The 56459-nt window shown below is 71.5% G+C and carries 51 protein-coding genes (1 of these 51 only partly in view); 31 read left to right on the forward strand and 20 right to left on the reverse strand.

Annotation, left to right across the window (positions count from 1 at the left end; genetic code table 11):
- Positions 1 to 514: the 3' portion of a helix-turn-helix domain-containing protein gene (locus EJ357_RS12720; RefSeq protein WP_126391657.1), read on the forward strand. The gene continues 332 nt to the left of window position 1, outside the view; 514 of the gene's 846 nt are visible here — the last part of the coding sequence; its start codon lies off the left edge, out of view; it ends in the stop codon at positions 512 to 514.
- Positions 493 to 690: a DUF397 domain-containing protein gene (locus EJ357_RS12725; RefSeq protein ID WP_126391659.1), complete on the forward strand. Its 198-nt coding sequence runs from the start codon at positions 493 to 495 to the stop codon at positions 688 to 690. Before EJ357_RS12720 ends, EJ357_RS12725 begins: the two co-directional genes overlap by 22 nt.
- A gap of 67 nt (positions 691 to 757) precedes the next feature.
- Here the strand turns inward: EJ357_RS12725 and EJ357_RS12730 are convergent, their stop codons facing one another.
- The 5 genes from EJ357_RS12730 to EJ357_RS12750 form a co-directional block, all read right to left on the reverse strand.
- Positions 758 to 3925 carry an efflux RND transporter permease subunit gene (locus tag EJ357_RS12730; protein ID WP_126391660.1) on the reverse strand — a complete coding sequence of 1056 codons (3168 nt, stop codon included), beginning with the start codon at positions 3923 to 3925 and terminating at the stop codon, positions 758 to 760.
- Positions 3926 to 4092: 167 nt separating this feature from the next.
- Positions 4093 to 4776, reverse strand: coding sequence for a response regulator (locus tag EJ357_RS12735; protein ID WP_126391662.1), 684 nt, complete (start codon positions 4774 to 4776; stop codon positions 4093 to 4095).
- 107 nt (positions 4777 to 4883) lie between these two features.
- Entirely contained in the window at positions 4884 to 6101 is a 1218-nt protein-coding gene (locus EJ357_RS12740) for a sensor histidine kinase (RefSeq protein ID WP_126391664.1), read from the reverse strand.
- A gap of 169 nt (positions 6102 to 6270) precedes the next feature.
- Complete coding sequence (pspAA, locus tag EJ357_RS12745) at positions 6271 to 6549, reverse strand: PspA-associated protein PspAA (RefSeq protein WP_126399402.1); 279 nt, start codon at positions 6547 to 6549, stop codon at positions 6271 to 6273.
- A gap of 42 nt (positions 6550 to 6591) precedes the next feature.
- Entirely contained in the window at positions 6592 to 7368 is a 777-nt protein-coding gene (locus tag EJ357_RS12750) for a PspA/IM30 family protein (RefSeq protein ID WP_126399404.1), read from the reverse strand.
- 326 nt (positions 7369 to 7694) lie between these two features.
- Here EJ357_RS12750 and EJ357_RS12755 point away from each other — a divergent pair, with 326 nt between their 5' ends.
- Entirely contained in the window at positions 7695 to 8324 is a 630-nt protein-coding gene (locus EJ357_RS12755; protein ID WP_126391666.1) for a DUF3043 domain-containing protein, read from the forward strand.
- Between the two features lie 80 nt (positions 8325 to 8404).
- Positions 8405 to 9109, forward strand: a complete 705-nt coding sequence (locus EJ357_RS12760) for a class I SAM-dependent methyltransferase (protein ID WP_126399406.1) — start codon at positions 8405 to 8407, stop codon at positions 9107 to 9109.
- 58 nt (positions 9110 to 9167) lie between these two features.
- Here the strand turns inward: EJ357_RS12760 and EJ357_RS12765 are convergent, their stop codons facing one another.
- Positions 9168 to 9377: a hypothetical protein gene (locus tag EJ357_RS12765; RefSeq protein WP_126391668.1), complete on the reverse strand. Its 210-nt coding sequence runs from the start codon at positions 9375 to 9377 to the stop codon at positions 9168 to 9170.
- 215 nt (positions 9378 to 9592) lie between these two features.
- On the opposite strand from EJ357_RS12765, the gene EJ357_RS12770 reads away from it, so the two are divergent.
- A complete protein-coding gene (locus EJ357_RS12770) occupies positions 9593 to 10795 on the forward strand; it encodes a bifunctional adenosylcobinamide kinase/adenosylcobinamide-phosphate guanylyltransferase (RefSeq protein ID WP_175647377.1) in 1203 nt (400 codons plus the stop codon).
- A gap of 255 nt (positions 10796 to 11050) precedes the next feature.
- Here the strand turns inward: EJ357_RS12770 and EJ357_RS12775 are convergent, their stop codons facing one another.
- Positions 11051 to 11923: a class I SAM-dependent methyltransferase gene (locus EJ357_RS12775; protein ID WP_126391670.1), complete on the reverse strand. Its 873-nt coding sequence runs from the start codon at positions 11921 to 11923 to the stop codon at positions 11051 to 11053.
- 228 nt (positions 11924 to 12151) lie between these two features.
- Between EJ357_RS12775 and cobT the strand changes: the two genes are divergently transcribed.
- Entirely contained in the window at positions 12152 to 13261 is a 1110-nt protein-coding gene (cobT, locus tag EJ357_RS12780) for a nicotinate-nucleotide--dimethylbenzimidazole phosphoribosyltransferase (RefSeq protein ID WP_126391673.1), read from the forward strand.
- A 46-nt stretch (positions 13262 to 13307) separates the two neighbouring features.
- A complete protein-coding gene (locus EJ357_RS48240; RefSeq protein ID WP_175647378.1) occupies positions 13308 to 14006 on the forward strand; it encodes a hypothetical protein in 699 nt (232 codons plus the stop codon).
- Here EJ357_RS48240 and EJ357_RS12790 read toward each other — a convergent pair.
- Positions 13946 to 14710 carry a hypothetical protein gene (locus EJ357_RS12790; protein ID WP_126391675.1) on the reverse strand — a complete coding sequence of 255 codons (765 nt, stop codon included), beginning with the start codon at positions 14708 to 14710 and terminating at the stop codon, positions 13946 to 13948. The two genes, EJ357_RS48240 and EJ357_RS12790, sit on opposite strands and share 61 nt — an antisense overlap.
- 73 nt (positions 14711 to 14783) lie before the next feature.
- Between EJ357_RS12790 and EJ357_RS12795 the strand changes: the two genes are divergently transcribed.
- Positions 14784 to 15563 carry an adenosylcobinamide-GDP ribazoletransferase gene (locus tag EJ357_RS12795; RefSeq protein ID WP_175647814.1) on the forward strand — a complete coding sequence of 260 codons (780 nt, stop codon included), beginning with the start codon at positions 14784 to 14786 and terminating at the stop codon, positions 15561 to 15563.
- Here the strand turns inward: EJ357_RS12795 and EJ357_RS12800 are convergent.
- The 4 genes from EJ357_RS12800 to EJ357_RS12815 form a co-directional block, all read right to left on the reverse strand.
- Positions 15552 to 16208 carry a spherulation-specific family 4 protein gene (locus EJ357_RS12800; RefSeq protein ID WP_126391679.1) on the reverse strand — a complete coding sequence of 219 codons (657 nt, stop codon included), beginning with the start codon at positions 16206 to 16208 and terminating at the stop codon, positions 15552 to 15554. The genes EJ357_RS12795 and EJ357_RS12800 overlap by 12 nt on opposite strands.
- On the reverse strand, positions 16205 to 17725 hold the full coding sequence (locus tag EJ357_RS12805; RefSeq protein ID WP_126391681.1) for a hypothetical protein: 1521 nt from the start codon (positions 17723 to 17725) through the stop codon (positions 16205 to 16207). Before EJ357_RS12805 ends, EJ357_RS12800 begins: the two co-directional genes overlap by 4 nt.
- Entirely contained in the window at positions 17722 to 19242 is a 1521-nt protein-coding gene (pelF, locus tag EJ357_RS12810; protein ID WP_175647379.1) for a GT4 family glycosyltransferase PelF, read from the reverse strand. The genes EJ357_RS12805 and pelF overlap by 4 nt, the downstream gene beginning before the upstream one ends.
- Before the next feature lie 144 nt (positions 19243 to 19386).
- Entirely contained in the window at positions 19387 to 21432 is a 2046-nt protein-coding gene (locus EJ357_RS12815) for a hypothetical protein (RefSeq protein WP_228473037.1), read from the reverse strand.
- A 351-nt stretch (positions 21433 to 21783) separates the two neighbouring features.
- On the opposite strand from EJ357_RS12815, the gene EJ357_RS12820 reads away from it, so the two are divergent.
- The 7 genes from EJ357_RS12820 to EJ357_RS12850 all read left to right on the forward strand — a co-directional run bounded on the left by EJ357_RS12820 (position 21784) and on the right by EJ357_RS12850 (position 32380).
- Positions 21784 to 23331, forward strand: a complete 1548-nt coding sequence (locus EJ357_RS12820) for a leucyl aminopeptidase (RefSeq protein ID WP_126391686.1) — start codon at positions 21784 to 21786, stop codon at positions 23329 to 23331.
- A 278-nt stretch (positions 23332 to 23609) separates the two neighbouring features.
- Positions 23610 to 24998, forward strand: coding sequence for a dihydrolipoyl dehydrogenase (lpdA, locus tag EJ357_RS12825; protein ID WP_175647380.1), 1389 nt, complete (start codon positions 23610 to 23612; stop codon positions 24996 to 24998).
- Between the two features lie 59 nt (positions 24999 to 25057).
- A complete protein-coding gene (gene sucB, locus EJ357_RS12830; protein WP_126391690.1) occupies positions 25058 to 26851 on the forward strand; it encodes a 2-oxoglutarate dehydrogenase, E2 component, dihydrolipoamide succinyltransferase in 1794 nt (597 codons plus the stop codon).
- Between the two features lie 287 nt (positions 26852 to 27138).
- Positions 27139 to 27768: a GntR family transcriptional regulator gene (locus tag EJ357_RS12835; RefSeq protein ID WP_126391692.1), complete on the forward strand. Its 630-nt coding sequence runs from the start codon at positions 27139 to 27141 to the stop codon at positions 27766 to 27768.
- Positions 27769 to 28029: 261 nt separating this feature from the next.
- A complete protein-coding gene (gene aceE / locus EJ357_RS12840; protein WP_126391694.1) occupies positions 28030 to 30732 on the forward strand; it encodes a pyruvate dehydrogenase (acetyl-transferring), homodimeric type in 2703 nt (900 codons plus the stop codon).
- Positions 30733 to 30821: 89 nt separating this feature from the next.
- Positions 30822 to 31796: a helix-turn-helix transcriptional regulator gene (locus EJ357_RS12845; RefSeq protein ID WP_126391696.1), complete on the forward strand. Its 975-nt coding sequence runs from the start codon at positions 30822 to 30824 to the stop codon at positions 31794 to 31796.
- Positions 31797 to 31852: 56 nt separating this feature from the next.
- The gene (locus EJ357_RS12850) at positions 31853 to 32380 is read left to right on the forward strand and encodes a DUF4240 domain-containing protein (RefSeq protein ID WP_126399412.1); all 528 of its coding nucleotides are present in this window, start codon (positions 31853 to 31855) and stop codon (positions 32378 to 32380) included.
- Between the two features lie 3 nt (positions 32381 to 32383).
- Here the strand turns inward: EJ357_RS12850 and EJ357_RS12855 are convergent, their stop codons facing one another.
- Positions 32384 to 32611 carry a hypothetical protein gene (locus EJ357_RS12855; RefSeq protein WP_228473038.1) on the reverse strand — a complete coding sequence of 76 codons (228 nt, stop codon included), beginning with the start codon at positions 32609 to 32611 and terminating at the stop codon, positions 32384 to 32386.
- A 204-nt stretch (positions 32612 to 32815) separates the two neighbouring features.
- On the opposite strand from EJ357_RS12855, the gene EJ357_RS12860 reads away from it, so the two are divergent.
- Positions 32816 to 33943 carry a lipid II:glycine glycyltransferase FemX gene (locus tag EJ357_RS12860; RefSeq protein WP_126391698.1) on the forward strand — a complete coding sequence of 376 codons (1128 nt, stop codon included), beginning with the start codon at positions 32816 to 32818 and terminating at the stop codon, positions 33941 to 33943.
- Between the two features lie 46 nt (positions 33944 to 33989).
- Here EJ357_RS12860 and EJ357_RS12865 read toward each other — a convergent pair whose 3' ends face one another.
- The gene (locus EJ357_RS12865) at positions 33990 to 34730 is read right to left on the reverse strand and encodes a peptidoglycan recognition protein family protein (RefSeq protein WP_126391699.1); all 741 of its coding nucleotides are present in this window, start codon (positions 34728 to 34730) and stop codon (positions 33990 to 33992) included.
- Between the two features lie 541 nt (positions 34731 to 35271).
- Between EJ357_RS12865 and EJ357_RS12870 the strand changes: the two genes are divergently transcribed.
- Positions 35272 to 36456 (forward strand): MarP family serine protease, encoded by a 1185-nt coding sequence (locus EJ357_RS12870; protein WP_126391701.1) that lies wholly within the window; start codon positions 35272 to 35274, stop codon positions 36454 to 36456.
- 17 nt (positions 36457 to 36473) lie between these two features.
- On the opposite strand, the gene EJ357_RS12875 is transcribed toward EJ357_RS12870, so the two are convergent.
- Positions 36474 to 36974, reverse strand: a complete 501-nt coding sequence (locus tag EJ357_RS12875) for a GNAT family N-acetyltransferase (RefSeq protein ID WP_126391703.1) — start codon at positions 36972 to 36974, stop codon at positions 36474 to 36476.
- A gap of 83 nt (positions 36975 to 37057) precedes the next feature.
- On the opposite strand from EJ357_RS12875, the gene EJ357_RS12880 reads away from it, so the two are divergent.
- Both EJ357_RS12880 and EJ357_RS12885 read left to right on the forward strand, forming a co-directional pair.
- On the forward strand, positions 37058 to 37963 hold the full coding sequence (locus EJ357_RS12880) for a TIGR01777 family oxidoreductase (RefSeq protein WP_126391705.1): 906 nt from the start codon (positions 37058 to 37060) through the stop codon (positions 37961 to 37963).
- 191 nt (positions 37964 to 38154) lie between these two features.
- On the forward strand, positions 38155 to 39537 hold the full coding sequence (locus EJ357_RS12885) for an NAD(P)/FAD-dependent oxidoreductase (RefSeq protein WP_126391707.1): 1383 nt from the start codon (positions 38155 to 38157) through the stop codon (positions 39535 to 39537).
- Positions 39538 to 39671: 134 nt separating this feature from the next.
- On the opposite strand, the gene EJ357_RS12890 is transcribed toward EJ357_RS12885, so the two are convergent.
- Positions 39672 to 41111 (reverse strand): regulator, encoded by a 1440-nt coding sequence (locus EJ357_RS12890; protein ID WP_126391709.1) that lies wholly within the window; start codon positions 41109 to 41111, stop codon positions 39672 to 39674.
- A gap of 278 nt (positions 41112 to 41389) precedes the next feature.
- Between EJ357_RS12890 and lipB the strand changes: the two genes are divergently transcribed.
- The 4 genes from lipB to EJ357_RS12910 all read left to right on the forward strand — a co-directional run bounded on the left by lipB (position 41390) and on the right by EJ357_RS12910 (position 44473).
- Entirely contained in the window at positions 41390 to 42187 is a 798-nt protein-coding gene (gene lipB, locus EJ357_RS12895) for a lipoyl(octanoyl) transferase LipB (RefSeq protein WP_126391711.1), read from the forward strand.
- A 105-nt stretch (positions 42188 to 42292) separates the two neighbouring features.
- Positions 42293 to 43258 carry a lipoyl synthase gene (gene lipA / locus EJ357_RS12900; protein ID WP_126391713.1) on the forward strand — a complete coding sequence of 322 codons (966 nt, stop codon included), beginning with the start codon at positions 42293 to 42295 and terminating at the stop codon, positions 43256 to 43258.
- A gap of 256 nt (positions 43259 to 43514) precedes the next feature.
- Positions 43515 to 43715, forward strand: a complete 201-nt coding sequence (locus EJ357_RS12905) for an SCO2195 family GlnR-regulated protein (RefSeq protein ID WP_093908068.1) — start codon at positions 43515 to 43517, stop codon at positions 43713 to 43715.
- 56 nt (positions 43716 to 43771) lie between these two features.
- The gene (locus tag EJ357_RS12910; protein WP_126391714.1) at positions 43772 to 44473 is read left to right on the forward strand and encodes a DUF4191 domain-containing protein; all 702 of its coding nucleotides are present in this window, start codon (positions 43772 to 43774) and stop codon (positions 44471 to 44473) included.
- Between the two features lie 665 nt (positions 44474 to 45138).
- Here the strand turns inward: EJ357_RS12910 and EJ357_RS12915 are convergent.
- Positions 45139 to 45606, reverse strand: a complete 468-nt coding sequence (locus EJ357_RS12915) for an RDD family protein (RefSeq protein WP_126391716.1) — start codon at positions 45604 to 45606, stop codon at positions 45139 to 45141.
- Positions 45607 to 45804: 198 nt separating this feature from the next.
- Here EJ357_RS12915 and glnA point away from each other — a divergent pair, with 198 nt between their 5' ends.
- From glnA to pspAB, 5 genes are all read left to right on the forward strand, one after another.
- Positions 45805 to 47214 (forward strand): type I glutamate--ammonia ligase, encoded by a 1410-nt coding sequence (gene glnA, locus EJ357_RS12920; protein ID WP_126391718.1) that lies wholly within the window; start codon positions 45805 to 45807, stop codon positions 47212 to 47214.
- A gap of 145 nt (positions 47215 to 47359) precedes the next feature.
- Positions 47360 to 47629, forward strand: a complete 270-nt coding sequence (locus EJ357_RS12925) for an SCO2583/SCO2584 N-terminal domain-containing protein (protein ID WP_126391720.1) — start codon at positions 47360 to 47362, stop codon at positions 47627 to 47629.
- A 329-nt stretch (positions 47630 to 47958) separates the two neighbouring features.
- The gene (locus EJ357_RS12930; RefSeq protein ID WP_323377964.1) at positions 47959 to 49134 is read left to right on the forward strand and encodes a HEAT repeat domain-containing protein; all 1176 of its coding nucleotides are present in this window, start codon (positions 47959 to 47961) and stop codon (positions 49132 to 49134) included.
- Between the two features lie 109 nt (positions 49135 to 49243).
- Positions 49244 to 50161, forward strand: a complete 918-nt coding sequence (gene htpX, locus EJ357_RS12935; protein ID WP_126391722.1) for a zinc metalloprotease HtpX — start codon at positions 49244 to 49246, stop codon at positions 50159 to 50161.
- 2 nt (positions 50162 to 50163) lie between these two features.
- Positions 50164 to 50751, forward strand: coding sequence for a PspA-associated protein PspAB (gene pspAB / locus EJ357_RS12940; protein WP_126391724.1), 588 nt, complete (start codon positions 50164 to 50166; stop codon positions 50749 to 50751).
- Between the two features lie 53 nt (positions 50752 to 50804).
- On the opposite strand, the gene EJ357_RS12945 is transcribed toward pspAB, so the two are convergent.
- Both EJ357_RS12945 and EJ357_RS12950 read right to left on the reverse strand, forming a co-directional pair.
- On the reverse strand, positions 50805 to 51101 hold the full coding sequence (locus EJ357_RS12945) for a hypothetical protein (protein WP_126391726.1): 297 nt from the start codon (positions 51099 to 51101) through the stop codon (positions 50805 to 50807).
- Between the two features lie 277 nt (positions 51102 to 51378).
- A complete protein-coding gene (locus EJ357_RS12950) occupies positions 51379 to 52737 on the reverse strand; it encodes a DUF2252 domain-containing protein (RefSeq protein ID WP_126391728.1) in 1359 nt (452 codons plus the stop codon).
- Positions 52738 to 53015: 278 nt separating this feature from the next.
- Here EJ357_RS12950 and EJ357_RS12955 point away from each other — a divergent pair, with 278 nt between their 5' ends.
- Positions 53016 to 54206: a winged helix DNA-binding domain-containing protein gene (locus EJ357_RS12955; RefSeq protein ID WP_126399416.1), complete on the forward strand. Its 1191-nt coding sequence runs from the start codon at positions 53016 to 53018 to the stop codon at positions 54204 to 54206.
- Between the two features lie 101 nt (positions 54207 to 54307).
- Here the strand turns inward: EJ357_RS12955 and EJ357_RS12960 are convergent, their stop codons facing one another.
- Complete coding sequence (locus EJ357_RS12960; RefSeq protein WP_126391730.1) at positions 54308 to 54634, reverse strand: hypothetical protein; 327 nt, start codon at positions 54632 to 54634, stop codon at positions 54308 to 54310.
- 270 nt (positions 54635 to 54904) lie between these two features.
- Between EJ357_RS12960 and EJ357_RS12965 the strand changes: the two genes are divergently transcribed.
- Positions 54905 to 55270, forward strand: coding sequence for an arsenate reductase family protein (locus tag EJ357_RS12965; protein WP_126391732.1), 366 nt, complete (start codon positions 54905 to 54907; stop codon positions 55268 to 55270).
- A 118-nt stretch (positions 55271 to 55388) separates the two neighbouring features.
- Positions 55389 to 56090: an RlpA-like double-psi beta-barrel domain-containing protein gene (locus tag EJ357_RS12970; protein ID WP_126391734.1), complete on the forward strand. Its 702-nt coding sequence runs from the start codon at positions 55389 to 55391 to the stop codon at positions 56088 to 56090.
- The last annotated feature ends 369 nt before the right edge of the window (positions 56091 to 56459 follow it).

The following is a 56459-nucleotide window of genomic DNA, read 5'->3' on the forward strand; positions in this document are numbered from 1 at the left end:
CGTACCAGGGCTGTTGCAAACCAAGGAGTACGCAGCCGCCCTGCTCAGTTGCCAGGAAGATCTGACTCGGGAACAGGTCGAGGAGCGCGTCAGCGCCCGCCTGTCCCGGCAGGACCGGCTGAACTCGGCCCAGCCACCCCTGCGTTGGGCGATCATCGACGAGTCCGTGCTCCGGCGAAAGGTCGGCAGCGCAGAGTGCATGCACAAACAACTGGCCCGGCTACTCGAACAGGTGGATACTCCGGACAGTATGGTCCAGGTGATGCCCTTCAGTGCCGGTCCGCACTCACTGATGGGCGGCGCCTTGACCCTGCTGACCCTTCCCAAGGGCTCCGTCATGGCCTACGAAGAGGGCATCCGGGTCGGTCATCTCTACGAGGACCGGGACTCGGTGAAGAAGTGGCGACGGCAGTACGAAGTGCTGCGCGCCAACGCCCTCCCACCGGCGGCCTCGGCAGAGCTGATCCGAGACGCGATGGAGGACTACAAGCCATGCAGCACACCCCCGAGCTGAACTCTGCCCAGTGGCGCCGGAGCAGCTATAGCAACACCAACGGGGGCGAATGCGTCGAGATCACCGAGGACTTCCCCGGAGTCGTCCCCGTACGCGACAGCAAGACCCCCAACGGCCCCGCCCTCGTCGTCACGGCCGCGTCCTGGACCGCCTTCGTGTCGACCCTCAAGGACTGATCCAGGCAACGGAAAAGCCCGTCCCAGGTCTCCTCCCGGGACGGGCTCTTCTCATCAGGTCCGAAGGTCAGACCCCCGCCGGCTCCGGCTCATCCGAAGCCGAATCCGAAGCCGACGTCGGCTGGGCCGGGCCGCCCGTCTTCTTCGCCCGCTTAGCCGCCCGCTTCTTCGCCCGCCGCTCCTTACGAAGCTCCACCATCGCGTACAGCGTCGGCACGAGCAGCAGGGTCAGCATCGTCGAGGTGATCAGACCGCCGATCACCACCACCGCCAGCGGCTGGGCGATGAAGCCGCCCTCGCCGGTGACGCCCAGCGCCATCGGAAGCAGCGCGAAGATCGTCGCCAGGGCCGTCATGAGGATCGGGCGCAACCGGTGCCGACCGCCCTCGATCACGGCCTCCACCACGCCGTAACCCTGCTTCCGGTACTGGTTGATCAAATCGATCAGCACGATCGCGTTCGTCACCACGATGCCGATCAGCATCAGCATGCCGATCATCGCGGGGACGCCCATCGGGGTGCCCGTGGCGATCAGGAGGCCGATCGCGCCCGTCGCCGCGAACGGGATCGAGACCAGCAGGATCAGGGGCTGGACCAGGGAGCGGAAGGTCGCGACCAGCAGCATGAAGACGATCGCGATCGCCGCCAGCATCGCCAGGCCCAGGTTGGCGAACGCCTCGTCCTGGTCCTGGGAGACGCCGCCGATCGAAGCGGTCGCCCCCGCCGGGAGCGTCAGGCCGTCGATCTTGGACTGGAGGTCCGCGCTGACCGCGCCCGTGTTGTCGCCGGTCGGCTTCGCCGTGATCGTGGCGGCACGCTGGCCGTCGATCCGGGTCATCGACACCGGGCCGTCCACCAGCTTCACGTCCGCGATGTCACCCAGCTTCACCGGGCCGAGGCGCAGGTCCTGAAGCTGCTTCAGGGTCTTCGCCGGCTTGGCCGACCTGATGACGACGTCCCGCTCGGTGTCGTCGAGGGTCGCCTGGGCCGCCTTGTTGCCGCGGACCGCCTGGGCCACCGCCATGCCGAGCGTCTGGTCGTTGAAGCCCGCCGCGGCCGCCTTGTCGTTGGCCTTGACGGAGATGCGCGGCACGCTCTGGGACAGGTCGCTGGTCACGTCGGTGACGTCGTCCAGGCCCGCCACGGCTTCCCGCACCTGCTCCGCCGCCTTGCGCAGCACCTCCGCGTCGGCCGACTTCACGACCACGCTCAGGTCCTGGGCGCCGAAGCCGTCACCGGCCGCGATGGTCGTCGTACCGACACCCTCCAGACCGGCCAGGCCCTTCTCGATGCGGTCCTGTACGTCCTCGTACGACGCCGAGTCCTCCAGCATCACCTGGTACGAGGCCTGGTTGGTGTCGGTGCCGCCGCCGAAGGCCGCCATGAAGCCGGACGAGCCGACCGTGACCTGGTAGTCCTTGACGCCCTTGGTGTCGGCGAGCAGCCGCTCGACCTTCCTGGCCTGCTCGTCGGTCGCCGCCAGGCTGGTGCCGGGCTTCAACTCCTGCTTGACGGTGAGGACTTCCTGCTCGCCCTGGTCGAAGAAGTTCGTCTTGAGCAGCGGAGCCATGCCGAACGTGCCGATGAGGATGACGATCGCCAGCAGTACGCTCGTCAGCCGGCGGCGCGTCGCGAACCGCAGGACGGGGACGTAGAAGCGCTGGAGCCTGCTCTTCGCCTCCTTCTCCTCGGCCTTGCGGCGGGCCTCGTCGGCGTCCTGCGGGGTGCCCTTCGGCGCGCGCAGGAACCAGTACGACAGGACCGGTACGACCGTCAGCGACACGAGCAGCGACGCCAGCAGGGCCGCCGTCACCGTCAGGCTGAACGAGCCGAACAGCTCGCCCACCATGCCGCCGACCAGACCGATCGGCAGGAAGACGGCCACCGTGGTGAGGGTGGAGGAGGTGACCGCTCCGGCGACCTCGCGGACCGCCTTGAGGATGGCCTCCTCGCGCTCCTCGCCGTAGCCGAGGTGGCGCTTGATGTTCTCCAGGACCACGATCGAGTCGTCGACGACCCGGCCGATGGCGATGGTGAGCGCGCCGAGCGTCAGCATGTTCAGGGAGAGGTCCCTGGTCCACAGCACGATCAGGGCCAGCACGACGGACAGTGGAATGCTCACCGCCGTCACCAGCGTCGAGCGGATCGACGCCAGGAAGACCAGGATGATCAGGACCGCGAAGAGCAGGCCCAGCGCGCCCTCCGTCGTCAGGCCGTCGATGGACTTCTTCACCGCCGGGCCCTGGTCGCTGACGACGGTGACGGTGGCGTCCGAGCCGAGGTCCTTGCGCAGCTGCGCGAGCTTGTCCTCGACGGCGTCCGAGATGGCCACCGCGCTGCCGTCACGGTCCATGGTGACCGCGACCGCGAGGGACGGCTTGCCGTCGGTGCGCGTGATGGAGTCGGCCGGGGCCTGCTCCTGCTTGACGGCGGCCACGTCACCGAGGCGGACCGGCTTCGGCCCGGAACCGGATGCGGAGGCGGAAGCGCCCTCGCCGCCGGTGACCATCAGGTCCTTGATCTGCTCGATCGAGGTGAAGCCGCCGCCCACCTGGACCGTGCGGTTGTCGCCGTCCTCGTCGAAGGAGCCCGCCGGGACGGTGGCACCGCCCGCCTGCAGGGCCTGCGTGAGGGCTGCCGAGGTCAGGCCCGCCTTCGCCAGCTTCGCGTCGTCGGGCGTGACGGTGACCTGGAGGTCCCGTACGCCGTCGACGGTGACCTGGCCGACGCCGTCGATGTCCTTCAGGTCCGGCACGACGGTCCGGTCGATCTGGTCGGCGAGGGCCTGCTGGTCCTTGCCGGAGGTGACGGCGAGGACGACGGTCGGGATGTCGTCCGTGGAACCGGCGATGACCTGCGGGTCCACATCGTCGGGCAGCTGGACGCGGGCCCGGTTGACGGCCTGCTGGACGTCGGCGACGAGCTGCTGGGTGTCGGGGCCGTAGTCGAAGGACGCCATGATCACGGCGTTGCCCTCGCTCGCGGTGGAGGTGACGCCGGTGATGCCGTCGACGGCTTCGAGGCTGTCCTCGATCGGCTCGACGACCTGCTTCTCGACCACGTCCGGCGACGCGCCCTGGTACGGCGCGAGCACGGACACCATCGGCAGTTCGATGGAGGGCAGCAGTTGCTGCTTGAGCTGGGGTATCGCGATGGCACCGAAGGCGATCGCGATGATCGACATCAGGCCGATCAGGGCACGTTGGGCAAGGCTGAACCTGGACAGCCAGGACATGGGTCAGGGTCTCTCTTCTGTGAGCGGCAGAAGTGGCAGCAGACGCCTGTGCATCACAGATGAGCGCCCGCCCTTACACCCTGAGCCATCGGGGACCCCCCTTTCGTAGGCCCCAGGTCCATTTCCTTATCCGGCGCATACTCCGGGCGCAGTACGCCGCTTCAAGGTCACTCCACCCTTGGACGTACCAGCCCCGACTCGTACGCGATCACCACGAGCTGCGCCCGGTCACGCGCGCCGAGCTTGGACATGGCCCGGTTGACGTGCGTCTTCACCGTCAGTGGGCTGACTTCCAGCCGCTCGGCGATCTCGTCGTTGGAGTGCCCGCCGGCGACCTGCACCAGGACCTCGCGCTCCCGGACGGTCAGCGCGTCGAGCCGCTCGGCGCGGGCCGGGTCGCGGCCGTCGTCCGCGCCGTCGCCCTGGGCGAGGAAGCGGGCGATCAGGCCCTTGGTGGCCGCCGGGGACAGCAGGGCCTCGCCACCGGCCGCGACGCGGATGGCGGCGAGGAGTTCCTCGGGTTCGGAGCCCTTCCCGAGGAACCCGGAGGCGCCGGCGCGCAGCGACTGCACGACATAGTCGTCGACCTCGAAGGTGGTGAGGATGACGACGCGGACGTGGGCGAGGGTGGGGTCGGCACTGATCATGCGGGTGGCGGCGAGGCCGTCGGTGCCGGGCATCCGGATGTCCATCAGCACGACGTCGGCCCGCTGCTCCTTGGCCAGCCGCACCGCCTGCGCCCCGTCGGACGCCTCGGCGACGACCTCCATGTCGGGCTCGGAGTCGACGAGCACCCGGAAGGCGCTGCGCAGGAGGGCCTGGTCGTCGGCGAGCAGGACACGGATGGTCATGGCAGGTCCTCTGTGCGGGGCAGGATGCGGATGGCTTCGCCCTACGACAACTTCCGCGGGGTGCGCGTGAGTTCCGCGGCTGCGTCAGGCTGAGTGCCGGGGCTTGGTCATACGGCGTCCTCCGCGGCGCGGGTACGGCTCTTGACCGGCAGGATCGCATGGACGCGGAAGCCGCCTCCGTAGCGGGGGCCGGTGGTGAGCGTGCCGCGCAGGGCGGTGACGCGCTCGCGCATGCCGAGCAGGCCGTGGCCGCCGCCCTCGGGGGTGTCGTCCTCGCCGGCACCGTCGTCCAGGACGGTGATCTCGACGTTCGGGCCCACGCGCACGACGCTGACCTCGGCCTTGGCGTCCGGGCCCGCGTGCTTCTGCACGTTGGTGAGGGCCTCCTGGATGACGCGGTAGGCGGCGAGGTCGACGGCGGCGGGGAGGGTGGTGCCCTGGTCGGCGCGGGCGACCTCCACCGGGAGGCCCGCGCTGCGGAAGGTGCCCGCGAGTTCGTCGAGGCGATCGAGGCCGGGGGCGGGTTCGGTGGGGGCCTCGGGGTCGCCGGACTGGCGGAGCAGGCCGACGGTGGCGCGGAGTTCGTTGAGCGCGGAGCGGCTGGCCTCGCGTACGTGGGCCAGGGCCTCCTTGGCCTGGTCGGGGCGCTTGTCCATGACGTGGGCGGCGACGCCGGCCTGGACGTTGACGAGGGCGATGTGGTGGGCGACGACGTCGTGCAGGTCCCGGGCGATCCGCAGGCGCTCCTCGGCGACGCGGCGGCGGGCCTCCTCCTCGCGGGTGCGCTCGGCTCGTTCGGCGCGCTCACGGATGGCGGCGACGACTGCGCGGCGGCTGCGGACCGCGTCGCCGGCGGTGGCGCCGATGCCGGTCCAGGCGAAGATGGCGAGGTTCTCCTGGGCGTACCAGGGCAGCGGGCCGGCGAGCATGGCGGAGCCGGTGAGGACGGTCATGGTGAGCAGGCCGACGCGCCAGGTGGTGGGGCGGTCGGTGGTCGAGGCGACGGTGTAGAGCGCGATGACCGCGGACATGGCGACGGGGGCGCGGGGGTCGCCGGTGACGGACTCGACCAGGGCCACGGCGCCGGTGACGGCGAGGACCGTCATGGGGGCGCGGCGGCGGAAGACCAGCGCCGCGGCGCCGACGGCGATGAGGACGAGGCTGAGTGCGTCCGGGGTGCGGAAGGTCCAGGTGACCCCGGCCTTCCCGTGCGGGTCCACGAACGATCCGGCCACCATGCAGGCGAGTACGCCCACGGCCAGCGCCGCGTCCAGCGCCATGGGGTGCGCTTTCAGATGCCGACGGGCTCGTTCGAGGGTGCTCACGTCTGATTACGGTACGGCGTCCCCGCGGGGCTTGGAACGGGGGCCAACTGGAGGTTCCTGGTCTGATGCGCCCGGCGTCGCGGTCCGAGTCCCTGGGGGCTGCGGCCCCCGGACCCCGCTTCGACCCTGAACGGGCCTCGTCCTCAAACGCCGGACGGGCTGATGCGACTCACCCCGGGATCAAGCCGTCATCGCTCAGCAGCTCCCGGACCTCCTCCAAGGTCGCATCCGGCGACGGCAGGATCAGTTCCGACGGTTCCAGGGAGTCGTCGGGCAGGGGCTCGCCCATGTCCCGGACCTTCTCGAGCAGGGCGTGCAGGGTGGCGCGGAAACCGGGGCCGTCGCCGTTCTCCATCTCCGCCAGGAGCTCGTCGTCGAGCTTGTTCAGCTCGGGCAGGTGGCTGTCGGACAGCTTCACCTGCCCCTCGCCCATGATCCGGATGATCATGTCGCCCATCGCGCCCTCCTAGGCGTGGGCCCCGGCCGTCGGCTACTGCTTGTCGAAGCGCGGGGTGTCCTGCGGCTGCTGCTGGGACTGCGACTGGCCGTTGCCGCCCTCGATGGCCTGCTGTCCGCCGGCCGAGCCGCCCGCCAGTTCCGCCTTCATGCGCTGCAGCTCCAGCTCTACATCCGTACCACCGGAGAGCCGGTCCAGCTCGGCCTGGATGTCGTCCTTGTGCATGCCGGACTGGTCGTCCAGGGCGCCGGAGGCGAGCAGTTCGTCGATGGCACCCGCGCGTGCCTGGAGCTGGGCCGTCTTGTCCTCGGCCCGCTGGATCGCCAGGCCGACGTCGCCCATCTCCTCCGAGATGCCGGAGAACGCCTCGCCGATCCGGGTCTGTGCCTGGGCCGCGGTGTACGTGGCCTTGATCGTCTCCTTCTTGGTGCGGAAGGCGTCGACCTTCGCCTGCAGACGCTGGGCCGCGAGGGTGAGCTTCTCCTCCTCGCCCTGCAGCGTCGCGTGCTGGGTCTCCAGGTCCGTCACCTGCTGCTGGAGGGCGGCGCGGCGCGACAGCGCCTCGCGGGCCAGGTCCTCGCGGCCCAGCGCGAGCGCCTTGCGGCCCTGGTCCTCCAGCTTCGACGACTGCTGCTGGAGTTGGTTGAGCTGGAGTTCCAGCCGCTTGCGCGAGGTGGCCACGTCCGCGACGCCGCGACGGACCTTCTGGAGCAGTTCCAGCTGCTTCTGGTACGAGTAATCGAGGGTCTCGCGCGGGTCCTCGGCCCGGTCAAGGGCCTTGTTCGCCTTCGCGCGGAAGATCATCCCCATACGCTTCATGACACCGCTCATGGGCTTCGCGCGCCCCCTTCTGACGTCCAGCTCCAGCTCTGCGACAGAACCCACAGTACGGGCCCTGCATCCATTGACGCACTGTTCGGGGACGGATGCGCTCATCCCCAAGGACGACTGCGTACGCTCCCGCTCCGGCGTAAGGAGTAGGTGACTCCCGGGTGTCGGCCGGGTGCCGACACAGGTGCCCCCCACGGGCCTGCCCGTGGTCTCCTCGGGGCCGCCGAACGGACCGTCTGCAACGTCCCCTCTGTCCCCCTACGACGACTGGTGTTGCCGGATCGTTCCCCACCGGGCTGGGGTCCATGCCCCGGGACCCCGTACCCTTGGGTTTTGTGTTCCGTAGCCGTGCGAAGGATGAGAAGGCCCAGGCAGCCGACAAGGCGCCGGTGACCGACTCCAACGAGACCCGCCACCCCGAGGCCCCCAAGGGCCGCCCCACGCCCAAGCGCAGTGAGGCCCAGTCGCAGCGTCGGAGCGTGGCCAACACGTCGATGACGCGCAAGGACGCCGCCAAGCGCCAGCGCGAGGAGCGCCGGGCCGCCCTGGAGAAGCAGCGCCAGGCGCTGGCCGGGGGCGACGAGCGGTATCTGCCGGCCCGTGACAAGGGTCCGGTCCGCAAGTTCGCGCGGGACTTCATCGACTCCCGCTTCAACATCGCGGAGTTCTTCCTGCCGATGGCCGTGGTCATCCTGGTGCTGAGCATGGTCCAGGTGCCGGCGCTGCAGAACATCGCGCTGCTGCTGTGGCTGGTCGTGATCGTGCTGATCGTGCTCGACTCGATCGTCACCGGCGTCCGCCTGAAGAAGCGGCTGAACGAGCGCTTCCCCGACGACAACCGGCGCGGCGCCGTCGCCTACGCGCTGATGCGCTCTCTCCAGATGCGTCGGCTCCGGCTGCCGAAGCCGCAGGTCAAGCGCGGAGAGCGGCCCTGAGCGCAGCCGCTTTTTCCGGGGGTGCGGCCGATGCCTGGCTGAGCAAGCTCGGCGGGCTGCGTGATGTCGTACGACAGGAGCTGGTCGCCCGGCAGCTCGACGAGCAGATAGCCGGGCGGTTCCCGGTCGGGCAGCGGCTGCGGGTGCTCGACGTGGGAATGGGCCAGGGCACGCAGGCGCTGCGCCTGGCCCGGGCCGGGCACCAGGTGACCGGTGTGGAGCAGGACCCGCAGATGATCGCGGCGGCCCGCGAGGAGCTCGCCGGCGAGCCCGAGGGGATCCGGGAGCGGGTCCGTATCGTCCAGGGGGACGGGCGGGACACCGGTGTCCACTTCCTGCCGGGCAGCTTCGACGTCGTGCTCTGTCACGGCGTGCTGATGTACATCGAGGAGCCCGATCCGCTGCTGGCCGGGCTGGCCCGGATGCTCGCCCCGGGCGGACTGCTGTCCCTGCTCGTGCGCAACGGCGACGCGCTGGCCGTGCGGCCGGGGCTGGGCGGGGACTGGGCCGGGGCGCTGACCGCCTTCGACACGACCACGTATCGCAATCGGCTGGGGCTCGACGTACGGGCGGACCGGCTCGCGGAGCTGACGTCGACGCTCGCGGGCATCGGGGCGCCGCTGCACGTCTGGTACGGGGTGCGGGTCTTCACCGACACGGCGGCCGACGGGGCCGAGATCCCGGCGGACGTCGAGGCGCTGCTGGCGGTCGAGGAGCGGGCCGGGAAGACGGATCCGTATCGGGGCATCGCGGCGTTGCTGCATCTGTGCGGAGTACGCGGCTGAGCGCGTTCGGGCGAGCGGTGACGGGGGCGAGGGTGTACGGCCCTCGCCCCCGGTCCGGTCATGCCTCGGCGTGCAGGCTCATCGGCCCGTAGATCTCGGCGGCGTCCTCGAACAGCCGCACCTGGTCGGCGCCGCCTTCCTGCAGGGCCTTCCAGTGCTCCCCGATCCAGGACTCGGCGTCCCCCTGCGTGGTGAACTCTTCGGGCTGCACGGCGGGTTGGACCTCCGCCCCGTCCGCCTTCTCGAACCGCCACGTCCATGCCGCCATGTACGCCTCCAAGGTGTCAGCACATGCAGAGCACGAGCCTATGTGCTCCGCGGGTGAGCCGGAACACGATCAAGGTAGTGGGTCACTTGCGGGCCGTGGGGGCCGGTCGCGCCCGCGCGGCGCAGCGGCATGTCGTCAGGGTCCCGCGCCCCTGACTGGCGCTCCTTCGGGGCCGCCGGTGCGCGCGACCACTCGCGACCGGCGAAAATCGGTCCGTGGAACTGACTCTCCTCGGCACCGGTGCCCCCGCGGGACTCCCCCGCCCCGACTGTCCGTGCGCGGCGTGTGCCAGTGCGCTCGGTGATGACGCGCGGGCGGCGACCGCGTTGCTCGTGGACGGGGCGCTGTTGCTCGATCTGACGCCCGGGGCGGCGTTCGCGGCTGCTCGGGCGGGGCGTTCGCTGGGCGGCGTACGGCAGGTGTTGCTGTCGCATCCGCACAACGGGCCGGCCGTCGAGGTGCCCGCGGGGCTGCCGCAGCCCGGTCGGGTGCCGGACGGGCGGGAGTTGGCGTTGCTGACGGGGCATCGGGTGCGGGCCGTGGCGATGGACTCGCCGGGCACGGGGTACGCGGTGACCGGGCCGGACGGGCAGCGGCTGCTGTATCTGCCGCCGGGGGGTGCGCCGGCCGGGCTGGAGGAGGGCGCCGTCGGGATGTACGACATGGTGGTCGCCGATGTCGTGGGGCGGCCGGACGCGCTGGCCAAGCTGCGGGCGGTGGGCGCGGTCGGGCCGACGACGGATGTCGTCGCCGTCCATCTGGACCATGACGTACCGCCGGGTGCCGAGTTGCGGCGGCAGTTGGCCGCGGCGGGGGCGCGGGCGGTGCCGGACGGGGCGACGCTGGTGGTGGGGGCGTACGAGGATGTGCCGGACGTGCCCCGGCGGACCCTGGTGGTGGGCGGGGCCCGGTCCGGGAAGTCGGTGGAGGCGGAGCGGCGGCTGGAGGCCTTTCCGGACGTGCTGTACGTGGCGACCGGCGGCACCCGGGGCGGGGACACCGAGTGGGCGGAGCGGGTCGCCGCGCACCGGGAGCGGCGGCCGGGGTCGTGGCGTACGACCGAGACGTGCGACCTGGTGCCGCTGCTGGCCGTGGACGGGCCGCCGTTGCTGATCGACTGTCTGTCCCTGTGGCTGACCGATGTCATGGACTCCGTCGGGGCGTGGGACGACGCCGTGTGGGCCGATGGCGGGGAGCGGGCCCTGCGGGAACGGGTGCGGGAGTTGACGGACGCGGTGCGGGCCACGCGGCGGACCGTGGTGGCGGTGTCCAACGAGGTGGGGTCGGGGATCGTGCCGGCGACGGCGTCGGGGCGGCGGTACCGGGACGAGCTGGGGCGGCTGAACGCGGCGTTCGCCGGGGAGTGCGAGCAGGTGGTGCTGGTGGTGGCGGGGCAGGCGCTGGTGCTGCGCGGCTAGGCCCTGTCGTTTGGATCAGGCCGGCTGTGAGGGCAGTGCCTTCCGGCCGACCCGAGCGGGGTCTGGTGCGTGCAGCTGCAAGGCGGAGGAGGGAGTCGACGCGATGGGGGTCCCCCCGCGCGAGGTTGTTCGAGCGTGGGGGAGTCGGCGAGTGACGACAACGCGGCTGGGGTCCCCCCTCTGGGGGAGCGCGTGCCAGACCCCGCGACGCCGGCATGATCCAAACGACAGGGCCAAGGGCCCTACTGATGGATCTCAGGCCGGTGCGGGCGGTGCCGCCGGGGCGGTGCGTGGTGCTGGTGCCGACGGTGCCGCGGGCCGGGTCGGCTCCTTGCGGGCGATGATCCGGTACGCGTTGGACAGGGGTGTGAGGCGGAGTACGGGGGCCAGGACGAGGTCGATCGCCCAGGCGACGGCCACCAGGGGCGCGCCCAGCAAGGCCAGTACCGGGCCGAGGAGGAGGTTCAGCACCAGGGCGGTCGTGGCCGCGAGGTCGTACGGGATGTGCGGGGTGCGGCGGTCCGTCGCCACGATCGTGCAGCCCTGCGACCGCAGTTCCTCCTGGAGTGCGGGCAGGGGCAGCAGATGCAGGTGGCCGTGCGGGCTCTGCGGGATCCATGCCACGCCGAACAGCAGGGCGAACGCGCTGCGCGGGTTGGGCAGTTCGAGGACGAGGTGGCCGCCGGGGCGCAGGACCGCGAGGGCGGCACGGAGTTCCGCGCGGGGGTCCGGGCTGAGTTCCAGGTGGCGGAGCATGCTGACGACGTCGTAGCGGGTCCGCAGCCGAGCCGTGATCCGAGGGTCCGTCAGTTGCCCTACGTGGGCCTCCTCGATCCGCTCGGCCACGCGCGCGTGCAGGACTCTGTGGGTCGGGTCCAGGCCGTCGAACGCGGTGTAGGGAAAGACTTCCTTCGCCGCCTCCGGGAAGCGCGCGTCCCCCGTACCCACGTCCAGCCAGCTCTCCGGCTCGGCGAAGGGGAGCGTTGCGCGCGCCGCGGCTCTCAGCCGACGCGGCGAGGCCTGCCGCACGATCCTCAGGAACCGGGGGGCGTAGGTGTGGTCCCGGCACACGCCGAGGGTGAACGGGCAGGCGGCGCGGCGTCGTTCGAAGGGTGCGGTCGCGGTCATGGCGGCTCCCGGGCGCGAGGGCGTACGGCGGGGGCGTACGGCGGGCGTACTGCGGGGGGACGGCGGAATGGTGCTGCGAGCATGCCCCGACAATCCACTGCAAAACGGAACGTATGGGATGGCGATCCAGGGTGCAACGACGTCATGCCGATGGGGCGGTGACGTGGCGGGGCCCCTGGTGGCCATGTGGCGCCGTTCTGTTCGACCGGTGCCGGTACTGTTCGGCGAATGAGCTCGCTTAATCTCGACGACTTCTCCGACCTGATCGAGCGCCCCGACGGTGGGGTGCGCCGTGACGCCGAGGCGCGCCGTGAGCGTCAGATCGTGCCGCCCGGGGCGCTGGGTCGCCTCGACGAACTGGGTGAGTGGCTGGCGGCGGCGCAGTCGGCCGTGCCGGTGCGGCCGATCGAACAGCCGCGGGTCGTGCTGTTCGCCGGTGACCACGGCGTCGCCGAGCTGGGCGTGTCGGCCCGGCCGGCGGGCGGCGCCGGGGAGTTGGTGCGGGAGATCCTCGAGGGCGGCCGGCCCGTGTCCGTGCTCGCGCGGCGGCTCGGGGTTCCGGTGCGGGTCGTCGACATGGCGCTGGACTGCGATCCGCAGTCGCTGCCGGAGTCGGTCGTACGGCACCGGGTGCGGCGCGGCAGCGGTCGTATCGACGTCGAGGACGCGGTGACCCTGGAGGAGGCGGAGGCCGCCTTCCGGGCCGGGGTGGCGGTGGCCGACGAGGAGGCCGACTCGGGTACGGATCTGGTGGTGCTCGGCGATGTGAGCGTCGGCGGGACGACCGCGGCCGGAGTCCTGGTCGCGGCGCTGTGCGGGACCGACGCCTCCGTGGTCACCGGGCGGGGCGGGCTGGCCATCGACGACCTCGCGTGGATGCGCAAGTGCGCGGCGATCCGGGACGCGCTGCGCCGGGCGCGGCCCGTGCTCGGGGACCAGCTGCAGCTGCTCGCGACGGTGGGCGGCGCCGACCTCGCCGCGATCACGGGGTTCCTGCTGCAGAGCGCGGTGCGGAAGTTGCCGGTCGTGCTGGACGGCGTGGTGGTCGCCGCCTGTGCGCTGGTGGGGCAGCGGATCGCGTTCCGGGCTCCGGACTGGTGGCTGGCCGCGCACAACAGCGGGGAGCCGGGGCAGGCCAAGGCGCTGGACCGCATGGCCCTGGAGCCCCTGCTCGACCAGGGCGTGAAGGTCGGCGAGGGGGCCGGTGGCCTGCTGGCCCTGCCGATGGTCCAGGCCGCGGCGGCGCTGGCCGCGGAGCTGCCGGAGAAGCCGAAGGAGTCGGAGACTGCGGAGACTGCGGGGGACGACGAGCCGGAGACGCAGTCGGCCACCGAGTAGTTGGAGGTGACGAGCGATTCGTCACCTCTGTGCACATAATCCCCGTATGAGTACCCTCGCCCGCCTGGCTCGCGCCGAGTGGGGGTCGCTGTATCTCGCCGTGCGGGGGGCGTGGACGGCGCGGCGGTGGAGGGCTGTTCCCCTGACCCTCGGGGCCGTGTGTCTGACCGGGGTCATGCACGGTGTGCAGCATCAGGCCTGGGGGTATCAGGTCGTCCAGAACCTCGGGGCCGTCCGGGCCGAGGATCCCCTCTGGCTCGCGCTCCTGCGGACGCCGCTGTCGCTGTTCGTGCCCGCCCTGGACCTGCCGGTGTGGGGTGCGCTCGCGCAGATACTGATCGTGTTCGGGATCGCCGAGATGTGCCTGGGGTGGTGGCGGACCCTCGTCATCGCCTACGTCGCCACCCTCGCCGGCACCCTGTACGCGCGCGTGGGCCTCGCGCTCGGCCCGGGCAACCCGATCGGGCTGCCCGCCTCGGACGCCCGGGTCGTGGACACGGGACCGTCGGCGGCCGTGGTGGGGCTGGCGGTGTTCCTCGGGTGGCGGTACGGCGCGTATCTCACGGCCGGTGCGGTGATCGCGGTGATGGTGGTCGAGGTGGCGCTGAAGGAGAACCTCGCCGGGAAGGAGCACCTGGCGGCCATCGCGGCTGTGTTGGTGCTGTGCGCGGTGGCCGCGGTGGGTCAGCGGCGTTCCAGGGCGCGGGCCGAGTCGACGTCGGGCGCGCCGCCGATCCAGTCCTGAAGCTTGCGGCTGGGGCCCACCCAGCGCTTGTCGTGGTGGTAGGCGCGCAGCTGGGCCTTGGCCCGGGCACGCGGGCGGCGGCGGTAGAAGCGCTTCGCCCAGGGGGAGGCGGGACGGGCCAGGCGGACGGCGCCGAACAGGGCGACGAAGGGGATGACCAGCCCGAAGATCGCGATACGGGCCTTGCCCTTGGCGAGGGCGATCAGGGCGACGAGGAAGTTTCCGAAGATCGTGCTGAGCACCGTCCCGCGGTTCTGCAGCTCGTCGTCGTTGAGGTCGTTGACGCCGAAGGGCGCGTAGCCGAGGAGGAACAGGCCGACCACGGCGGCGGTGAGCACGACCACCTCGACGCTCTTGCGGCCCGCCTCGGTCCAGTAGACGTCGTCCAGATGCAGGATCAGGGCGAACTCGTCCATCACCAGTCCCGCGCCGATCCCGAACACCACCGCGGCCGCGGCCGAGCCGAAGCCGCGCTGACCGCCGGCGACCGCGCAGAACCCGCCGATGACCGTGAGGAGGACGCCGGGGACGACATGGTGGATGTGGACGGCGCCGGTCTCGATGTTGCGGAAGGGCCCTTTTCCCGCGCGGATGAGGCGGGTGATCATCCGGGTGACGAGGAAGGTGACCACGAAGGCGGTCAGGGCCAGGAGCAGCGGGAGCTTCCCCGGTTCGATGATGTTGCGCTGCCACCAGTCACCCATGGTTTCAGTGTGTCCGGGACAGGGGTGGGCCGCCTGGCGTAGACGGCGTCCGGGCTACCCTGCCGACGTGTCCATGACCCCGCCGCCCCTGCACGGTCTCCGTTTCGCCTTCGGCACCCTCAGTGTGCTGCCGGTCAAGGTGAGCCGGTGGGACCGGGAAGCGGCGCGCGGCGGGATGCTGTGCGCCCCGCTGGTCGGGGTGGTCCTCGGCTGTGGAGCCGCTTTCGTCGCGCTGGTGCTGCTGTTCCTCGGCGCCGGTCCCCTCCTCGCCGCCGTGGCGGGCGCCGCCGTCCCCGCCGTGCTCACCCGGGGCCTGCATCTCGACGGCCTCGCCGACACCGCCGACGGGCTCGGCAGCGGCAAGCCCGCCGAGGACGCGCTGCGGATCATGAAGCAGTCGGACATCGGGCCGTTCGGCGTCATCACGCTCGTGTTCGTGCTACTCGCGCAGGCCGCCGCCCTCGCCCGCATCTACGACGGCTCGTGGGCCCGGGGCGCTCTCGCCACCGTCGTCTCGGCCGTCGCCGCCCGGCTCGCCCTCACCCTCGCCGCACGCACCGGCGTGCCCGCCGCGCGGCCGGAGGGGCTGGGGGCCGCGGTGGCCGGCGTCGTCCCGGTACGGCGTGCGGTGACCGTGGCCCTGGCCGCGACCGGTGTCGCCGCCGCGGCGGGCGCGCTGCTCGGGACGTACGACATCGCGCGCACCGCCCTCGCGGTCCTCGCCGCGCTCGCCGCCGCCGAGCTCCTCCTGCGGCACTGCACACGCCGCTTCGGCGGCGTCACCGGCGACGTCTTCGGCGGGCTCGCGGAGACGGCGGCGACGACCGCGCTGGTCGTGCTGTCACTGGGCTGACCCGAGGTCCAGCCCGTGCGGCAACGTGCCCCACGGATGAGCGCCCTCGCCCGGCACCGCGCAGTGCACCGTGGCCCCGCGCTCGCGCGCCCGCGCCGCGAGGTCGGCGCCGGCCGGGACGCCGTACACCAGATGGCACAGCCGCACCCCGGACCCGCCCCGCCACCGCTGCGGGCCGAGCCGGGTGTACGTCGCCCAGGTGCCCTCGAAGGTGACCAGGACGTCCGCGATCCTGGCGTACGACGGGTGCGGTGCCGTGCCGTGGTTCAGGACGAGGGTGCCGTGGCCGGCGCCCCAGGCGGCCGTCGCGAGCCGCTGGTAGTACCCGAACTCCTCGCGTCCGGCGGCGACCTGGTCGAGGAAGACGCCGTCCGCGCCGTACCAGTCGCGGTGCCGCCCGAGGTCGCGTACGACGTCGGCGCCGGGCCTGCGGCCGTAGTCGGTGTCGGCATAGCCGAGCACCCGCACGTCCGCGTTCCGCAGCCGGTCCGCGACCTCGGCGAACGCCGGGTCGGGCGCGTCGCCGGGGCCGCTGGCCGGGTTCAGGACGACGCCGTAGAGGCGGGGCGCGGCCGCGATGATCGCGTCCCATTCGGCGGGGCGGACGGACGGATGCTCGTAGTAGGGGATCAGCAGGTCTCTCATCGGTGGGCGGTCGCTCTCCCCAGCAGGGCGCAGACGAGGGTGGCCTGGGCCACCGCGGCCGTCCCGTGGACGGTCAGGCCGATCCAGTGCGGGCTGCCCGAGTGCGTCACCAGGGCCAGTGTCTGGGCGAGGGCGGCCGCGCAGCAGATCGCCGCCGCGCTGAGCACCGCGCCGAAGGACTGCAGCAGCAGGCCCGTCCACAGGACCACGCCCAGCAGGAGCAGTCCGGCGAGGCGGACGCCGGCGATTCCGGGGGCGTGCGGCCACAGGGCCGAGGTGGTGAGGCTGAGCGCGAGCAGGGCGACCAGGTAGCCGCAGAGGCACTTCAGGAGGGTGATCACCGTGGTCCGCCGGAACGCCCTCGGTGTGCTGCTGGAGCGCAGGCCCGCGAGGCTGCCGCTGCGGAAGCGGTACAGCAGCCATTCGGCGGAGCCCATGCTGAGCGTCAGGGCCACTGCGGCCGGGGCGGATGTCGCGCTGCGCTGCTCGCCGGTGAGGAAGTCGCCCAGGGCGGTGTAGAGGACGAGGACGCCGGTGGCCAGGCCGAAGAGGGCGTACGGGAGGGAGGCGGAGAGACGGGGGCCCATTGCTGTTGATCGACTGCGGGTGCGTCGTGGCTTGTCGCGCCCACGCGGCGGTAGCCGCACATTCAATACAGCCCCGCGCCCCTTCAGGGGCGCGACCTCACGCAGGCCAAGGAACGCCACCACCGCCAGCGAACCCAGCAGCAGGATCAGTCTCGCCACGTCCGGAACCGGATGGAGCAGCGCCAGTACCGCCCCCGCCGCCATCGGCAACAACGCAGCCAGCAGGGCCCGTTCGCGGCCCATGACCAGCAGAGCCGTGGCCGCACCGAGGTAGCAGGCCTGCCCGGCGGCGAAGGCGACCGGCGCCAAGTCGGCCTTGGCCGGCGTCCCCGCCACGATCAGCGCGACCAGGGCACCCAGCAGCGCGCCCGCAGGCGCTCCGAGCAGCAGGGAGCGGCGCGCGGCATCGCGGTCGCCCAGCCCGAGCCAGGAGTACGCCCGATGGGCGAGGCCCTGGTTCCAGGTCCAGCCGACCAGCGCGCCGGCCAGCAGCGGGACCGTGCCCGCGGGGAGGCCGAAGTCGTCCTGCGGGCCGGCGAGGAGGGGGGCGCCGAGGACGTAGCCGAGGCCGGGGAGGGCGAAGACGACGCCTCTGAGGAGGCAGCCGAGCAGGCCCACCTGCCAGGGGTCGTGGACCGGGCCGTCCGGCTCCGGGTAGCGGCGCTCGACCCGCTCGTACAGCTCCTCGGCGAGGGCGAAGGAGTTCTTGACGCCGTAGCGCTCGCGTATCTGGTCGTCGGACAGGCCGTCGGACTCCAGCAGCGCGGCGATCTCGTCGGGGTGGACGGCGGCGGCTATGAAGTCGCCGAGGCGTACGGTGAGTTCGTCGAGGGGGTCGGGCCGCGCCCAGCCGGGCTTGGTGCGCTGGCGGGGGATCGAGGGCAGGGTGTCGGGGCGGGAGCCGGGCGGCATCCAGATGCTTCCGCTCACCAGCCGGTTCCGTCCGTCGCGACCTTCTCGTACCAGGGGTCGCGCAGTTCGAGGGTCCAGTCGGCGACCGTTTCGAGCGTGGGCTCGTACACCTCGGCGCTGCCCGCGAGCTCCTGGTAGATCGTCCGGAAGTTGTCCACGGAGCGGCGCAGCGTGAACCGGTCGATCACCCGCTGACGGGACAACTCGCCCAACTCCTGCCGCCGTTCGTCGTCGCGCAGGAGGGTGAGGGCGGCGGCCGCCATCTTCTCGGGCTCGCGCGGCGGGACGACGAGTCCCGTGTCGCCGACGGCCTCGCGCACTCCCCCGACGTCCGTCGAGACCGTCGTACGGCCGCAGGACATGGCCTCGATGATGGAGAACGGGAAGCCCTCGGAGATGGACGACAGCATGACCAGGTGTCCGGCCGCGTAGGCGCGCCAGACCTCGCTGATCCGGCCCTCGAAGGTCAGGCCGTCCGTCACGCCGAGCTCGGCGGCGAGCTTCTCCAGCTTGGTGCGGTAGGCCTCGCCGCCGGGCGGGACGGGGCCGAACAACCGCAGGCGGGTTTCCGGGAGTTCGGCGCGGACCATGGAGTAGGCCCGCAGCAGGGTCTCCAGGTCCTTGATGGGGTCGACGCGGCCGCACCAGGTGAGGGTGGGGATCTCGGGTTCGGGGCCGGCGTGCGGGAAGGCGTGCGGGTCGACGCCGTTGTAGACGGTGCGGATCTTGTCGGCGTCGGCGCCGCCGCGCTCCTCCCAGCGGCGGTTGTACTGGTTGCAGGGGGTGATCAGGTCGGCGGTGCGGTATCCGTGGGAGTTCAGTTCGCGGTAGAAGCCGAGCATGAACGCCTTCACCGGCCAGCGCTGGGCGTCGCTGCGGTAGCCGAGGTAGCGCTCGCGCAGGTAGATGCCGTGCTCGGTGAGGAGGAAGGGCACGCCGTCCAGCCGGCGGGCGGCGAGGGCCGGGAGGGTCGCGAGGCCGCTGCTGACGGCGTGGGCGACGGAGTCCTCGGGGATGCGGATCCCGAGGGGGCGCAGGGCGTGTTCCAGCAGGTCGGTCGCGGTGAGGGCATCGTGGACGGTCGGGCGGGCGGCCGCCGTCGGCAGATGCGGCATCGTCCATATCCACATCAGCGACCGCAGCGCCGACTCGGTGCGCAGCGCCGCCGACAGGCGTCCGTCGCGGGCCAGTTCGGCCAGCTCGTCCAGGGCGTCACCGAAGTCGCAGTGCGCCTCGGGGTCGAGGAAGGAGAGCAGGAAACGCTCGTAGGAGTCGGTGAACCGGCGCCGGGCCCTGCCGTACGGCGCTCGCTTGCGCCCCGGACGCGGGCCCCAGGTCGGCACGGAGGTGTGCCGGTAGACGTTCGGCGGCAGCTCCCAGGTCACGGGCTCGCGGCCGGTCCCGGTGAGCGACACGACGTGGAAGTCGACCTCCGGCATGCCCTTGACGAGTTGGTCGCACCAGGTGCTGACCCCGCCGTGGACGTGCGGGTACGTGCCTTCGGTGAGCATGGTGACATGACGGCCGGTACGCATCACTGCGCTGCTTCCCCCCTGTTGTGCGGATGGTGTGCGGGGAACTGCTGCCCGGACCCGGCTGCGGGTCCTTCGTGGCTGGTCGCGCCACGCGGCGGTAGCCGCAAATTCAACACAGCCCCGCGCCCCTTGAGGGCGTTGTTGCTACGGCAGTTTGAGCGTGAGCGCGGACTGCAGCAGCTCGGGCTTGGTCCAGGCCGAGCGCTCTCCCGCGTACGGCGTCCCGAACGCTGTGGTGCCGATGAGGAGTTGTTTCCTGGTCCCTTCCGGGGCGGTCACCGGGATCTGCGTCCCGGACGGGGCCTTGACGGTGACGGTACCGCCGATGCGGTACGCCGTGACGGAACCGTTGGCGAGAGCGGTCTGCCAGGCGGCACGGCGCTGGAGCTCGGTGCCGATGGCGCTCTGCGCGAGGTTCTGCACCGGGGTGTTGTCGGCGAAGAGCGCCTGGTAGTCGGCGAGCACCTTGTCCAGGACCGGGTACAGCGTCCGGTCCTCGGCCAGGTTGGACTGGTGCGCGTAGTGCGGGCGCGGGTCGCCCGCGATCGCGTGCCCGAGGGCGGTGCGGGCCTCCTGCGGGACGATGTGGGAGTCGTAGCCGGTGGTCACGTCCAGCGGGTTGTCCAGGCAGGTGGAGGCGGGGTTGGTCTCGCAGACGCCGCTGCCGCCGTCGGCCCGGGAGGTGTAGATCCAGTTGTACTCGTCGGTCATCTCCTCCTCGGTCCCCACGTTGTAGTACACGTTCATCGGGTGCCGGGGCACGGTCCGCGCGGCGCCGACCGAACGCTGGTCGGGCTCACGGGAGTTGTCCGAGGCGATCCACTTGACGCCGTTGTCGGCGAGGGCACCGGCCAGGTTCGGGTTGTCGTCGGGCTGCTGGGGCAGGGTCCGCAGACCCGAGTGCTCGCCGGTCACGAGCTCCGTGCGGTCGAGCGGGAGGCCCTTGGCGACACCCCAGTTGTGGTTGTCGCGGATCTGCGCCGAGATGTCCGAGCGGCTCATGTACTGCGTCGTGCCGACGGCGTTCTCGGCGCAGCTCCACGGCACGGTCGAGGTGTCCTGCACACAGCCGAGGAACGGGTGCGTGTAGGTGTGGTTGATCCAGCGGTACTGCGCCTTGTCGGCGAGCAGCCGGTCGGTGAGGGCGTCGGTGCCGCCGTTCTGGCTCTTCCACTCCTCGCCGGAGCCGGCGTTGTAGACCATGTCCAGCTTGAACCCGTGCTCGCGCTGCCACTGGGCGGCGTACGCCGCGTCCTCGGCGGTCATCCGGATCGGTGTGGTCCCCTCGCCGTCACCGCCCACGCAGTCGAAGTCACCGGGTGTGCAGTTGCGCTCGGTGTCCCAGCGGCTGTCGGGCGCGAAGACGTCGTCGACGTGCACCGCGAGATAGTTGCGTGCCTGGCCCAGGTGCACGCCCTGGGTCAGCCATTCGACGATGCCACGGGCGAGTACCCGGAACTGCTGCTGGTGCTGGTTGTACGCGAAGGTCACGACCAGTTCGCGGCGCCCGTCGTGGTGGTACTCGCCGATCAGGCTGCCGCGCCCGGAGCCGGCGGGCACGGGGATGTCGACATAGCTGGTGAAGCCGGTCCGGGGCCGGGCGACGTAGCCGTAACTCTCCTGTACGGACGTGTCGTTGTCCTCGAACGTGAGGGCGCCGTCGAGATAGCCGAAGTACCCCGCCCTGCCCGCGTCGGTGACGGCGGCCTGCCGCCCGTCGAGCGTTCCGGCCCAGCCGCCCTCGCTGGTGTAGTCGAGGCCGACGCCCGGGTGGGCCCAGGTGTAGGCGTCGACCTGCGGGATGCCGTAGGTCCGCTCGTAGGTCTCCAGCGCGCTCTGCTCGGCCGAACCCGCCCCGAAGGGGGCCTCGCCCGGCAGCACGACGCCCTGGTACTTGGCCCGGGGCGTGCCGTTCACCGTGTCGCTGAGGAACGTCGCCGTGATGGTCGGGCGGCTCGCGTCGTTCAGGTCGACGGTGGTGTACGGGATGCCCGTGCTCCTCAGCTGGGCGGTGATGGCTTGAACAGGACTGTCGCCGTTGTCCACGACCAGCACCTTCAGGTCGATGCGCGGCACCTCCGCGGCCGCGGCACCCGGGGCCGCGGCCAGGCCCAGGGTCAGCAGACTCGCGGCCGCCAAGGTGGCGACGCCGTTTCTGTGGTCTCTCCGTCTGCGCGCACTCTGCGCCATTGATTGCCCCTTCCCCCCAGAAGATCCCCTGCGCTCACGCATCACAAATCGGCGGAGGATCCGTGGAAATCATGCAAAGCGGCAAGCCGATCGCTCGCCGGAACCAGACGAGTGTGACTCAGCTCACCGGGGTCGAGGATCAAGAAATGACCACGACGCCTCCGACAGGTGAACGCCCGTAGGAATGAGCGAACGCTCACACGAGCGTAGGCTCATCCCGAGTGTTCGCCGCACCGGGGAAGGCCCCGCTGATACCGCACCCGTAGGTCGGAACTAGGGTCGGCCGTCGGGCCCGGTCGACCCACACCATTCGGCCATGCAACTTCACATCGGAAGCGAGATTTCACCACCGTGACTGCTCTCACTCTCAGCACCGCCGCGGCGCCCGGCCTGCGGGCCGACGCGATCGTGATCGGGGTCGCCAAGAGCACGGCGTCCAGGTCCGGGAACCTGGTCGTCGCACCCGGCGCCGAGGCCGTGGACAAGGCGTACGACGGAAAGCTCGCCGGCGTCCTGGAGACCCTCGGTGCCTCCGGTTCCGAGGGCGAGGTGACGAAGCTCCCCGCCCCCGCCGGCTTCAAGGCCCCGCTCGTGGTGGCGGTGGGCCTGGGAGCGGAGCCCGAGGACGCCAAGGACGGGACGTACGAGGGGGAGGCGCTGCGCAAGGCCGCCGGCGTCGCCGCCCGCGCCCTCGCCGGATCCAAGAAGGCCGCGTTCGCGCTGCCGCTGGGCGACGCCGGTGACGTCGGCGCGGTCGCCGAGGGCGTGCTGCTCGGGGCGTACGCCTTCGACGCCTACAAGGCGAACGGCAAGAACGAGAAGGACAAGAAGAACGGCAAGGCCCCCCTCGCCGAGGCCGCGCTGCTCGGCGGCAAGCCGCGCGACAAGGAGCACAAGGCGGCGATCGAGCGCGCCACCGCCGTCTCCGAGGAGCTCAACCGCGCCCGTGACCTGATCAACATGCCGCCGAACGACCTCAACCCGGAGTCCTTCGCCGCGATCGCCTCGGCGGCGGGCAAGGAGCACGGCATCAAGGTGCAGGTGCTCGACGAGAAGGCGCTGGTCAAGGGCGGCTACGGCGGCATCCTCGGGGTCGGCTCCGGGTCGGCGGCCGGTCCGCGGCTGGTGAAGCTGTCGTACACGCACTCCAAGGCGGCCAAGCACCTCGCCCTCGTCGGCAAGGGCATCACCTACGACTCGGGCGGCATCTCGCTGAAGCCGGCCGGGCACAACGAGACGATGAAGTGCGACATGAGCGGGGCGGCCGCCGTGTTCGCCGCCGTGGTCGCCGCCGCCCGGCTCGGGCTGCAGGTGAACATCACCGGCTGGCTGGCGCTCGCCGAGAACATGCCGTCGGGGACCGCCACCCGCCCCGGTGACGTGCTGCGCATGTACAGCGGCAAGACCGTGGAGGTGCTCAACACCGACGCCGAGGGCCGGCTGGTGCTCGCCGACGCCCTGTGGGCGGCCTCCCAGGAGACCCCGGACGCGATCGTCGACGTCGCGACGCTGACGGGTGCCATGGTGCTGGCGCTGGGAAACCGGACGTTCGGTGTCATGGGCAACGACGACGCGTTCCGCTCCGCGATCGTGGAGGCGGCCGAGGAGGTCGGTGAGGCGTCCTGGCCGATGCCGCTGCCGGAGCACCTGCGCAAGGGGATGGACTCGCCGACCGCCGACATCGCCAACATGGGTGAGCGGATGGGCGGCGGGCTGGTCGCGGGGCTCTTCCTGCGCGAGTTCGTGGGTGAGGGGATCACCTGGGCGCACCTGGACATCGCGGGGCCGGCGTTCAACGAGGGCGGGCCCTTCGGGTACACGCCGAAGGGCGGCACCGGGAGCGCGGTGCGGACGCTTGTCCGGCTCGCCGAACTCACCGCGGCCGGCGACCTGGGGTGAGGTTGCTCTGAACAAACCCTGAACAACAGGGGGCTCCGCGCGCGGGTAGGGCGGAGCCCCCATATTTATGCGCTCGATCACGCGCCTCGTCCGTCCGCTCAACTGAACGTGGGACGTCTCACACACCGGCCCGGCGTCTCGTTCGGTGTGGACAAGTGCGAAGATGGGGCTCGGCAGGACAGGGCCCCACCCCAGGGCCGAAGAAAGAGCGGCCGGACACCAGCCGCCTGTCGGTCATCGACGACCGGCGCACGGCGCACATGCATGGAGGACGTGACGTGGCGAACGACGCCAGCACCGTTTTCGACCTAGTGATCCTCGGCGGTGGTAGTGGCGGTTACGCCGCGGCCCTGCGCGGGGCGCAGCTGGGCCTGGACGTCGCCCTGATCGAGAAGGACAAGGTCGGCGGCACCTGCCTGCACCGGGGTTGCATCCCCACCAAGGCCCTGCTGCACGCGGGCGAGATCGCCGACCAGGCTCGTGAGAGCGAGCAGTTCGGTGTGAAGGCCACCTTCGAGGGCATCGACATCGCCGGGGTCCACAAGTACAAGGACGGCGTGATCGCCGGTCTGTACAAGGGCCTGCAGGGTCTCGTCGCCTCCCGCAAGGTGACGTACATCGAGGGTGAGGGCCGCCTGTCCTCCCCGACCTCCGTCGACGTCAACGGACAGCGCGTCCAGGGCCGTCACGTTCTGCTGGCGACCGGCTCCGTGCCGAAGTCGCTGCCGGGCCTGGAGATCGACGGCAACCGCATCATCTCCTCGGACCACGCCCTCGTCCTGGACCGCGTGCCGAAGTCCGCGATCATCCTCGGCGGCGGTGTCATCGGCGTCGAGTTCGCCTCGGCGTGGAAGTCCTTCGGCTCCGAGGTCACCGTCATCGAGGGCCTGAAGCACCTCGTCCCGGTCGAGGACGAGAACTCCTCCAAGCTTCTTGAGCGCGCCTTCCGCAAGCGCGGCATCAAGTTCAACCTGGGCACCTTCTTCTCGAAGGCCGAGTACACCGCCGACGGCGTCAAGGTCACCCTGGCCGACGGCAAGGAGTTCGAGGCCGAGGTCCTGCTGGTCGCCGTCGGCCGCGGCCCGGTCTCCGCCGGTCTCGGTTACGAGGAGCAGGGCGTCGCCATGGACCGCGGCTACGTCCTCGTCGACGAGTACATGCGCACCAACGTGCCGACCATCTCCGCCGTCGGTGACCTCGTCCCGACGCTCCAGCTCGCGCACGTCGGCTTCGCCGAGGGCATCCTGGTTGCGGAGCGCCTGGCCGGTCTGAAGACCGTTCCGATCGACTACGACGGTGTCCCGCGGGTGACCTACTGCCACCCCGAGGTCGCCTCCGTCGGCATCACCGAGGCCAAGGCCAAGGAGATCTACGGCGCGGACAAGGTCGTCGCTCTGAAGTACAACCTCGCGGGCAACGGCAAGAGCAAGATCCTGAACACCGCGGGCGAGATCAAGCTCGTCCAGGTCAAGGACGGTGCGGTGGTCGGCGTCCACATGGTCGGCGACCGCATGGGCGAGCAGGTCGGCGAGGCCCAGCTCATCTACAACTGGGAGGCCCTGCCGGCCGAGGTCGCCCAGCTCATCCACGCCCACCCGACGCAGAACGAGGCGCTCGGCGAGGCCCACCTGGCCCTGGCCGGCAAGCCGCTGCACGCGCACGACTGACCCTCGGTCGACGAAGCGACGACTCAGACTTCCGCAATTCGTAAGGAGCAACCGAAACCATGGCGGTTTCCGTAACCCTTCCGGCGCTCGGCGAGAGCGTCACCGAGGGCACTGTCACCCGCTGGCTGAAGGCCGAGGGTGAGCGCGTCGAGGCCGACGAGCCGCTGCTCGAGGTCTCCACCGACAAGGTCGACACCGAGATCCCCTCCCCCGCCGCCGGTGTCCTGGCGTCCATCAAGGTCGCCGAGGACGAGACGGTCGAGGTCGGCGCCGAGCTCGCCGTGATCGACGACGGGACCGGCGCCCCCGCGGCCGCCCCGGCCCCCGCCGCCGCCGAGGCTCCGGCCCCGGCCGCCGAGCCCGCCCCGGCCCCCGTGGCCGAGGCCCCGGCCGCCCCGGCGCCCGCCGCCGAGGCTCCCGCCGCCGCTCCGGCCGGTGCCGCCGAGGGCACGGACGTGGTCCTGCCCGCGCTCGGCGAGTCCGTCACCGAGGGCACCGTCACCCGCTGGCTGAAGTCGGTCGGTGACAGCGTCGAGGCCGACGAGCCGCTGCTGGAGGTGTCGACGGACAAGGTCGACACCGAGATCCCGGCCCCCGCCTCCGGCACGCTGCTGGAGATCGTGGTCGGCGAGGACGAGACGGCCGAGGTCGGCGCCAAGCTGGCCGTCATCGGCGTCGCGGGTGCCGCCCCGGCGGCCGCCCCGGCCCCGGCTGCCCCGGCTCCGGCCCCCGCCGCTCCGGCCCCGGCCGCCCCCGCGGCTCCGGCCGCTCCGGCTCCGGCCCCCGCCGCTCCGGCCGCGCCCGCCGCTGCCGCCCCGGCTCCGGCCGCCCCGGCGGCTCCGGCTCCCGCGCCGGCCCCGGTCACCCCGGCTCCGGCGGCTCCGGCCGCTCCGGCCGCCGCCCAGCCGACCGACGAGGGCGCCTACGTCACCCCGCTGGTGCGCAAGCTCGCCGCCGAGAACGGCGTCGACCTGGCCACCGTCAAGGGCACCGGCGTCGGCGGTCGTATCCGCAAGCAGGACGTCATCGCCGCCGCCGAGGCCGCGAAGGCCGCCGCCGCCGCTCCGGCTCCGGCCGCCGCTGCCCCGGCTGCCACCGCTGCCAAGAAGGCGCCGACCCTGGAGGCCTCCCCCCTCCGTGGCCAGACCGTCAAGATGCCGCGCATCCGCAAGGTCATCGGCGACAACATGGTCAAGGCGCTGCACGAGCAGGCGCAGCTGTCGTCGGTCGTCGAGGTCGACGTCACGCGTCTGATGAAGCTGCGCGCCCGGGCGAAGGACTCCTTCGCGGCCCGCGAGGGCGTCAAGCTCTCCCCGATGCCGTTCTTCGTCAAGGCCGCGGCCCAGGCGCTGAAGGCGCACGCGCCCATCAACGCCAAGATCAACGAGGCCGAGGGCACGATCACCTACTTCGACACCGAGAACATCGGTATCGCGGTGGACTCCGAGAAGGGCCTGATGACCCCGGTCATCAAGCACGCGGGCGACCTCAACATCGCCGGCATCGCCAAGGCCACGGCCGACCTGGCGGGCAAGGTCCGCGCCAACAAGATCACGCCCGACGAGCTGTCCGGCGCGACCTTCACCATCTCCAACACCGGTTCGCGCGGTGCGCTCTTCGACACGATCATCGTGCCGCCGGGCCAGGTCGCGATCCTCGGCATCGGCGCCACGGTCAAGCGCCCGGCCGTCCTGGAGACGGAGGAGGGCACGGTCATCGCCGTCCGCGACATGACCTACCTGACCCTCTCCTACGACCACCGCCTGGTGGACGGCGCCGACGCGGCCCGTTACCTGACGGCGGTCAAGGCGATCCTGGAGGCGGGCGAGTTCGAGGTCGAGCTCGGCCTGTAGGAACGCCGCCCAGTGCATACGGCGATGCCCTCGCTCCGGATTTCCGGGGCGAGGGCATCGCCGTTGTTTTTCAGGGGCGCGGGGCTGAATCGATATGCGGCTCCGCCGCGTGGGCGCGACAAGCCACACCCAACCCGCAGCCGCCAGACGACGGACCATCCCGCCCCATTAGGCACACAGGCACCGTGTAAGTCTCGTCTCACCTGCACTAAAGCGCCCTCAAGCGCCACCCCCACAGAGCGCACCGGCCTTATTGTCTAAACGTCAACGCGCCCTAAGGAGCCCTCATGACCGCCCCCGTCATCCACTCGCTGCGCGAACAGATCCGCGAGCACATCCTGGAGGGGATCATCAGCGGGCGCTGGCAGCCGGGCGAGCGAATCGTGGAGCGGCGTATCGCGACGGAGCTTGAGGTCAGCCAGACCCCCGTCCGCGAGGCCCTGCGCGAACTGGAGTCGCTGCGGCTCATCGAGTCCGCGCCCAACAAGGGCGTCCGGGTACGGAGTCTGACGGCCGCCGACCTGGAGGAGAGCTACCCGGTCCGGGCCGGCCTGGAGGCCATCGCCGCGGAGCTCGCGGCCGACCGCCTCGCGGAGGACTGCTCGGCCCTGGAGCCCCACGTCACCGCCCTCTACGACGCCGACCGCAACGCGGACGGCACCGCCCAGGTACGGCACACGGTCGCCTTCCACCGCGAGATGGTCCGCGCGGCGGGCAACTCCGTGCTGCTGCACACCTGGGAGGGCCTCGGCATCGAGGTCTTCACGGCCCTGTCGATCCGCTGGCTGGGGACCGTGCAGCAGTCGTACGCGGAGGAGCACGAGGAGCTGGTGGCCGCGTTCCAGCGCCGGGACCCGAGGATCGCCGAGATCGTCAAGGCCCACGTACTGGGCTGCGCCCCACGGCACGAGGCCTGAGCGCGACCCCGCTCATACGTATCCCCACCTGCGAAAACCGTCCCAGAACGCGGCACCCGGTGCCTGCCCGAAAGGCACCGCGTGCCGACTTTCTCGTGATCAAGAGGTTTTCGCCCTCTACCCTTTGATCGATCATCGATCAGCGAGTTATTGTCGCCGACGGACCTCCACCGAGGTCCTCGCCCTGTCCTGCCAAAGACAAAGGGCACCCCCGAACCCTTACCGATGAGGGAACCCCCTTCGACTGAGGAAGGCGGCGACATGACCGACCCCAACGCCATCCAGCCGAGCGCGCTCGACCAGCTCCCCGACCGGGATCCGGAGGAGACCGCCGAATGGCAGGCCTCGCTGGACGCGGTCGCCAAGGCGGCCGGTCCGCACCGCGCGGCGTACCTGATGCGCCGCACGCTGGAGCGGGCCGAGGGCACCGGCATCGCGCTGCCCAAGCTCCTCGAGACGGACTACGTCAACACCATCCCGACCGCCGCCGAGCCGGGCGTGCCCGGTGACGAGGCGCTGGAAGCCCGTATCGCCGCGTGGAACCGCTGGAACGCGGCCGCGATGGTGACCCGCGGCTCCAAGTACGGCGTCGGCGGCCACATCGCCACCTTCGCCTCCGCGGCCTGGCTCTACGAGACCGGCTTCAACCACTTCTTCAAGGGCAAGGAGGGCGACGGTTCCGGCGACCAGCTGTACATCCAGGGCCACGCCTCTCCCGGCATCTACGCCCGCGCCTTCCTCGACGGACGGCTGAACGAGCACCACCTCGACAACTTCCGCCGCGAGTCGGGCGGCGACGGCCTCCCGTCGTACCCACACCCGCGCCGCCTGCCCTGGCTGTGGGAGTTCCCGACGGTGTCGATGGGCCTCGGCCCGCTCTCCGCCATCTACCAGGCACGCTTCAACCGCTACCTCACCAACCGCGGCATCAAGGACGTCTCCGCGTCGCACGTGTGGGCGTTCCTCGGTGACGGCGAGATGGACGAGCCGGAGTCCACGGCGGCACTCGCCCTGGCCTCCCGCGAGGGCCTGGACAACCTGACCTTCGTCATCAACTGCAACCTGCAGCGCCTCGACGGCCCGGTCCGCGCCAACTTCAAGATCGTGCAGGAGCTGGAGGCCCAGTTCCGCGGCGCCGGCTGGAACGTCGTCAAGACGCTGTGGGGCACGGCCTGGGACGAGCTGTTCCAGCTCGACACCACCGGCGCGCTCGTACGCCGCCTGCGCGAGGTACCCGACGCGCAGGTGCAGACGTACCAGACCCGCGACGCCGCCTACATCCGCCAGGACTTCTTCGGCAAGGACCCGGCGCTCGCCGAGATGGCGAAGCTGCTGAGCGACGACAAGATCCTGGAGTGCTTCCACCTCTCCCGCGGTGGTCACGAGGCCCGCAAGGTGTACGCGGCCTACAAGGCGGCCGTCGAGTTCAAGGGCGCGCCGACCGTGATCCTGGCCCAGACGGTCAAGGGCCACACCCTCGGCGAGGGCTTCGCGTCGAAGAACGCCAACCACCAGATGAAGAAGCTGACGGTGGACGAGTTCAAGACGATGCGTGACCTGCTTGAACTGCCGATCTCCGACGCGCAGTTCGTCGACGGCCAGGTCCCCTACGGCCACCCCGGCACCGACTCCCCCGAGGTCCGCTACCTCCAGGAGCGCCGCGCGGCCCTCGGCGGCCCGGCCCCGGCCCGCCGCGTCCACCCGGTGGCGCCGCTGCCGGCCCCGGCGGAGAAGGCGTTCGCCTCCTTCGACAAGGGTTCGGGCAGCCAGAACGTAGCCACCACCATGGCCTTCGTCCGTCTCATCAAGGACCTGGTCCGCGACAAGGAGACGGGCAAGCGCTGGGTGCCGATCGTCCCCGACGAGGCGCGCACCTTCGGTATGGAGAGCCTCTTCCCGTCCCTCGGGATCTACTCCCCCAAGGGCCAGACGTACGAGCCGGTCGACCGCGACCAGCTGATGTACTACAAGGAGGCCAAGAACGGCCAGATCCTCAACGAGGGGATCACCGAGGCCGGTTCGATGGCCGACTTCATCGCCGCGTCCACCGCGTACTCCACGCACGGCGAAGCGATGATCCCGTTCTACATCTTCTACTCGATGTTCGGCTGGCAGCGCACGGCCGACCAGATGTGGCAGCTCGGCGACCAGCTCGGCCGCGGCTTCCTCATCGGCGCGACGGCGGGCCGTACGACGCTGACGGGCGAGGGCCTGCAGCACGCCGACGGTCACTCGCCGGTGATCGCGGCGACGAACCCCGCGGCGCTGACGTACGACCCGGCGTTCGCGTACGAGGTCGCGACGATCGTGCGCGACGGCCTGCGCCGCATGTACGGCGAGGCGGCGCCGGGCGAGGACCCGAACGTCTTCTACTACCTCACCGTCTACAACGAGCCGCTGCCGCAGCCCGCGAAGCCGGCCGGCCTCGGCATCGACGAGGGCATCGTCAAGGGCCTGTACCGCTTCAACACGGCGGAGTCGGCGGACCTGTCCCCGGCGGCGAACGCCCCGCGCATCCAGCTGCTGGGCTCCGGCACGGCGATCCACTGGACGCTCCAGGCCCAGAAGCTGCTCGCCGAGGAGTGGGGTGTGGCGGCCGACGTCTGGTCGGCGACGTCCTGGTCGGAGCTGCGCCGGGACGCCCTGGAGGCGGACGCGGCGCTGCTGCGCGGCGAGGAGCGGGTGCCGTACGTCCGTCAGGCGCTCCAGGGTGCCGAGGGCCCGGTGCTGGCGGTCTCCGACTACATGCGCCAGGTTCCCGACCAGATCGCGCAGTGGGTCGAGCAGGACTACTCCTCCCTCGGCGCCGACGGCTTCGGCCTCTCCGACACCCGCGAGGCGGCCCGCCGCCACTTCGGGGTCGACGCCGAGTCGATCGTCGTCGCGGCCCTGGCCCAGCTCGCCAAGCGCGGCGAGGTCAAGGCGACGGCGGTCAAGGAAGCCCGGGAGAAGTACGGGCTGTAACAGCTGACGGCTCACAGCTGACGCTCGGTGAAGGGGTACGGCGACCGCCGTACCCCTTCGTTGTCAGTGGGCCCCGGCATGATGGCCGTATGCGTGCTGCCCGGCTCATCAAGATGGTGCTGCTCCTGCAGTCCCGGCCCGTCATGACCGCCGCCGAACTCGCCCGCGAGCTGGAGGTCTCCGAGCGGACCGTCACGCGGGACGCCCAGGCGCTGTCCGAGGCCGGGGTTCCGGTGTACGCGGACCGGGGGCGGGCCGGCGGGTACCGGCTCATCGGCGGGTACCGCACCCGGCTGACCGGGCTGGCACGCGGCGAGGCCGAGGCCCTGTTCCTGTCCGGTGTGCCGGGGGCGCTGCGGGAGATGGGCCTGGAGGACGCGGCCTCCGCGGCCCGGCTGAAGGTGTCGGCGGCCCTGCTGCCGTCGTTGCGGGACGCCTCCCGTACGGCCGCGCAGCGCTTCCACCTGGACGCCCCGAACTGGTTCACCCAGCCCAAGGCCCCCGAGCTGCTGCCCGCCGTCGCCGAAGCGGTCTGGGACGACCGCCTGATCACCGCGCGCTACCTCAGCCGGGAGGCCGAGGTGGAGCGGGAGCTGGAGCCGTACGGCCTCGTGCTCAAGGCGGGCGTCTGGTACGTGTGCGCGCGAGTCGCCCGGCACGATTCCTTCCGGGTGTACCGGATCGACCGGTTCACGGCGGTGGAGGCTTGCGACGACCGCTTCGTGCGGGACGAGGAATTCGACCTGCCCGGCTTCTGGGAGGAGCGGGCCGAGCAGTTCGCGAGGTCGATCCTGCGGACCGAGGTGGTCGTCCGGCTGTCCGCGGCCGGGGCACGAAGACTTCCGTACGCCGTCGATCCCGCCTCGGCGCGGGAGGCCCTCGCGGCCGCGGGCGACCCGGACGAGGACGGCCGGCTGACGGTGACGCTCCCCGTGGAGTCCGAGGAGGTCGCCCACACGCAGCTCGCGGGGCTCGGTCCGGAAGTGGAAGTGCTGGCTCCGCCGGGTCTGCGGGCGCGTTTCACCGACGACGCGATACGACTGGGCCGCCTGTACGGGACATAACAATCCGCTGCACTCCACGTGCGCCCCACCCCTTCAGGACCGATGCTTGACCCGTGATGGACGAGACGGAGTTCTGGGAGCTGATCGACGGGACCCGGGAGACCGCCGAGGGCGACCCCGAGGAGCAGGCCGACCTGCTGGTGGACCGGCTCCTGGCGCTGGACCCGGAGATGGTCCTGGACTTCGCCCGTCACTTCGAGGCCCGCTACAACCGCGGGTACACCTGGGACCTCTGGGCCGCCGCCTGGGTCCTGCTGGACGGGGCCAGCGACGACGCGTTCGACTTCTTCCGGTGCTGGCTGATCGGCCAGGGCCGCGAGGTGTACGAGGGCGGGGTGCACGACCCCGACTCGCTCGCCGACCTGCTGGACGACTTCGACGAGGAGTTCGACGGCGACGCGGAGGAACTCGGCTACGCGGCCGACGAGGCCTACGAACAGCTCACCGGCACGGTCGCCCCCGACCTCGGCATCCCGCCCGCGCCCCCGGAACCGGTGGGCACGCCGGTGGACTTCGAGAACGAACGGGCGCTGGCGGAACGGTTGCCCAGGCTCTGGGAACGGTTCAAGAACGGACGCGCCTGACCCTCAGGCCACGGCGGCCCGCCTGCGGTTCGGCTCCGACGGGATGTACGCCTGGGCCTGGTCGGCCTTCACGGCGTGGTACATCGGCGCCTTGTTGGCCTGGTCGAGCGCGGACGCCGTGACGGCGGCCGGGCCCAGGACGACGGTCGCGACCGCGCAGACCACCGTCCAGACGCGCGCGCTGCTCATGCCCCTGCCCTTGCCCCTGCGGTTGTCACCACTGCTGCTCATGATCCCCACCTCCGGTCAGTGCGTGTGCATGACGATAGGAAGGCTGCCTCGGGGGGATCCTTGAGTCGGCTACGAGAAACCTGTGAGGACAGCCGGGCACACGCGGAGTTCCGGTGTCCGTCGGCCGCCGTTCACCCGTGAACTCTTGACCAGTGCGGTGATCCCCGGTTTACGGTGGCCGCCCCGACCAGGAGCACCCTGCCCATGACCAGCCTGTTCGTGCGGGAGATACCGCGCGCGGAACACCTCGCCCAGCTGCGGCGGTATCCCGACGCGAGCCATCTCCAGATCCCCGAGTGGGGTGACGTGAAGCCGGACTGGCTGCCGGAGAGCGTCGGCTGGTTCGACGGCGAGGAGATGATCGCGACGGCGCTGGTGCTGTACCGGCCGCTGCCCGGGACCCGGCGCTATCTCGCCTACCTCCCCGACGGACCCGCGATCGACTGGCGTGCTCCCCGCCTGGAGGACTGGCTGGACCCGCTCGTCGCCCACCTGAGACGGATCGGGGCGTTCTCGGTCCGGATCGGGCCGCCCCTCGTCGTACGGCACTGGGACGCGGCCACCGTAGCGGCGGGCATCACCGACCCCGGCGTACGTCATCTGCGCGATCTGCCGGCGGCCGGCATCGACGGATACGCGCTGGATGTCGCCGAGCGGCTGCGGCGGCTCGGGTGGCGGCGGTGCGCGGAGGACGACGGGAGCGGTTTCGGGCTCGGTCAGCCGCGCTACGGCTGCGAGATCCCGTTGGCGGGCCGCTCGGTGGACGAGCTGCGCGGCGCTCTCGCCCCGCACTGGGAGCAGTCGCTCCGTACGGCCGAGGCGGCGGGCGTCCGGGTCTCCTGGGGCTCGGCGGCGGACCTGCCGGAGTTCTACCGCCTGTACACCGCGACGGCCGCCCACGACGGCTTCAAGGCCCGCCCGCCGGAGTACTTCGGGCGCATGTGGAAGGCGCTGAACGCCGAGGACGACGACCGGCTGCGGCTCTATCTCGCCGAGTACGACGGTGAGGTGCTCTCCGCCGCCCTCATGATCAACGTCGGCTCCCGCGTCTGGCACTCCTACGCCGCGTCCGGCCGCCGGGGACGGCAACTGCGGCCCAGCAGCGCCCTGTTGTGGCGCATGCTGCTCGACGCCCGGGCGGCGGGCGCCGAGACGTACGACCTGCGCTCCATCACCCCTTCCCTCACCGAGGACCGCCTGCTGGGACGCCTGCGCTTCAAGACGGGAACGGGCGGCCGGGCGGTGGAGTACCTCGGGGAGTGGGAGCTGCCGGTGGGGAGCCAGGGGAAGGTGTTGCAGCGGGCGTTGGGGGTCTATCTCGGGCGTCGGTGACGTGACGGGGCGACGGGGGTCGGGGCGTACGGGCTTCTGCTCTCCGTCACGTGGTTCTGCCCTGCAGGTGTGCCGCCAGTTGCCGGATCTCGGGGAGGCGGGCGGTGAGGGCGGCGCCGGGGCAGCTGGTCATGTAGCCGTCGTCGTGGCCGGCCAGGGCGGGGAGCGTGGCGGTGGTGCCGGAGGCGTAGCGGCTGAAGCTGTTGCTGGAGGTCAGGCGTACTTCCGCGCGCGGGTCGGTGTGGGAGAGCCCCAGCTTCCAGGCGGCGAGCGCCGCGATCGCCTCGGTCATCGCCTTCGGGACGGCGACGCCTGCCGTGAAGGTGCCGAGGGCGGCGATGCCGGTGGTGCGGTGGTTGAAGCCCTGGGTGTGGGCGCCGGTGACGGCCCGGTCGACGCCGCCCGCACGGCCCTCGTAGATGGTGCCGCAGCGGTCGACGAGGAAGTTGTAGCCGATGTCGTCCCAATTGCGGAAGCCGGTCTGGCCGGCGTACAGGTAGCGGATGATGCGGGGCGAGTCGGCGCAGTCGTAGCCGTTGGGCGAGTCGGTGTGGTGGACGAAGACGGCGACGACCTTGTCGTCGTAGCGCGGGGGCGGCTGGGCGTGCCTGGTGTCCTCGTCCAGCCAGGCCGACCTCGGCACGATGTCCGGCCGGGGCGCCTGGTACGAGGCGGTCTGCCGGGCCACGACGCCCCGCCCGGCCGCCACATCCGTCCGCTCGACCCCACTCGCACACAGCACCAGCGCGAGAACGGCGGCGAGACCCGGGAGACAGCCGAGGAGCACGAGGAAGGGGGCGGGGACGGGGCGGCCGGTGAGGGATGGGAGGCGGCGCGTTCGGAGGCCCTGGGTTCGGGGGCATCGGCCGACCCGCACGGCGGGCTCTTCCCCCGGCGCTTGCGAGCCTCTGCCTCTCCCAGCCCCGGCAGCCCCCGCCTCGCGCTCCACCCTCTCTGCCTCCACACGCCCGGCTCCCGGCCCGCGCGCACCCTCCCCCGCCCCCTCGGCCCCCACCGCGCCACCCCGTGCCCCCGTCACCCCCCGTGTCGGCGCAGCCCAAGGTATTCGTACGGCACGTGGTCTTCGTCTCCCCCGTGTTCTCCGGAAGACCCGTCGGGTGACCCGTCGGAAGACACGCATGGTCCTACTGTCCGACGGATCCGGTCCGCCCGCGATGTGTGGTGTACCACCCGGTGGAACCATCGTCCCGGTCCGGGGCGTTTCTCCAGGTGCACGCAGCGTGGCCGGTTCCGGGCGGCGCGCACGCGTGTGCTGATCAACAGGCGCCTCGCGCGCGTACTAAGGGGTCCGAGAGAAAGGCGGCTCCGTGGACCTGCTCGACATCCTGTTGTTGCTGGTGATCCTGGCCTACGCGGCGTCCGGCTACCGGCGTGGACTGGTGGCCGGCTGCGTCTCGCTGGCCGGCTTCGTCGGCGGCGCGGTGATCGGCGTATGGATCCTGCCGTGGATGATGGACCTGGTCACACCGGGTACGACGCAGGCGACCGTGACCGCGGTGCTCACGGTGCTGGTCCCGGCGGTGGTCGTGCACGAGCTGGCGGGGCGGCTGGCGCTGCGGCTGCGCCGGGAGCTGGACCGGGGGCCGCTCAGGGTGGCCGACGGCGTGGGCGGGGCCGTGGCCAACTCGGTGGCCGTGCTGATCGTGGCGTGGGTGGCCGCGAGCGTTCTCGCCGCGTCCTCCTCCCCGCTGCTCACCTCGGCGATCCGGGACTCGCGCCTCCTGGGGACCGTGCAGGACGCCATGCCGGACACGACACCCGCCTGGTTCTCACGAGCCACCTCCGCGCTCACCGAGGCGGGCTTCCCACAGGTCTTCAACCCCTTCGAGAACGAGTCGACGGCCGAGGTCGCCAAGCCCACCGGCGACAGCGTCACGGCGGCCGCGACGGACGCCGCCAAGCGCAGCACCGTCAAGATCGAGGGCGCCTCGGGCACCCAGGGCCGCGAGGGCAGCGGCTTCGTCTACGCCCCGCGGCACGTGATGACCAACGCCCACGTCGTGGCCGGCATCGACGAGCCCGGCGTCCGGGTCGGCGGCGTCGGGCGGTCGTACGAGTCCCGGGTGGTGCTGTTCGATCCGGAGCGGGACGTGGCGGTGCTGTACGTGCCCGACCTGCGGGCCCCCGTCCTGCGCTTCGACGACGACGCCGACCGCGGCGACTCGGCCGTCGTCGCGGGCTACCCGGAGGACGGCGACCTGAACCTGCAGGCGGCGACGGTCGCGAACCGCGTCCGGGCGACCGGCCAGAACATCTACAACGACGACACCGTCACCCGCGAGATCTACTCGATCCGCTCCACCGTCCGCCCCGGCAACTCCGGCGGCCCACTGCTGACCACCGACGGCGAGGTGTTCGGCGTCGTCTTCGCCCGCTCCACCTCCGACGCCGAGACCGGCTACGTCCTGACGGCGGCGGAGGTCGCCGCCGACGCGAAACGCGCGGCCGCCGCGACGGCAGCCGTGGACACGGGGGATCTCGTCACGTCCTGACAAGCAGGCCCCTCAGGTCAGAGCCCCTGCCCCATGATCACGTCGTCCACGTACTGACCCCCGAGGAAGAACTCCTCCGGCAGCACCCCCTCCACCACGAACCCCTCGGACTCGTACAGCTTGCGGGCCGGCGTGTTGTGGCCGAGGACGCGCAGGGTGATGCGGCGGGCGCCCCTGCGCCGGGCCTCCTCGACGGCCGCGCGGATCAGGGCCCGCCCGACACCGAGGCCACGCGCCTCGTCGGCGACGGCGAGCCCCTGGATCTGACGCACATGCGCGTTGACCGCGAGCGAGGTGGGAAAGCCCAGGCGGACATAGCCGACGATGCGGCGGTCGAGCTCGGCGACGAGATGGTCGGCGGGGGCGTGGCGTTCGTCGAAGAACGGCGGGTAGGGCGGCCGCGGCTGCGGCATGACCGAATGCAGGTACGACCAGGTGCGGCGGTCGAGAAGGGACAGCTCCTCCTCGTCGTCCGGCAGGGCGGTGCGTATGTACGGCGACTGGCGGGACTCGGGCATGAGCGCCACCCTATGACCCGGGCGCGGGAACCTGACGCGCGGTCTTGTCCGGGGTTTTATGCGGTCAGCGGCAGGATGACATCATGGAACATTCAAGAATCGCCGTGGCGGGATCCTCCGGCCTCATCGGCAGCGCCCTGGTCCGGTCCCTGCGCGCCGACGGGCACGAAGTGGTGCGGCTCGTGCGCCGCGTCCCCGGGTCCAAGGGCGAGGTGCGGTGGGATCCGGAGGGCGGGACCGTGGACGCGGCGGGGCTCGCCGGGTGCGACGCGGTGGTCAATCTGGCCGGGGCGAACGTGGGTTCGCGCCGCTGGACGGAGGCGTACAAGACGAAGCTGCGGTCCGGCCGGGTGCTGGGCACGACGGCGCTCGCGAAGGCCATGGCGTCGCTGCCGCCCGAGGAGCGGCCGCGGGTCTTCGTCAACGGCAGCGCGATCGGCTACTACGGCGAGACCGGCGAGCGGCCCGTCGACGAGAGCGCGCCGCCCGGGGAGGGCTTCCTGCCCTCGCTGGTGGTGGACTGGGAGGGCGCCGCGGCTCCCGCGCAGGAGGCGGGCGTACGGACGGTGTTCACGCGCACGGGGCTGGTGGTGGCGCGCGAGGGCGGGGCCTGGGGGCGGCTGTTCCCGCTGTTCAAGGCCGGGCTCGGCGGACGGATGGGGAACGGCCGGCAGTACTGGTCCTTCGTCTCGCTGCACGACGAGGTGGCCGCCATCCGGCACCTCATCGACCGGGACGACCTGTCGGGTCCGTTCAATGTGACCGCTCCGCATCCGCTGACGAACCGTGAGATCACCGAGGCGATGGGCCGGGTGCTGCGCCGGCCGACGCTCTTCACGGTTCCGGCGCCGGTGCTGCAGACGGTGCTCGGCGAGATGGCCGGGGACGTGCTCGGCAGCCAACGGGTGCTGCCCACACGGTTGTCGGAGTCGGGGTTCACCTTCGCTTTCCCGGAGATCGAGGGGGCGATCCGGGCAGCGGCCGGGTAAAGGGCGGTCCGGAGCCGAGTAAAGGAAGGTCCCGCTCCGTGTCCGCATGCGACCGCTGTGCGACCGTGCTCTGCCGATGCGCGACTGTTCCTGACCGATCACGGCCCTAACCTCGTCCCGAACTCGGGTATCCCCGGAGCCTGTTGGGGGCATGACGTCTCCACCGGCCGCGCAACCTCGAGGAGGGGCACGTGCTTGAGCCCGCGTACCAGGCGGACGTCGTCATCGTGGGAGCCGGGGTCGCCGGACTCTCCGCGGCGCATCGACTGACCAGCGCAGGAGTAACGACCGCGGTCCTGGAGGCAGCCCCGTGCGCGGGCGGCCGCATGTCGACCGAGAAGATCGACGGGTTCCGGCTCGACCGGATCGGCCAGCTCCTATCGACGTCGTATCCCGAACTACGTCTCACACCTGGTCTCGACGCACTCGAGCTGCGCCCCTTCGCGCCGGGTGTACTGCTGCACAGCGACGGGCGCCGGCAACGCGCGGGTGCGCTGGCCAACCCGATAAGCGCCAGGCGCGCGAGGGGCGCACTCCACGCGGTGCGCGCCCTGGCGAGCGCCCCTCGGTCGGCGTCCGTGCGGGGCGTACCGGGGCAGACCTCCGTGCCGAGGGTGCGCGCGGGCGCTCCGCTGGGCACCGCCGTCGACCAGGCCCGGCTCGGCGCCGCGCTCGCCCGCCTCGCCTCCTCCCCCGTCGAACGACTGCTGGCACGCCCCGAGGCCCCGGCCGCGCAGGCCCTCGCGGCGCGGGGCGTACCCGCGCGCACGATCGACGGATTCCTGCGGCCGCTGCTGGCCGCGTTGCTGTGCGACCCGGAACTGACGACGTCCAGCCGGTGCGCGGACCTCGCCCTGCGCTCCTTCGCGAGCGGCCGGCTGTGTGTGCCCGAGGGCGGCGCCGAAGCACTGCCGGAGCTGCTCGCGCAGGCGTTGCCGCCGGGCACCGTGCACACCGGCGTGCGGGTCACGTCGGTCGCCACGACGTCGGTGACCACCGCGGAGCACGGCGAGATACGGTGCCGGGCGGTCCTGCTGGCGACGGACGCGCGGACCGCCGCCGAACTGCTGCCGGGCCTGCGCGTACCGGACTTCCACCCGGTGACGGTCGTCCACCACACGACCGACGAACCGCCGGCGACCGGCGCCTCGCTCCTGCTCGACGCCGACCGGGGCGGTCCGGTCGCGCACACGGCGGTCATCAGCCAGGTCGACCCGAGCCGCGCGCCGGCGGGCCGGGCCCTGGTCTCCTCGACGGTCCTGGGCACACCGCCGCCCGACGTCGACACGGCCGTACGGATGCACCTGTCCCGCCTCTACGGCACGTCCACGACGCGCTGGGAGACGCTCGCCGTGCACCACACCCCCGAGGCCGTCCCGGCGATGCACCCGCCACACGACCTGCGCCGCCCGGTACGCCTGCTGGCGGGCCTGTACGTGTGCGGGGACCACCGCGACACCAGCACGGTCCAGGGCGCCCTGCACTCGGCCCACCGCGCGGCTTCAGCGATCCTCACCGACCTGGGGACGGCAGGCTCCTTGCACCGGGCAGAGCTGTTACGAGCAGCTGCTTGAAAGACGCGGACACCCGCGCCCCAAAGGGGCGCGGGGCTGTGCCGATGTGCGGCTCCGCCGCGGGGGCGCGACCAGCCACAACGAACCCGCGCAGGGCAGACAACCGGTCGAAGTTACGGCGATGCCCCTACGGTCTACCCGAATGCCGCGACCTTGTCGCGATACCCCCGCACCGGCGCCGCGTCCCGATACGGCTCCAACCTCCGCTCGAAGTCCTTGACGTACTCGATCGCCCGCACCGACCGCATCTCCGCGGCCTGGCCGGCCGCCTCCGCCCCGAGCGCGCAGGCCTGGTCGAGTTCGCCGAGGCCCAGCCGGGCGGAGGCGAGGACCACGCGGCAGAAGAGGCGGCTGCGGGCGTAGGCGGGGGCACGCAGCTGCAGGGAGCGCTCGGCGTGCTGGGCCGCCGCGCGGAACTGCTGCAGATCCCGGTGGGAGTGACCGAACTCGTCGGCGAGCTGCGCCTCGTCGAAGAAGCGCGCCCAGTACGGGACGTCGTCGCCGGGGCGCGCGGCCTCGAGTGCGCGCTCGGCGCGGACCAGGGAGGCCGTGCAGGCGCGCACCTCGCCCAGTACGCCGTGCCCGCGCGCCTCACACGCGTGCAGCAGGGCTTGCACAACCGGGGGCGCGCTGGTCCCCACGCCCTGCTGGGCCACCCGCGCGAGCTGGACGGCCTCACGGCCGTGCCCGAGGTAGACGGCCTGGCGGCTCATGGTGACGAGGACGTAGGAGCCGTACGCCCGGTCCCCCGCCGCCTGCGCGAGGCGCAGCGACTGCACGAAGTAGCGCTGGGCGAGCCCGTGCGCCGCGATGTCGAAGGAGGTCCAGCCCGCGAGCCTCGTCAGGTCCGCGGCGGCCGCGAACAGCTTGCGGCCGGTCTGCTCGCCGTAGGTGCCGCGCAGCATCGGCTCGCACTCGTGCTCCAGGTAGCGCACGAGGGCCTGCCGGGCGTGGCCGCCGCCGTACATGTCGTCGAGGGAGCGGAACAGCTCGCCGACCGAGCGCAGCGCGGCGATGTCGCCGCCGGTGACCTTCTGCCCGGGACCGCGCTCGGCCTGGCCGCGCTGGCGCGGTACTGCGGCCGGGCGGCCCTGGGCCGGGATGCGGGCGATCGGCTCGCCGCGGGCGACCTTCTCGTCGGCGCGGCCGATGAGCCAGTCCCGGCTGGGCACCACGAGCCCGGCCGGGGTGAAGGCGATCTTGCGCAGCTCGGCGTGGCTGCCGGAGTCCTTGCGCCACAGGCCGCTGACGATGTCGACGGCCTCCTCGGGCGTCGCGGCGAACTCCAGCCCCGCGTACACGGGGGCGCAGGCGTCGAGGCCGAGGTCCTGGGCGGTGAGCCGGCGGCCCAGGCGGCGGGTGAAGACCTCGGCGATGAGGGCCGGGGTCGTACCGCGTGGCTGCTGCCCGCGCAGCCAGCGGGTGACCGATGTCTTGTCGTATCTGAGATCAAGCCCGTGTTCGAGGCCGAGCTGGTCCACCCGGCGGGCGAGACCCGCGTTGGAGAATCCCGCTTCTGCGATGAGCGCGGCGAGCTGTCGGTTGGGAGTGCGCTGCGCGGGTCGTTCCGTCATCTGCGGTGCGGTCTCCTGCCTTTCGGGCCTCGCAAAGCCATACGGCCATCGAGTGCCCGGATTGCCGGTGAGCAGCCCTTTTGGACTCTCGAACGGCGCGAATGTAGCGGAGAGTAAGCAGTCGATCGCACATTTCGCCGCCTATTCATCCGATCGTGTGAGGATTGCCCTACTGGGCTGACGCGGACCGAAGGGCCTCACCCGAACGAGCCGGTCGTACAGTGGCGTAGGCACGCTTTGTGCCTTACGACCTGCCAGGGCTTCGAGGGAGGCTTGCCGTGAGTGAACTGCGGTTCGTCCGCATGGGCTTCGGCCCGGACGCCGTCGAGTACCAGGAGGCGTGGGACGAGCAGCGCCGGGTGCACGCGGCGCGGTTCGAGGACGAGATCCCCGACACGGTCCTGCTGCTCGAACACCCCCCGGTCTACACGGCGGGCCGGCGCACGGCGGACAACGAGCGGCCCCTGGACGGCACGCCGGTCGTCGACGTGGACCGCGGCGGCAAGATCACCTGGCACGGCCCGGGTCAGCTGGTGGGCTACCCGATCCAGAAGCTCCCGCGCCCGGTGGACGTCGTGGCGCACGTACGGCGCCTGGAGGAGGCCCTGATCCGCACCTGCGCGGAGTTCGGCCTGGAGACGAGCCGCGTCGAGGGCCGCAGCGGTGTGTGGGTCCTGGGCGACCCGGTGGAGCGGCGCCCCGCCGTCGGCGGACTGGCCCTGGACTTCGACCCCCGGCTCACCGACGAGGAGTTCGACCCGCGCCTGAACGGCCCGGAGTACGCCCCCTCCAACGCCGGCCAGCGGCGTGAGGACCGCAAGATCGCGGCGATCGGCATCCGGGTCGCGAAGGGCGTGACCATGCACGGTTTCGCGCTGAACGTGAACCCGGACAACAAGTGGTTCGACCGGATCATCCCGTGCGGGATCCGCGACGCGGGGGTCGCCTCGCTGGCGGCCGAGCTCGGCCGGGACGTCACGATCGACGAGGTGCTGCCGGTCGTCGAGCGGCACCTGAAGGACGTACTGGAGAACGCGGACCTGAAGCCGCGGGAGATCGAGAAGGCGACCGCCTGAGACGGGGAATGAGCCCTGAGGTGACGGGGTTGGCCTGACGGCAGGGCTCAGTAAGCACGGGCGTACCCTGGTGTACGCCGACGAATCGAAGCACAGGGAGCCGACGTGTCCGCAGTCTCACCGGACGGACGCAAGATGCTGCGCCTGGAGGTCAGGAACGCCCAGACCCCCATCGAGCGCAAGCCCGAGTGGATCAAGACCCGGGCGAAAATGGGTCCCGAGTACACCAAGATGCAGAGCCTGGTGAAGAGCGAGGGCCTGCACACGGTCTGCCAGGAAGCCGGCTGCCCCAACATCTACGAGTGCTGGGAGGACCGCGAGGCGACCTTCCTCATCGGCGGCGACCAGTGCACCCGGCGCTGCGACTTCTGCCAGATCGACACCGGCAAGCCCGAGGCGCTCGACCGCGACGAGCCGCGCCGCGTCGGCGAGTCCGTGGTCACCATGGACCTGAACTACGCCACCATCACCGGCGTCGCCCGCGACGACCTGGAGGACGGCGGCGCCTGGCTGTACGCCGAGACGGTCCGCCAGATCCACGAGCAGACCGCCTCCCGCGAGGCCGGCCGCACCAAGGTCGAGCTGCTCGCCCCCGACTTCAACGCCGTACCGGAGCTGCTGGAGGAGGTCTTCGCCTCCCGCCCCGAGGTCTTCGCGCACAACGTCGAGACGGTCCCCCGGATCTTCAAGCGCATCCGCCCCGGCTTCCGCTACGAGCGCTCCCTGAAGGTCATCACCGAGGCCCGCGACTACGGCCTGGTGACCAAGTCCAACCTGATCCTCGGCATGGGCGAGACCCGCGAGGAGGTCAGCGAGGCGCTGAAGCAGCTGCACGACGCGGGCTGCGAGCTGATCACCATCACGCAGTACCTGCGCCCGAGCGTCCGGCACCACCCCGTGGAGCGCTGGGTCAAGCCGCAGGAGTTCGTGGAGCTGAAGGAGGAGGCCGAGCAGATCGGCTTCTCCGGCGTGATGTCCGGTCCGCTGGTGCGCTCCTCGTACCGCGCCGGGCGGCTGTACCAGATGGCCGTCGAGAAGCGTGGTTCCTACGTCGCCTCGCAGGCCGTCTGATGGCACGGAGTGCCACGATGCGCGTGTGAATCCGCGCACAAGCAACTAACCCTCGGTAGCCGCCGATTGACGCGGTCCTGGACGTCCCCGCAGATAGGGGGGCCATCAGGACCGCGTCAAACTTTTCGGGCGGCGCATCAAGGCTTCATTGGTGTTTGACCGGTCGGTCACGCCCTGGTAACACCAATCAGTGACGCTGGTTGCACACCCCGTACACCGCTCACCAAAGCCGCCATCCCGAGGGGGGACCTCCACCATGCAGGCCGCGCCGGTTCGCGCCACCGCCATCCCGTCGTTCACCACTGCACTCCGTGCCGTCGAGTCGCTGCTGATGAGCAGCGGCCAGCGCACCGCCCGTCGCAACGCCTGGACGTCCGTGCTGGAGGACCGCCGTCGCGCCAAGGACCGGGTCGAGGCACAGCGCGTCCTGGACCAGGCCACCTCCGTCCACCCCTGACCCTCCCCGAGGCACTGCCGTCGTAGGCACTCCCGGGGCCACGTAGACTTCGTGGCATGGCGAGGAAGGACACGGCAGCGGACGCTGCGAACCCCGGGCGACTCAAGCAGATCGCTCTGACCTACAAGATGACCCGCAGGGCCGACAAGAAGATCGGTCTTGTACTCGCGGCTGTCGGAATCGTCACCTTCGGTGTCTTCCTCGCGATCGGTTTCTTGATCGGTCACCCCATCTATCTCGGCATCCTGGGCCTGCTCCTCGCCTTCCTCGCGACGGCGATCGTGTTCGGGCGCCGGGCCGAGCGGGCCGCCTTCGGGCAGATGGAGGGCCAGCCGGGCGCGGCCGCGGCCGTGCTGGACAACATCGGCCGGGGCTGGACGACGACCCCCGCGGTGGCGATGAACCGCAGCCAGGACGTGGTCCACCGGGCCGTCGGCAAGGCCGGCATCGTGCTGGTCGCCGAGGGCAACCCGAACCGGGTGAAGAGCCTGCTGGCCGCCGAGAAGAAGAAGATGAACCGCATCGTGGCGGACGTGCCGGTGCACGACCTGATCGTGGGCACGGGCGAGGGCCAGGTCGGGCTGCAGAAGCTGCGGACCACCATGCTGAAGCTGCCGCGCGTGCTGACCGGTCCCCAGGTGACCGCCACCAACGACCGGCTGAAGGCCATGGGCGACCTGATGAGCAACATGCCGTTGCCGAAGGGGCCCATGCCGAAGGGCATGAAGCTGCCGAAGGGCGGGCCGAAGGCTCGCTAGGGCGCCCCCCCCCAGCCATGAACGGGCCGTTGTGGAATCCACGGATTCCACAACGGCCCGTTGACGTTCGATGGCTACGACGCGGAGGGTGATGCTCCCAGGACTTCCGGCCTCCGGGCTCCGGATAACGTGGCTGCTCGTCGGCGGCGACCAGGGCCTTCCGCGGGGCCGGGCAGTAGCCCGCGGGAACGGCGGGCACGTACCGGTCCGGGCCCTTGTCGACCATGGCCGTCAGGTCGGACGAGCGTCTGTCGAGAGCTCGCGTCAGCCCTGTGAGGGCCTTCCGGCCACCGTTCTCGGTCCAGTCGGCCACCTGGGCGCGGGTCTTCTCGTCCACCGTCGGCGCCGGTTCGGGCTGGTACGCGCGCGGCAGCCTCTTCATCGCCTCCAACCGATCGATACCGCTGCGGTCACCGGCGGGGCCCGTGGACAGCGGGTCCAGGGCGAGGAGGGCACCGATGGCGACCCCGACGAGGATCTTGGGCCGGAGGGAACGCCGTTCCCGGCGGGGGTGGGCTCCGCACCGCGGGCGGTGGTGGGCTCCGTCCGGCGGACGGGTTGTTGCCTACGCGTACTCGTACACCGCGTCGGGACGGGACACGGATCAGGACGAGGAGCGAGGTGAAGAAGAGGACCGCCCCAGGATCACAGGCGGGTCGGAGCGGTCAGATCCGTACCTCGACGGTCCGAGCCAGCCGGTCGTGCAGTCCGCGGCCGTCGCGGTCCCAGATCAGGGCCGGGACGGCGACGCACAGCAGGGCCGTCCGCAGCAGGGCGCGCAGCGGGTTCACGGTGCCGGTCTCCAGGACGACCACGCGCAGGCCGAACAGTCGCTTACCCGGAGTGAACCCGATGGTGCCGACAGTCAGGGCGCTCATCAGGAAGAACAGGAGCAGGGCCCAGTTGCTGGTCGCCTGGCCGTAACCGTCGGTGATAAGACCGTATGCGATCAAGACGCAGATACCCCAGTCGACGGCGAGTGCGCCGAGCCGGCGTCCCGGGCGGGCGATCGACCCCGGACCCTCCTCCGGCAGACCGAGCTGTTCCCCTCGGTATCCAAAGTCGACACCGGCGTCCTCGGCGGCCGCGCGGGGCCCCGAGAGCCAGGATCCGATTGCTTGCCTCTTGTCCACGCGTCCACGGTACTGTGCGCGTTTTGCGATACGGACAGGTGGGGTGCGGTACGGGATGTCCGGTTAACGTGGGCGAAACAAATGGGTCACGCTTGAGAAATCACCCGTCCCTAGGGTCGAGGACAGCGTGTGCCACCGCACTGGCCGCACGAACGAACTACCACCCCGGCGCGGACGGTCGGGAGTAGGAGGAGCTGGATGTTCCAGAACGCCGACGAGGCCAAGAAGTTCATCGCGGACGAGGACGTCAAGTTCGTCGACGTCCGGTTCTGCGACCTGCCGGGCGTCATGCAGCACTTCACGGTGCCCGTCGAGGCGTTCGACCCGGACGAGGAGCTCGCCTTCGACGGATCGTCGATCCGCGGTTTCCAGGCGATCCACGAGTCCGACATGGCGCTCCGTGCCGACCTCTCGACGGCCCGGGTGGACCCCTTCCGCCGGGACAAGACGCTCAACATCAACTTCTTCATCCACGACCCGATCACGGGCGAGCAGTACTCCCGTGACCCGCGCAACGTGGCGAAGAAGGCCGAGGCCTACCTCGCGTCGACCGGTATCGCGGACACCGCCTACTTCGGTCCCGAGGCCGAGTTCTACGTCTTCGACAGCGTGCGTTTCGCCACGTCGTCGAACGAGTCCTTCTACCACATCGACTCCGAGGCGGGCGCCTGGAACACCGGTGCCCTCGAGGACAACCGTGGTTACAAGGTCCGCTACAAGGGCGGTTACTTCCCGGTCCCGCCGGTCGACCACTTCGCCGACCTGCGTGCCGAGATCTCCCTGGAGCTTGAGGCCGCCGGCCTCAAGGTCGAGCGCCAGCACCACGAGGTGGGCACCGCCGGCCAGGCCGAGATCAACTACAAGTTCAACACGCTGCTCGCGGCCGCCGACGACCTGCAGCTCTTCAAGTACATCGTGAAGAACGTCGCCTGGCGCAACGGCAAGACGGCGACCTTCATGCCGAAGCCGATCTTCGGTGACAACGGCTCGGGCATGCACGTGCACCAGTCGCTGTGGACCGGCGGCCAGCCGCTGTTCTACGACGAGGCCGGCTACGCGGGCCTGTCGGACACCGCCCGCTACTACATCGGCGGCATCCTGCGCCACGCCCCGTCGCTGCTGGCCTTCACCAACCCGACGGTGAACTCGTACCACCGCCTGGTGCCGGGCTTCGAGGCCCCGATCAACCTGGTGTACTCGCAGCGCAACCGCTCCGCCGCGATGCGTATCCCGATCACGGGCTCCAACCCGAAGGCCAAGCGCGTCGAGTTCCGCGCGCCCGACTCCTCCGGCAACCCGTACCTCGCCTTCTCGGCCCTCCTCCTCGCGGGCCTGGACGGCATCAAGAACAAGATCGAGCCGGCCGAGCCGATCGACAAGGACCTCTACGAGCTGGCTCCCGAGGAGCACGCGAACGTCGCGCAGGTCCCGACCTCCCTCCCGGCCGTCCTCGACTCCCTCGAGGCCGACCACGAGTTCCTCCTCCAGGGCGACGTCTTCACGCCGGACCTGATCGAGACGTGGATCGACTTCAAGCGTACGAACGAGATCGCGCCGCTGCAGCTGCGTCCGCACCCGCACGAGTTCGAGCTCTACTTCGACGTGTGATCGGCGACCGGTCCGACCGCCGCGTGACCGGCGTCTGATCGGCATCCGAACGAGGCATGACGCCCGCGCCCCCGCTGTCGTAACGACAGCGGGGGCGCGGGCGTATGTTCTATTCTGCCGATGAGACGACACGGGGGTGGACGGGATGCCGGAGCACGAACAGGACGACCAGGAGCGCGAGTTCGACCTGAAGTGGGCGGACAACGCCGAGCACAAGGAACCCTCGGCCCGGGCCCGTATGCTCGCCGCCCGCTGGAAGGAGAACCCGCCGGGGCCGGTGCCCTTCCGAGCCGACCCCGAGCATGTGGCACGATGGCACCGCCGCTCGGGCTGGATCTCCACGGTGATCGTGCTGGGGTGCGTCGCGGCGGTGATCGTCCTGCTCGGGTACATCAACTTCCGCGGGTCCTATTAGCCGGGACGTATTTCGCGCGACCGGCCCCCGCTGAGCGCCCTACGATCAGCCGATACGGCAGGTAGGGGCGGGTGGGGGCATGCGCGAGGACATCAGGCGCGGCGAGGTGGTGGCGGTTCGGCTGGCCGGGGGTGTGTCGCTCGGGGATGCCCTCGCTGTCGCCGATCCAGGGGAGTGGCTCGCCCTGGACGCAGGGGCGCGGACGGTGGCCTGGTACCGGCCGGAGGCGTTGCCGGAGTGGGAGTGCGTCGCTCCGTTGCCCGCCGATCTCGCCGGGCTCGACGAGTCCCGGCTCGCGCTCGCCCTCTGCCACCGGGACGGCCGTGTCCGTGAGCGGGCGGTGCGCCGGTCGGGGGGCGTGCCCCGGTCTCCTGCCGCTGCTCGTCATCCGCGCCACCGACTGGGCGCAGCCCGTCCGTGCGGGTGCCCGGGAGTTGCTGCGCGCGGCCCTCGACGTGGACACCGCCGTCGCGCTCGCGCCGCTGATCCTGCTCGTGGGGCGTCGTGAGCGGGGTGCCTTCGGTGTGGAACTGCTCGGCGAGGTGCTGCGGGGAGTGTCCGGCGAGCGGCTCGTGCCGCTGTGCGCCGCCGCCGACCGCACCGTACGCCGGTTCGCCTACCGCCTCGCCGTCGAGGAACGGCTCCTCTCCCCCGCGGAACTGGCCCGCGCGGCCGCCCGGGACACCGACGCCGTCGTCCAGACGCTGTGTGCGGAGGCCGCGCTGAAGGCCGTACCGGCGGACGCGGACGACGACGTGCTCCAGCCCCTGCTCGCCGCCCGCAATCCGCGGGCCCGCTCGGCCGGTGTCACGGCGCTCAGGAGGGTCGGGCGGGCCGCCGAGGCGGAGCGGTTCCTGGTCGACCGCTCCGCGGTGGTGCGCGCCTGTGCCCGCTATGTCGTCCGTCGGCTCGGGGGCGATCCGCTGCCGCTGTACCGGGGTTGGTGCTCGGACCCGGGCGATCCGGCGCTGCGGCCCGGTGCCGTCATCGGGCTCGCGGAGTGCGGGGAGCGTGCGGACGCCGGGATGCTGTGGCCGCTGCTCGCGCATCCGGTGCCCGCGGTGCGGGCGCGGGCGGTGGCCGGCCTGCGAGTGCTGGACGTGTCGGACGTGGCGCGACTGCGGCCGCTGCTGGACGACGCCGACCCCGGTGTCGTGGGCGAGACGGCCGTCTCGCTGCTGCCGTCCGCGCGGCGGTTGCCCTCGGAGTGGCTGATGGAGCGCATCGGGGTCCGGTGGCCCCGGCATGTGCGGGTCGCCGCGTTCCGGCTCCTGTGCGCGGGGCCCGGGATCGTGCCGCTGCGGGCGGCGGTGGAGCTGCTGGACGACGCGGATCCGAAGCTGCGCGGCCGGGCCGAGCAGGCCGTACGGCGGTGGCATCCGTCGGCCGACGTACCGCGCGGGGAGGCGGAGGTGGCGGCACTGCTCGACCGCTGCGAACGGCTCTTCGACGAGTACGTGCTGCGCCGGAAGAAGTGGGAAGCCGGCCTGAGCCACCCGAGCTGAGCCGCGGGACCTTTTGCCTGTCCTAGGGCCCTTCAGGACCGCTTCATGGGGCGGTGGCGATGCACACTGGGCAGTGGGACGAGTGCCTGAGTGCGCGGGGTGGTGTGAGATGCGGAGCCGCTTCCGGAGTGACCGGCGGTTGACCGCCCGGATGGGGGTCACGCTGTTTCTGCTCGGGTTGTTGTACGTGGGGTTCGTCGCCGCGTTGATCGTGTTGCTGAAGTCCTGGGTGCTGGTCGTGGTCGTGGCGGCGGGGCTGCTGGGGGCGCAGTACTGGTTCTCGGACCGGGTCGCGCTGTTCGCGATGCGCGGGCGGGTCGTGGAGCGGGAGGAGTATCCCGAGTTGCACGGGGTCGTCGACCGGTTGTGCGCCATCGCGGACATGCCCAAGCCCGTCGTCGCCGTGTCCGACATGGAGATGCCGAACGCGTTCGCCACCGGGCGCAATCCCGATCATGCCGTGGTCTGCGTGACCACGGGGCTGCTGCGGCGGCTGGAGCCGGACGAGCTGGAGGGGGTGCTCGCGCACGAGCTGTCGCATGTGGCGCACAAGGACGTCGCCGTGATCACGGTCGCATCGTTCCTCGGTGTGATCGCGGGGCTGATCGTGCGGTTCGCCTTCTATTCGCAGATCTTCGGCGGCGGGCGCCGGGACCAGAACACCGCCGTCGTCTTCGCCGCCGTGATGGGGGTGTCGGCGGCCGTGTACGCGATCAGCTTCCTGCTGATCAGGGCCCTGTCCCGATACCGGGAGCTGGCCGCCGACCGGGCCGCGGCGCTGCTCACCGGACGGCCCTCGGTGCTGGCGTCCGCGCTCACCAAGGTCTCCGGCGACATCGCCCGGATCCCGACCAAGGACCTGCGCACGGCCCAGGCCTTCAACGCCTTCTACTTCACTCCGGCACTGGGCCGCGGGCCCAGCATCGGGCAGCTCTTCTCGACCCACCCGAGCCTGGAGCAGCGGCTCGAACAACTGGGGCGGATCTCCGCCGAGTTGGGCGAGGCCGCGGCACCCGGAGGGGCGTGAGCATGGGGCTGCTGGACATTCTGCTCGGCCGTACGAAGCCGGTCGCACCCGATCTCGACCAGCTCTTCGGGCTGCCGTCGGCGGCGGTGACGCTGGAGGCGGCGGCCGGGTTCCGGCCGACGGGGAGCGGGGCGGTGTGCTTCGCCGCCGTCGAGGGCGCGGCCTTCGAGCAGACCCACCGCGAGGTCCAGGCGCTGCTCGACGCGGACGCCGAGCGCGAGGGCCGGCCGGTGGAGCTGACCCGGGACGGCTACGGCTACTCGTGGCTGGTCTCCCGGCGCACTCCGGACCAGTTGCCGGAGCTGGTCAACGACCTGCACGCGGTGAACAGCGCGATGGAGGTCAACGGCTTCGGGCCGCAGCTGCTGTGCTCGCTGGCCGGGTTCGAGGACGAGCGGGACGGCAGGCGGCTCGCCCTCGTCTATCTCTACAAGCGCGGCACCTTCTATCCCTTCGCACCCCTGCCCGGCACGGCGGAACGGCGCGACAACCCGCTCGAACTGCGGGTGAAGGCGGCCCTTGCGAACGACCTGCGGATCGAGCAGGACCTCAACCGCTGGTTCCCGGTGTGGGGCGCCCCCGGCCTGTGACCGTGGGCACCCCCTCTCGGGTCACCACCGGAGCGTTACCACCGGAGGGCGTCTCAGCTGCTCTTCTCGCGCTGCTGACGACGGGCCTCCAGGGGACGCTCGCGGCGGTAGCGGCGCTCCCACTTGGCCTGCATGTCACGGCGGTCGCGGTAGGCCCGGTAGTCCGAGGGCATGGATCCTCCCGAGGAGGACCCTCCCCCGGCTCCCGGGGCTCCCCCGCCCGACGCGGAGGCGTCCCGGCCGTACTGCAGGTACAGGAACAGCACGGCGACGGCGGCCAGCCAGTAGAGGTGGTTTCCGAATCCTAAGATCACCAGGACGACAGTCCCGGACAAGACGATGGTGCCCATCACGGGCCTCCGTGAGCGTGGGTGTGGATCTTGATCTGAAGCTGGGTCTGAATCTGGATCTGGAGCGGTGATCGATGTCCCGACAGGGCGCTGGGGGATGGGCGACCGTCCGTCGGTGCGTAGAGAGTAGCCCCGAGTCCGCAGGGTGACCCCCGCCCTGCGGGAAGCGGCGTGAGCAGCTCCGTTACGCGTGTCCAGGGTAGGGAGCCGGTCACTGGGCGTGCATCTCCTTTTCCCGGGACGCCAGTTCGGCATGTGCCGTCCGTGCCGTGAGCGGTCAGACCCCGGGGGCGGCGCTGATCAGCCCGGCCGCGACGGCCGCGCCCAGCGTGGCGTGGTCGGTGGCGGTCTGGTCGGCGTAGGACAGGGCGAAGGCGGTGACCGCGCGGTCGAAGGTGTCGGCGTTGCCCAGGTAGCCGGCGATGGCGATGCGGTCGCCGGAGCGGGCGTGGGCCCGGGCGAGGGCGGTGCCGCAGAGGCGGGCGTAGGACACGAGATCGTCGGGACCCATCGCGGCGACGTCCGCGGAGCCCTTCATGTCGCGCAGCTGACGCCAGTAGAAGGCGCGGCCCTGCGGCCCCGACATCCAGCCGAGGAAGACGTCGCCGGCGGCCTGCAACAGCCGCTGGCCCGCGACCACGCGATGGCCGTGGTGGACGTACGGCCCACTGGGCAGATGCTCCTCCAGGACGGACTGCCGTGCCTCCTTGATCTGCAGGAACAGCGGGTCGTCGGTGTCCCGTCCGGCGAGCAGCACGATGAAGCAGCGCAGTCCGACGCTGCCGACGCCGACGACCTTGCGGGCGGCGTCGACGAAGCGGTAGCGGTCGAGGAGGAGGCGGCGCTCCTCGGAGAGGGTCGAGCGGTAGTCGCTGAAGATCTTGCGCAGGAAGGCCATGTCGGAGGTGCCCGCGGGTTCGATGAGCGGCGGGTCCTGGATGATCCGGCGGCGCCCGTCGACCATCTCGGTGAGCTTGCCGTAGGCCTGCAGGCTGGTGCGGCGGCGGGCGCGGCCGAGGCTGGACTCGGCACGGCGGCGGTGGCGGGTGGAGCGGGCCAGGGGCAGGAGCTGCTCGGCGTCGATGCGCGTGTACCAGACGTCGAGCTCGCCGAGCCGGGCCAGCCGCCGGATCGCGGTGCGGTACGCGCTCACGGCCTCCTGGGCCGCGCGGGCGGCCTTGGCCTGCGGATGGCCGTTCTCGCGGGCGGCCACGGCGACCGAGACGGCGAGCCGTTTGACGTCCCACTCGAACGGGCCGGGGTACGTCTCGTCGAAGTCGTTGAGGTCGAAGAGGAGGGCGCGTTCCGGGGAGGCGTACAGGCCGAAGTTGAGCAGGTGGGCGTCGCCGCACAGTTGCACGGTGAGTCCGGTGTGCGGGGCGGCGGCGAGATCGGCGGCCATCACGGCGGCGGCGCCGCGCAGGAAGGCGAAGGGGGACGCCGCCATCCGGCCGTACCTGATCGGCAGCAGCTCCGGCAGCCGGTCGCGGCCCTGGCGTTCGAGTACGGCGACGGGGTCGGGGCGGTCGACGGAGGGGAGCCAGGAGGCGTGGGCGGAGCGGGGGACGCGGGTGCGGGCGGCCTTGCCGCGCAGGGCCCGGTCGGCCGGGGTGGCGAGGGTGCCGGGGGCGGTCATGACAGGACTCCGGGTCCGGCCGTCCCGTGCGGAGGCCGTCGTATGCCGTCCGTGCCCTGGCTGGCCATCGTGCCTCCCGCTGCCGCGCCCGCGCGCGCGGGTCGCCACCTCCTGATCGCAGTGAACGGCGGGACGGGGGCCTGCGCATGCCGGGTACGGCGATCGGGTGACGGGGCCGTCGGCAGGACCGGAGGCCGTCACGGTGACGGGCCGTTGTCAGTGGCGTCCGGGAGGATGCGGTGAGGGACGAGGAGACGGCGTGGCGGGTGGAGGCCGGGATGGGTGACGGGGTGCGGTACGTCGGGGTGGCGGAGCGGCGGGCTCGGCTGGGGTTGCGGCACCGGCTGGCCGGGGCGGCTCGGGCGGCGGATCCGGCCGAGGTCGCCGAGTCGCTGGTCGCGCTGCACGGCACCGACCCGGCGACGGTGTACCTGGCGGTGGGCGCCCGGCTGGCGGAGCCCGCGAAGACCGTCGCCCGGACCGAGCGGGCGCTGTACGAGGACCGGGCGCTGGTCCGGATGCACGGCATGCGGCACACCGTGTTCGTGTTCCCCACCGAGCTGACGGCCGTCGTGCACGCCTCGACCGGCATCGCGGTCGCCGCCCGGGAGCGGGCCACGCTGGTCAAGCAGATGGCGGCGGCGGGGGCACCGGATGCGGCCTGGCTGGCCGAGGTCGAGGAGTCGGCGCTGGCCGCGCTGGCCCGGCGCGGCCAGGCGACAGCGGCCGAACTCGCCGAGGACGAGCCGCGGTTGCGCGAGCGGTTCCTGTACGGGGCCGGGAAGAGCTACGAAGGGGTGCACACCGTCTCGACGCGGCTGCTGCGGGTGCTGGGCGTCGAGGGAAAGGTGGTGCGGGGACGGCCGCTGGGCTCCTGGACGTCCTCGCAGTTCCGCTGGGCGGTGGCCCCCGAGCATCCCGAACTGGACGTGGCCGAGGCGCAGGCGGAGCTGCTGCGACGCTGGCTCACGGCGTGCGGACCGGCGACCGAGGCCGACCTGAAGTGGTGGAGCGGGTGGCGGGTGACGGAGGTCCGCCGCGCCCTGGCGGCGATCAAGGCACAGCCCGTGTCCCTCGACGAGGGGACGGGGTACGTCGTCGACGGCGACGTCGATCCGGTGACCGGCCCCGAGGAGCCGTGGGCGGCCCTGCTCCCCGGCCTCGACCCCACGGCGATGGGCTGGCAACGGCGGGAGTGGTACCTGGCGCCGGAACTGTGGCCGTCGCTGTTCGACCGGAGCGGCAACGTCGGGCCGACGGTGTGGTGGAACGGGCGCGTGGTGGGCGGATGGGCCCAGCGCGGGGACGGGGAGATCGTCTGGCGGTTGCTGGAGGACCTCGGGGGCACGGAACGGCGGGCGGTGGAGGCCGCGGTCGCGCTGGAGGCGGAGCGGTTGCGGGAGTGGGTGGGGGCGTCTCGGGTGACGCCTCGGTTCCGGACGCCGTTGGAGCGGGAGTTGGCGGGGTAGTCCTTCGGGGCCGAAGCGGGGGCCTGGGGGCGGCAGCCCCCAGGCAACGCCACCTGCAACGCCGGGCACCGCCCGACAAGGGACGGCACCCGGCGCCACGGCTACCGCGCGTACCGCATCAACGCCCGCACCATGTGGCACGTCGTGTCCGACGGCGGATGAACGCCGATCGTCTGCGCCGCGCTTCGGATCGTGTCGTTGCGGGCCTGGTTCGGCATGTAGACGCCCGAGTCGAGCAGCGCTATCGCGAGGCGCATGGCCTTGAGACGGCGGTTGTGGGTGATGTACCACTCGCGCGGCCGGCCCGGCGGCAGCGGCCGCTTCTCGATGGGCGCGTACGGCAGGTCGAGCAGGACCGGGTGCTTGGCGGTGGACTGGGTGGGCAACGGCTTGCGGGTCGGCTTCGGCTTCAGTGCGGCAGCGGGCACAGGCATCCTCCTGTCGCGGGTCGGAGCGCCGGGCCGGGTTCCCCGGTGACGCTCTCGAACACTGCCTCCATTCTAATGCCCGCCACTGACAATCAGGAGACCCCGCAGATCCATGAAATCCCCAGGTCAGCAACGAAACTGTCACCGCGTCACACGCGACCCGCGCGATGCGCGCAAGGCGGCGGAAAATTCGAACAGAGCCCCCTCGGCAGGCGCCGCCGGCCCCGCGCCGACGAAGGTCGCGACACACCCCGGGATACCGTGGGCCGCATGGAGATCTGGATCAATCCGGCCTGCTCGAAGTGCCGCAGCGCCATCAGCCTGCTCGACGCCGAGGGTGCCGACTACACCGTCCGCCGCTACCTGGAGGACGTGCCGACCGAGGACGAGATCCGGGACGTACTGGACCGGCTCGGACTCGAACCCTGGGACATCACCCGGACCCAGGAAGCCGCGGCCAAGGAACTCGGACTCAAGGAGTGGGCCCGGGAAGCGAGTTCGCGGGAGCGGTGGATCACGGCCCTGGCCGAGCACCCCAAGCTGATCCAGCGGCCGATCATCACCGCGCAGGACGGCACGGCCGTGGTCGCGCGCACCGACGAGGCCGTACAGGACGCCTTGTCCCGCAAGGGCTAGAGCACCCTCGACTCGACTGTGACGCACGTTACTTCAGTGACTCCTGTAACCGCTGAGTAACTTCGTTCGGTATCTCGTACATAGCGGCGTACGCTCCCCAACCTCCCAGGAGGCGCGCATGTCGCGTAGGAGAACTCTCGGTACGAAGAAGAAGCTCGCACTGCTGGTGAGCGCGGCGACGGTGGCGGGCGGCGGTGCCTTCGTCATGGCGAGCACCTCGAACGCCTCGCAGACGCCGACGGTCAAGTCCGCAGCCGATTCGAGCGTCTGCCAGGGGCTCGCCACCGCGCTCGGCAACAACCAGCGGTTCATCGAGGGGCAGAAGGCCAGTCCGGACGCACAGTCCGCGGCGCGGATCGCCAACCGCGAGGCCGTCATCCAGCAGATCAAGGTCCAGCAGGAAGCCTCCGGGTGTGTCGCTGGGGAGTCGGCTCAGGACTCCCAGGCGTCGCCGCCCGCGCAGGGCGGACAGCAGGGCGGCGGTCAGCAGGCGGGGGGTGCCGCGCCGTCCCAGAGCGCCCCTGCGGGGAACGAGGAGGCGGGGAACGCCGGCGGCGGTGCCGCGGCCTCGGGCCAGCAGGTCTGCAACGGCTCGACCGTCACGCTCTCCGGTGAGGGCGGTGCCCCGGCGGCGTCCAGCAACCAGTTCCCGGCCGGCACGAAGCTGAAGGTCACCAACCTGGACAACAACAAGTCCACGACGGTGGAGGTCACCTCGGTCTCCGGCAGCTGTGTGCTGCTCAACAACGCGGCCTTCGAGCAGGTCCGCGAGCCCGGCAAGTTCCTGATCCGCCGCGCGGTGATCGAGAAGGTGGGGTGATACCCGGGTAGTCGCGCGTACGTGTCATGGTCCTGCCGCTCGCGGCCACGAGCGGCAGGACCGACGCGTTCCGGGGGCGGATGCGCAGTTCCCCGTTCCCGCCCCTCTTCCTCCCGCCCCCCATGACCCGTCCCCTCGCCCATTCCCATCGCATACGAGCCACCCGCCCGCCCTCCCCGGCGGCGCCGGAAGTCGCCGTATCGACTTTGCGCGGCCCCTCACAGCGTGAAACGCGCCACACCAATACCAGGTAACACGGGGTTCACATACGAGCAACGGCAGGGAAATCGCCTGTTGACAGGCTCGCGGGCATCAAGAGCGGCGCCTCAGTGCCGCAGCGCCGCAGCACCCGCAAGTGCGCCTAGACCC

The sequence above is a fragment of the Streptomyces cyaneochromogenes genome (genome assembly GCF_003963535.1).
GTDB classification, from domain to species: Bacteria; Actinomycetota; Actinomycetes; order Streptomycetales; family Streptomycetaceae; genus Streptomyces; species Streptomyces shaanxiensis.

Coding starts and splice junctions, on each gene's coding strand:
- EJ357_RS12725 (WP_126391659.1), top strand. CDS start 493: ATGCAGCACACCCCCGAGCTGAACTCTGCCCAGTGGCGCCGGAGCAGC.
- EJ357_RS12730 (WP_126391660.1), bottom strand. CDS start 3,925: ATGTCCTGGCTGTCCAGGTTCAGCCTTGCCCAACGTGCCCTGATCGGC.
- EJ357_RS12735 (WP_126391662.1), bottom strand. CDS start 4,776: ATGACCATCCGTGTCCTGCTCGCCGACGACCAGGCCCTCCTGCGCAGC.
- pspAA (WP_126399402.1), bottom strand. CDS start 6,549: ATGATCATCCGGATCATGGGCGAGGGGCAGGTGAAGCTGTCCGACAGC.
- EJ357_RS12750 (WP_126399404.1), bottom strand. CDS start 7,368: ATGGGGATGATCTTCCGCGCGAAGGCGAACAAGGCCCTTGACCGGGCC.
- EJ357_RS12755 (WP_126391666.1), top strand. CDS start 7,695: ATGCCCCGGGACCCCGTACCCTTGGGTTTTGTGTTCCGTAGCCGTGCG.
- EJ357_RS12765 (WP_126391668.1), bottom strand. CDS start 9,377: ATGGCGGCATGGACGTGGCGGTTCGAGAAGGCGGACGGGGCGGAGGTC.
- EJ357_RS12775 (WP_126391670.1), bottom strand. CDS start 11,923: ATGACCGCGACCGCACCCTTCGAACGACGCCGCGCCGCCTGCCCGTTC.
- cobT (WP_126391673.1), top strand. CDS start 12,152: ATGAGCTCGCTTAATCTCGACGACTTCTCCGACCTGATCGAGCGCCCC.
- EJ357_RS48240 (WP_175647378.1), top strand. CDS start 13,308: ATGAGTACCCTCGCCCGCCTGGCTCGCGCCGAGTGGGGGTCGCTGTAT.
- EJ357_RS12790 (WP_126391675.1), bottom strand. CDS start 14,710: ATGGGTGACTGGTGGCAGCGCAACATCATCGAACCGGGGAAGCTCCCG.
- EJ357_RS12795 (WP_175647814.1), top strand. CDS start 14,784: ATGACCCCGCCGCCCCTGCACGGTCTCCGTTTCGCCTTCGGCACCCTC.
- EJ357_RS12800 (WP_126391679.1), bottom strand. CDS start 16,208: ATGAGAGACCTGCTGATCCCCTACTACGAGCATCCGTCCGTCCGCCCC.
- pelF (WP_175647379.1), bottom strand. CDS start 19,242: ATGCGTACCGGCCGTCATGTCACCATGCTCACCGAAGGCACGTACCCG.
- EJ357_RS12815 (WP_228473037.1), bottom strand. CDS start 21,432: ATGGCGCAGAGTGCGCGCAGACGGAGAGACCACAGAAACGGCGTCGCC.
- sucB (WP_126391690.1), top strand. CDS start 25,058: ATGGCGGTTTCCGTAACCCTTCCGGCGCTCGGCGAGAGCGTCACCGAG.
- EJ357_RS12835 (WP_126391692.1), top strand. CDS start 27,139: ATGACCGCCCCCGTCATCCACTCGCTGCGCGAACAGATCCGCGAGCAC.
- aceE (WP_126391694.1), top strand. CDS start 28,030: ATGACCGACCCCAACGCCATCCAGCCGAGCGCGCTCGACCAGCTCCCC.
- EJ357_RS12845 (WP_126391696.1), top strand. CDS start 30,822: ATGCGTGCTGCCCGGCTCATCAAGATGGTGCTGCTCCTGCAGTCCCGG.
- EJ357_RS12850 (WP_126399412.1), top strand. CDS start 31,853: ATGGACGAGACGGAGTTCTGGGAGCTGATCGACGGGACCCGGGAGACC.
- EJ357_RS12855 (WP_228473038.1), bottom strand. CDS start 32,611: ATGAGCAGCAGTGGTGACAACCGCAGGGGCAAGGGCAGGGGCATGAGC.
- EJ357_RS12860 (WP_126391698.1), top strand. CDS start 32,816: ATGACCAGCCTGTTCGTGCGGGAGATACCGCGCGCGGAACACCTCGCC.
- EJ357_RS12875 (WP_126391703.1), bottom strand. CDS start 36,974: ATGCCCGAGTCCCGCCAGTCGCCGTACATACGCACCGCCCTGCCGGAC.
- EJ357_RS12880 (WP_126391705.1), top strand. CDS start 37,058: ATGGAACATTCAAGAATCGCCGTGGCGGGATCCTCCGGCCTCATCGGC.
- EJ357_RS12890 (WP_126391709.1), bottom strand. CDS start 41,111: ATGACGGAACGACCCGCGCAGCGCACTCCCAACCGACAGCTCGCCGCG.
- EJ357_RS12905 (WP_093908068.1), top strand. CDS start 43,515: ATGCAGGCCGCGCCGGTTCGCGCCACCGCCATCCCGTCGTTCACCACT.
- EJ357_RS12910 (WP_126391714.1), top strand. CDS start 43,772: ATGGCGAGGAAGGACACGGCAGCGGACGCTGCGAACCCCGGGCGACTC.
- glnA (WP_126391718.1), top strand. CDS start 45,805: ATGTTCCAGAACGCCGACGAGGCCAAGAAGTTCATCGCGGACGAGGAC.
- EJ357_RS12925 (WP_126391720.1), top strand. CDS start 47,360: ATGCCGGAGCACGAACAGGACGACCAGGAGCGCGAGTTCGACCTGAAG.
- htpX (WP_126391722.1), top strand. CDS start 49,244: ATGCGGAGCCGCTTCCGGAGTGACCGGCGGTTGACCGCCCGGATGGGG.
- pspAB (WP_126391724.1), top strand. CDS start 50,164: ATGGGGCTGCTGGACATTCTGCTCGGCCGTACGAAGCCGGTCGCACCC.
- EJ357_RS12945 (WP_126391726.1), bottom strand. CDS start 51,101: ATGGGCACCATCGTCTTGTCCGGGACTGTCGTCCTGGTGATCTTAGGA.
- EJ357_RS12950 (WP_126391728.1), bottom strand. CDS start 52,737: ATGACCGCCCCCGGCACCCTCGCCACCCCGGCCGACCGGGCCCTGCGC.
- EJ357_RS12955 (WP_126399416.1), top strand. CDS start 53,016: ATGGGTGACGGGGTGCGGTACGTCGGGGTGGCGGAGCGGCGGGCTCGG.
- EJ357_RS12965 (WP_126391732.1), top strand. CDS start 54,905: ATGGAGATCTGGATCAATCCGGCCTGCTCGAAGTGCCGCAGCGCCATC.
- EJ357_RS12970 (WP_126391734.1), top strand. CDS start 55,389: ATGTCGCGTAGGAGAACTCTCGGTACGAAGAAGAAGCTCGCACTGCTG.